The 57,671-nt window shown below is 70.9% G+C and carries 43 protein-coding genes, 1 rRNA gene and 1 other RNA gene (1 of these 45 running past the window's edge); 25 read left to right on the forward strand and 20 right to left on the reverse strand.

What is annotated here, in order from left to right:
• A 5S ribosomal RNA gene (gene rrf / locus ABTZ59_RS37395) occupies positions 1 to 69 on the forward strand; the annotation flags it as partial.
• 123 nt (positions 70 to 192) lie between these two features.
• Here the strand turns inward: rrf and ABTZ59_RS17075 are convergent.
• Genes ABTZ59_RS17075 through ABTZ59_RS17095 form a run of 5 tightly spaced genes read right to left on the reverse strand, consistent with a single transcriptional unit; the run spans position 193 to position 5,632 of the window.
• The gene (locus ABTZ59_RS17075) at positions 193 to 1,503 is read right to left on the reverse strand and encodes a DUF58 domain-containing protein (RefSeq protein ID WP_351397433.1); all 1,311 of its coding nucleotides are present in this window, start codon (positions 1,501 to 1,503) and stop codon (positions 193 to 195) included.
• Between the two features lie 11 nt (positions 1,504 to 1,514).
• Positions 1,515 to 2,525 (reverse strand): AAA family ATPase, encoded by a 1,011-nt coding sequence (locus ABTZ59_RS17080; protein ID WP_351397436.1) that lies wholly within the window; start codon positions 2,523 to 2,525, stop codon positions 1,515 to 1,517.
• Positions 2,522 to 3,712 (reverse strand): DUF4350 domain-containing protein, encoded by a 1,191-nt coding sequence (locus ABTZ59_RS17085; protein ID WP_351397439.1) that lies wholly within the window; start codon positions 3,710 to 3,712, stop codon positions 2,522 to 2,524. The genes ABTZ59_RS17080 and ABTZ59_RS17085 overlap by 4 nt, the downstream gene beginning before the upstream one ends.
• The gene (locus tag ABTZ59_RS17090) at positions 3,709 to 4,398 is read right to left on the reverse strand and encodes a DUF4129 domain-containing protein (protein WP_351397442.1); all 690 of its coding nucleotides are present in this window, start codon (positions 4,396 to 4,398) and stop codon (positions 3,709 to 3,711) included. Before ABTZ59_RS17090 ends, ABTZ59_RS17085 begins: the two co-directional genes overlap by 4 nt.
• Positions 4,399 to 4,402: 4 nt before the next feature.
• Entirely contained in the window at positions 4,403 to 5,632 is a 1,230-nt protein-coding gene (locus ABTZ59_RS17095; protein WP_351397445.1) for a glycerophosphoryl diester phosphodiesterase membrane domain-containing protein, read from the reverse strand.
• A gap of 194 nt (positions 5,633 to 5,826) precedes the next feature.
• Between ABTZ59_RS17095 and mtnA the strand changes: the two genes are divergently transcribed.
• From mtnA to ABTZ59_RS17130, 7 genes are all read left to right on the forward strand, one after another.
• The gene (mtnA, locus tag ABTZ59_RS17100) at positions 5,827 to 6,984 is read left to right on the forward strand and encodes an S-methyl-5-thioribose-1-phosphate isomerase (RefSeq protein ID WP_351397448.1); all 1,158 of its coding nucleotides are present in this window, start codon (positions 5,827 to 5,829) and stop codon (positions 6,982 to 6,984) included.
• A gap of 7 nt (positions 6,985 to 6,991) precedes the next feature.
• Positions 6,992 to 7,669 (forward strand): two-component system response regulator MtrA, encoded by a 678-nt coding sequence (mtrA, locus tag ABTZ59_RS17105; RefSeq protein ID WP_005486885.1) that lies wholly within the window; start codon positions 6,992 to 6,994, stop codon positions 7,667 to 7,669.
• Position 7,670: 1 nt separating this feature from the next.
• Positions 7,671 to 9,725 carry an MtrAB system histidine kinase MtrB gene (mtrB, locus tag ABTZ59_RS17110; protein ID WP_351397454.1) on the forward strand — a complete coding sequence of 685 codons (2,055 nt, stop codon included), beginning with the start codon at positions 7,671 to 7,673 and terminating at the stop codon, positions 9,723 to 9,725.
• Positions 9,715 to 11,574: an LpqB family beta-propeller domain-containing protein gene (locus ABTZ59_RS17115; protein ID WP_503002999.1), complete on the forward strand. Its 1,860-nt coding sequence runs from the start codon at positions 9,715 to 9,717 to the stop codon at positions 11,572 to 11,574. The genes mtrB and ABTZ59_RS17115 overlap by 11 nt, the downstream gene beginning before the upstream one ends.
• Before the next feature lie 140 nt (positions 11,575 to 11,714).
• On the forward strand, positions 11,715 to 12,437 hold the full coding sequence (locus ABTZ59_RS17120; protein ID WP_351397459.1) for a ComF family protein: 723 nt from the start codon (positions 11,715 to 11,717) through the stop codon (positions 12,435 to 12,437).
• A 313-nt stretch (positions 12,438 to 12,750) separates the two neighbouring features.
• Positions 12,751 to 13,440: a ribosome hibernation-promoting factor, HPF/YfiA family gene (gene hpf / locus ABTZ59_RS17125; protein ID WP_249953393.1), complete on the forward strand. Its 690-nt coding sequence runs from the start codon at positions 12,751 to 12,753 to the stop codon at positions 13,438 to 13,440.
• A 249-nt stretch (positions 13,441 to 13,689) separates the two neighbouring features.
• Positions 13,690 to 14,451, forward strand: a complete 762-nt coding sequence (locus ABTZ59_RS17130; protein ID WP_351397462.1) for a response regulator — start codon at positions 13,690 to 13,692, stop codon at positions 14,449 to 14,451.
• A 94-nt stretch (positions 14,452 to 14,545) separates the two neighbouring features.
• Here ABTZ59_RS17130 and ABTZ59_RS17135 read toward each other — a convergent pair whose 3' ends face one another.
• Together ABTZ59_RS17135 and ABTZ59_RS17140 are read right to left on the reverse strand one after the other, a co-directional pair.
• Complete coding sequence (locus ABTZ59_RS17135; RefSeq protein WP_351397465.1) at positions 14,546 to 15,745, reverse strand: winged helix-turn-helix domain-containing protein; 1,200 nt, start codon at positions 15,743 to 15,745, stop codon at positions 14,546 to 14,548.
• Positions 15,746 to 15,886: 141 nt separating this feature from the next.
• Complete coding sequence (locus ABTZ59_RS17140) at positions 15,887 to 16,477, reverse strand: GNAT family N-acetyltransferase (protein WP_351397468.1); 591 nt, start codon at positions 16,475 to 16,477, stop codon at positions 15,887 to 15,889.
• A 241-nt stretch (positions 16,478 to 16,718) separates the two neighbouring features.
• Here ABTZ59_RS17140 and secA point away from each other — a divergent pair, with 241 nt between their 5' ends.
• Positions 16,719 to 19,553, forward strand: a complete 2,835-nt coding sequence (secA, locus tag ABTZ59_RS17145) for a preprotein translocase subunit SecA (RefSeq protein ID WP_351397471.1) — start codon at positions 16,719 to 16,721, stop codon at positions 19,551 to 19,553.
• Positions 19,554 to 19,618: 65 nt separating this feature from the next.
• Here secA and ABTZ59_RS17150 read toward each other — a convergent pair whose 3' ends face one another.
• Entirely contained in the window at positions 19,619 to 20,068 is a 450-nt protein-coding gene (locus ABTZ59_RS17150; protein WP_351397474.1) for an Rv3235 family protein, read from the reverse strand.
• A gap of 280 nt (positions 20,069 to 20,348) precedes the next feature.
• Here ABTZ59_RS17150 and ABTZ59_RS17155 point away from each other — a divergent pair, with 280 nt between their 5' ends.
• Both ABTZ59_RS17155 and ABTZ59_RS17160 read left to right on the forward strand, forming a co-directional pair.
• Positions 20,349 to 20,855, forward strand: coding sequence for a DUF6912 family protein (locus ABTZ59_RS17155; RefSeq protein ID WP_351397477.1), 507 nt, complete (start codon positions 20,349 to 20,351; stop codon positions 20,853 to 20,855).
• Positions 20,856 to 20,958: 103 nt separating this feature from the next.
• Entirely contained in the window at positions 20,959 to 21,630 is a 672-nt protein-coding gene (locus ABTZ59_RS17160) for an HAD family hydrolase (protein WP_351397480.1), read from the forward strand.
• Between the two features lie 198 nt (positions 21,631 to 21,828).
• Here ABTZ59_RS17160 and ABTZ59_RS17165 read toward each other — a convergent pair whose 3' ends face one another.
• A complete protein-coding gene (locus tag ABTZ59_RS17165; RefSeq protein WP_351397483.1) occupies positions 21,829 to 22,395 on the reverse strand; it encodes a DJ-1/PfpI family protein in 567 nt (188 codons plus the stop codon).
• Positions 22,396 to 22,888: 493 nt separating this feature from the next.
• Between ABTZ59_RS17165 and ABTZ59_RS17170 the strand changes: the two genes are divergently transcribed.
• Positions 22,889 to 27,937, forward strand: coding sequence for an NAD-glutamate dehydrogenase (locus tag ABTZ59_RS17170; RefSeq protein ID WP_351397487.1), 5,049 nt, complete (start codon positions 22,889 to 22,891; stop codon positions 27,935 to 27,937).
• An 86-nt stretch (positions 27,938 to 28,023) separates the two neighbouring features.
• Here ABTZ59_RS17170 and ABTZ59_RS17175 read toward each other — a convergent pair whose 3' ends face one another.
• Together ABTZ59_RS17175 and ABTZ59_RS17180 are read right to left on the reverse strand one after the other, a co-directional pair.
• Positions 28,024 to 28,839, reverse strand: coding sequence for an ABC transporter ATP-binding protein (locus ABTZ59_RS17175; RefSeq protein WP_351397490.1), 816 nt, complete (start codon positions 28,837 to 28,839; stop codon positions 28,024 to 28,026).
• Complete coding sequence (locus tag ABTZ59_RS17180; RefSeq protein ID WP_503003004.1) at positions 28,832 to 29,785, reverse strand: ABC transporter permease; 954 nt, start codon at positions 29,783 to 29,785, stop codon at positions 28,832 to 28,834. Before ABTZ59_RS17180 ends, ABTZ59_RS17175 begins: the two co-directional genes overlap by 8 nt.
• 141 nt (positions 29,786 to 29,926) lie before the next feature.
• Between ABTZ59_RS17180 and ABTZ59_RS17185 the strand changes: the two genes are divergently transcribed.
• Positions 29,927 to 30,568 (forward strand): TetR/AcrR family transcriptional regulator, encoded by a 642-nt coding sequence (locus ABTZ59_RS17185; protein WP_351397493.1) that lies wholly within the window; start codon positions 29,927 to 29,929, stop codon positions 30,566 to 30,568.
• On the opposite strand, the gene ABTZ59_RS17190 is transcribed toward ABTZ59_RS17185, so the two are convergent.
• The 5 genes from ABTZ59_RS17190 to ABTZ59_RS17210 form a co-directional block, all read right to left on the reverse strand.
• Positions 30,514 to 32,826 (reverse strand): bifunctional glycosyltransferase/CDP-glycerol:glycerophosphate glycerophosphotransferase, encoded by a 2,313-nt coding sequence (locus ABTZ59_RS17190; RefSeq protein ID WP_351397496.1) that lies wholly within the window; start codon positions 32,824 to 32,826, stop codon positions 30,514 to 30,516. The genes ABTZ59_RS17185 and ABTZ59_RS17190 overlap by 55 nt on opposite strands.
• Positions 32,827 to 32,974: 148 nt before the next feature.
• The gene (locus ABTZ59_RS17195; protein WP_351397499.1) at positions 32,975 to 33,862 is read right to left on the reverse strand and encodes a carbohydrate ABC transporter permease; all 888 of its coding nucleotides are present in this window, start codon (positions 33,860 to 33,862) and stop codon (positions 32,975 to 32,977) included.
• On the reverse strand, positions 33,859 to 35,142 hold the full coding sequence (locus tag ABTZ59_RS17200) for a carbohydrate ABC transporter permease (protein ID WP_503003007.1): 1,284 nt from the start codon (positions 35,140 to 35,142) through the stop codon (positions 33,859 to 33,861). Before ABTZ59_RS17200 ends, ABTZ59_RS17195 begins: the two co-directional genes overlap by 4 nt.
• A gap of 67 nt (positions 35,143 to 35,209) precedes the next feature.
• The gene (locus tag ABTZ59_RS17205) at positions 35,210 to 36,607 is read right to left on the reverse strand and encodes an ABC transporter substrate-binding protein (RefSeq protein WP_351397506.1); all 1,398 of its coding nucleotides are present in this window, start codon (positions 36,605 to 36,607) and stop codon (positions 35,210 to 35,212) included.
• Between the two features lie 207 nt (positions 36,608 to 36,814).
• Positions 36,815 to 40,414 carry an FtsK/SpoIIIE domain-containing protein gene (locus tag ABTZ59_RS17210; RefSeq protein WP_351397509.1) on the reverse strand — a complete coding sequence of 1,200 codons (3,600 nt, stop codon included), beginning with the start codon at positions 40,412 to 40,414 and terminating at the stop codon, positions 36,815 to 36,817.
• A gap of 501 nt (positions 40,415 to 40,915) precedes the next feature.
• Here ABTZ59_RS17210 and ABTZ59_RS17215 point away from each other — a divergent pair.
• The 4 genes from ABTZ59_RS17215 (at position 40,916) to ABTZ59_RS17230 (ending at position 46,477) form a co-directional block, all read left to right on the forward strand.
• On the forward strand, positions 40,916 to 42,511 hold the full coding sequence (locus ABTZ59_RS17215; protein WP_351397512.1) for a serine/threonine-protein kinase: 1,596 nt from the start codon (positions 40,916 to 40,918) through the stop codon (positions 42,509 to 42,511).
• 236 nt (positions 42,512 to 42,747) lie between these two features.
• Complete coding sequence (locus ABTZ59_RS17220) at positions 42,748 to 44,001, forward strand: protein kinase domain-containing protein (RefSeq protein WP_351397514.1); 1,254 nt, start codon at positions 42,748 to 42,750, stop codon at positions 43,999 to 44,001.
• 263 nt (positions 44,002 to 44,264) lie between these two features.
• Positions 44,265 to 45,371, forward strand: coding sequence for a peptide chain release factor 2 (prfB, locus tag ABTZ59_RS17225; protein WP_351397517.1), 1,107 nt, complete (start codon positions 44,265 to 44,267; stop codon positions 45,369 to 45,371).
• A 269-nt stretch (positions 45,372 to 45,640) separates the two neighbouring features.
• Positions 45,641 to 46,477, forward strand: coding sequence for a hypothetical protein (locus ABTZ59_RS17230; protein WP_351397519.1), 837 nt, complete (start codon positions 45,641 to 45,643; stop codon positions 46,475 to 46,477).
• An 85-nt stretch (positions 46,478 to 46,562) separates the two neighbouring features.
• Here the strand turns inward: ABTZ59_RS17230 and ABTZ59_RS17235 are convergent, their stop codons facing one another.
• Positions 46,563 to 46,757, reverse strand: a complete 195-nt coding sequence (locus tag ABTZ59_RS17235; protein WP_351397521.1) for a hypothetical protein — start codon at positions 46,755 to 46,757, stop codon at positions 46,563 to 46,565.
• 284 nt (positions 46,758 to 47,041) lie between these two features.
• Here ABTZ59_RS17235 and ftsE point away from each other — a divergent pair, with 284 nt between their 5' ends.
• The 5 genes from ftsE to ssrA all read left to right on the forward strand — a co-directional run bounded on the left by ftsE (position 47,042) and on the right by ssrA (position 51,013).
• The gene (gene ftsE / locus ABTZ59_RS17240) at positions 47,042 to 47,731 is read left to right on the forward strand and encodes a cell division ATP-binding protein FtsE (RefSeq protein ID WP_030355142.1); all 690 of its coding nucleotides are present in this window, start codon (positions 47,042 to 47,044) and stop codon (positions 47,729 to 47,731) included.
• 44 nt (positions 47,732 to 47,775) lie between these two features.
• Positions 47,776 to 48,693 (forward strand): permease-like cell division protein FtsX, encoded by a 918-nt coding sequence (gene ftsX, locus ABTZ59_RS17245; protein WP_351397525.1) that lies wholly within the window; start codon positions 47,776 to 47,778, stop codon positions 48,691 to 48,693.
• A gap of 67 nt (positions 48,694 to 48,760) precedes the next feature.
• Positions 48,761 to 49,948 carry a S41 family peptidase gene (locus ABTZ59_RS17250; protein WP_351397529.1) on the forward strand — a complete coding sequence of 396 codons (1,188 nt, stop codon included), beginning with the start codon at positions 48,761 to 48,763 and terminating at the stop codon, positions 49,946 to 49,948.
• Between the two features lie 34 nt (positions 49,949 to 49,982).
• Complete coding sequence (gene smpB, locus ABTZ59_RS17255; RefSeq protein ID WP_129769107.1) at positions 49,983 to 50,462, forward strand: SsrA-binding protein SmpB; 480 nt, start codon at positions 49,983 to 49,985, stop codon at positions 50,460 to 50,462.
• 164 nt (positions 50,463 to 50,626) lie between these two features.
• Positions 50,627 to 51,013: a transfer-messenger RNA gene (gene ssrA / locus ABTZ59_RS17260) on the forward strand.
• A 59-nt stretch (positions 51,014 to 51,072) separates the two neighbouring features.
• On the opposite strand, the gene ABTZ59_RS17265 is transcribed toward ssrA, so the two are convergent.
• Positions 51,073 to 52,449 (reverse strand): MFS transporter, encoded by a 1,377-nt coding sequence (locus tag ABTZ59_RS17265; RefSeq protein WP_351397535.1) that lies wholly within the window; start codon positions 52,447 to 52,449, stop codon positions 51,073 to 51,075.
• Positions 52,450 to 52,531: 82 nt separating this feature from the next.
• Between ABTZ59_RS17265 and ABTZ59_RS17270 the strand changes: the two genes are divergently transcribed.
• Entirely contained in the window at positions 52,532 to 53,488 is a 957-nt protein-coding gene (locus ABTZ59_RS17270) for a LysR family transcriptional regulator (protein WP_351397538.1), read from the forward strand.
• Positions 53,489 to 53,569: 81 nt separating this feature from the next.
• On the opposite strand, the gene ABTZ59_RS17275 is transcribed toward ABTZ59_RS17270, so the two are convergent.
• Together ABTZ59_RS17275 and ABTZ59_RS17280 are read right to left on the reverse strand one after the other, a co-directional pair.
• Positions 53,570 to 54,262 carry an RraA family protein gene (locus ABTZ59_RS17275; protein WP_351397541.1) on the reverse strand — a complete coding sequence of 231 codons (693 nt, stop codon included), beginning with the start codon at positions 54,260 to 54,262 and terminating at the stop codon, positions 53,570 to 53,572.
• A gap of 112 nt (positions 54,263 to 54,374) precedes the next feature.
• A complete protein-coding gene (locus tag ABTZ59_RS17280) occupies positions 54,375 to 55,430 on the reverse strand; it encodes a LacI family DNA-binding transcriptional regulator (protein WP_351397544.1) in 1,056 nt (351 codons plus the stop codon).
• A gap of 292 nt (positions 55,431 to 55,722) precedes the next feature.
• Between ABTZ59_RS17280 and ABTZ59_RS17285 the strand changes: the two genes are divergently transcribed.
• Positions 55,723 to 57,096 (forward strand): nitrate/nitrite transporter, encoded by a 1,374-nt coding sequence (locus tag ABTZ59_RS17285; RefSeq protein WP_351397548.1) that lies wholly within the window; start codon positions 55,723 to 55,725, stop codon positions 57,094 to 57,096.
• Between the two features lie 193 nt (positions 57,097 to 57,289).
• Positions 57,290 to 57,671 carry the start of a uroporphyrinogen-III synthase gene (locus ABTZ59_RS17290; protein ID WP_351397551.1) on the forward strand. 758 nt of this gene lie beyond the right edge of the window, so 382 of the gene's 1,140 nt are visible here — the first part of the coding sequence; it begins with the start codon at positions 57,290 to 57,292; the stop codon falls past the right edge of the window.

Raw genomic sequence — 57,671 nt, forward strand, 5'->3', positions numbered from 1 at the left:
GAAGCTAAGCCTCACAGCGCCGATGGTACTGCAGGGGGGACCCTGTGGGAGAGTAGGACGCCGCCGAACAATTATTGTGGGAATGCCCCGCACCTTTATGGTGCGGGGCATTCCTGCGTTCAGGGCCATTTCTTGAGTAGCGAAAATGGGCAGCCGACTAAAGCCGTTAGCTGCCCATCTTCACTCTCGCTCTCAGAGACGTCCCGCAGCCTTCAATGCCAGATAAGCGTCGGCGAGGGCCGGAGCCAGGTTCTCTGGGGTGGCATCCACGACAGTGACCCCGTAACGCTGCAATTGTTCCGCCGTACGACGTCGCTGTGCCTGTGCCTGTGTGCCGGCGGCAGCCTCGTAGACCGCGTCCACCGCGCCCCGCTCCCGGCTCATCTTCTCGACATGGGGATCCGCGACGGACGCCACCAGGAGCGTATGGCGTCGGGTCAATTGAGGCAGGACCGGGAGGAGGCCCTCCTCGATGGGCGCTGCGTCGAGCGTGGTGAGCAGCACGATGAGTGAGCGACGCGGGGCGTTTTTCAGTGTTGCCGCGGCGAGGCCGCGCGCGTCGGTCTCCACGAGCTCCGGTTCGAGCGGAGCCAGCGCGTTCACCAGCGCGGGCAGCACATCGCCCGCCGCTCGGCCCCGCACCTGAGCGCGGATGCGGCGGTCGTAGGCGAGGAGGTCCAGTCGATCGCCTGCTCGTGAGGCGAGCGCGGCGAGGAGCAGTGTGGCGTCCATGGCCGCGTCGAGGCGGGGGACGTCGCCGACACGGCCGGCCGACGTGCGACCGGTGTCGAGGACGACGAGGATGTGCCGGTCGCGTTCGGGGCGCCAGGTACGTACGGCGACGGCCGACTGACGCGCGGTGGCCCGCCAGTCGATGGACCGGGTGTCGTCCCCCGGTACGTATGTGCGAAGGCTGTCGAACTCGGTGCCCTCGCCGCGGGTCAACAGGCTCGTACGGCCGTCCAGTTCCCGAAGACGGGCCAGCCGGGAGGGCAGGTGCTTGCGGCTGTGGAAGGGGGGCAGCACGCGTACGGTCCAGGGGACCTTGTGATGACCCTGGCGGGCCGCCAGACCCATGGGGCCGAACGAGCGCACGGTGATCCGCTCCGCTTGGCGGTCGCCGCGGCGGGTGGGGCGGAGCAGCGTGGTCAGCCGACGGCGCTCGCCTGCCGGCACGGTGAAGTTGTGCCGTGACGTCGCGTGCTCGGTGCCGGGGAGCCAGCTGCTCGGCGGCCAGGCGTCGCGGAGATGAGCGCGCAGACGGCGGCCCGAGGGGTTGGTGACGGTGAGATGGACCTCGGCGCTGTCACCAAGTCGAACTGATGTATCACCACTTCGGGTGAATCGGAGCGTTCGCACTGGTGCGGCGAGGGCGTAGTCGCACAGAATTGCCAGTGAGAGCGGCGCGTTGACGGCAAGGATGCCCGCCCAGCTGGGGGCGAAGAGGCCGACGGGGAGTGAGCCGAGGGCCGCGAGCAGCGCGGTTCGTCCGGTGAGGGCCATGGGTCACCGGCTCATCGGGGGACGGGGACATGGGCGAGTATCGCGGTGATGACGGAGTCGGCCGTGACGCCCTCCATTTCGGCCTCGGGCCGGAGTTGGACGCGATGGCGGAGTGTGGGGAGGGCCAGGGCCTTCACATCGTCGGGGGTGACGTAGTCCCGGCCGGTGAGCCAGGCCCAGGCGCGAGCGGTGGAGAGCAGGGCGGTGGCGCCTCGTGGGGAGACGCCCAGTGCGAGTGAGGGGGATTCACGAGTGGCACGGCAGATATCGACGACATAGCCCGCGATCTCGGGTGTGACGGTTGTACTGGCGACGGCGGCGCGTGCCGCTTCCAGGTCGGCGGGCCCGGCGACGGGCCGTACCCCCGCGGCCTGGAGGTCACGCGGATTGAAGCCTTGCGCGTGGCGGGTCAGGACATTGACCTCGTCGTCGCGGGACGGCAGCGGGACGGTCAGTTTGAGGAGGAATCGGTCGAGCTGAGCCTCGGGGAGGGGGTAAGTGCCTTCGTATTCGACCGGGTTCTGGGTGGCGGCCACCAGGAATGGGTCGGGCAGTGACCGGGGTGTGCCGTCGACCGTGACCTGGCGCTCCTCCATCGCCTCAAGCAGCGCCGACTGGGTCTTGGGCGGCGTCCTATTGATCTCGTCGGCGAGCAGCAGATGTGTGAAGACGGGACCCGGCTGGAAGGAGAACTCCGCGGTCCTCGCGTCGTAGACGAGGGAGCCGGTGATGTCGCTCGGCATCAGATCGGGGGTGAACTGGACGCGCCTGGTGTCGAGTTCGAGGGACGCGGCGAGTGCCCGTACGAGGAGGGTCTTCGCGACGCCGGGGACTCCTTCGAGGAGCACATGCCCTCGGCAGAGAAGGGCGACCACAAGCCCGGTGACGGCGGGGTCCTGGCCGACCACCGCCTTCGCGATCTCCGTGCGCAGGGCCTCCAGGGAAGCGCGGGCGCTGTCCGTGTTCCCGGCGTCGCCGGTGTTCGTGGCGTTGGCGGCGTTCTGTGCGGTCGGGGCACTCATGAGGTGCGTACCTCTCTTTCGAGGGCGTCGAGTTGGTCCGCGAGGCGGACGAGAGCGGCATCGTCGGTCGGCGCCGGACCGAAGAGCAGGGTGCGCGGATCTCGGGTGGTGTCCGGGAGCCGGGCGGAGACGGCGGGGATCAGGACGTCGGGGGAGTGGGCGCTGGTCGGCGGCACGCCGAGGAGGGGTGCGAGACGGTCGCGGGCGGCCGAGCGCAGGGTCGAGGCGGCGTGGTCCCTGGCGTCCGCCTTGCGGTAGAGGCGGGCGCGGCCTTCGGTGGCCTCCGAGGCCCGGATGGCGACGGGGAGCCGCTCGGCCACGAGAGGGCCAAGCCTGCGGGCACGCCAGACGGCGGCGAGCACCGCGGCGAGGAAGAGCTGGAAGGCGCCCCAGAGCCAGCCGGAGGGGATGAGGCCGAGGAAGTCACTGTCGCCGCCGCTCTCTGCGGCGGATCCATCACTGAGCGAGGGGAGGTACCAGACGAGATGAGGCCGGGAACCGAGCAGTTGAAGGGCGAGCGACGCGTTGCCGCGTTGGTCGAGGCGGTCGTTGTACAGGATGTCGGGAGAGCCGAGAAGGACGGTGTCACCGGCTTCCGAGCCGGTCTCCGTGATCCTGAGCAGGGTCGGCACACCGTCGCTCATGTAGCAGGCGTCCGCGTCGGTGAGGTCGCTGACGTATCGCTCGCCGCCGATGTCGACGGTGCCCGCGCGGTCGGCGGCGGGCAGCGAGCATCGCGGGGCGCGGGCCGAGACCGGCGCGGGGGTGTTCGTACGGACACCGGGCACCAGGGTGCTGACGGAAGGCGGACCGGCGCCGAGCAGGACGGTGCGGCCTCCCGAGGATGCCGTCGCAGTGCGCAGGGAGCGCTGCTGCTGTTCTGTCAGCAGGTCGGGGTTGGTGACGAGGAGCGTGGTGTCGGGGCCGGCCGAGGCGGTGGCGTCGTCCAGGGTGGTGACGGGTTCGACGGAGACTCCGCGGTCCTTGAGGAGCTCGGCGACGGCGCGGCTGCCGAACTGGTCGGCGGAGCGCGGGTCGAGGCGGCCGTGTTGGTCACCGGAGTTGAGGGCGGCCATGGCGATCCCGGCCGCGAGCAGAATGACGAGCGCGAGGAGGAGTCCGCGGCTGCGGGTCCAGACCTGTCGGGTGGTGGGGGAGAGCGAGGTGGAGTTGATCGTGGAGGTCACTCGGCCGTTCCTCCGGAGACGGTGCTCAGCTGCGGTTTCGCTCTTTCCAGATCGAGATCGAGTGCGCTCAGCCGCCGGTATGTCTCCTCGTCGGCGGTGCGGCCGCCGTATGTGATGTCGTCGAATTCCCTGGCGGCCGTGCGGAGCCGGGTCGCGTGGCCGGGGAGCGGGCGGCCGGCTTCGGAGGCGGCCTCGTCGGCGGTGCGGCCGGGGCGCGGGTCGAGCAGGGCCCGTTCCTCCAGGGAGCGGACGATCGCGCGCATGCGTTCCTGGGCGGCCGGGTTCCAGCGGGCGGCGGCGGCGTGCGTCTCCGCGGTGGCGCGGTGTTCGGCCGCGCTGCGGGGGCCCTCGTCGAAGAGTGTGCGCGCCGTCCCGGGTATGCGGCGCGGGGTGCCCAGTCGCCACCAGAGGGCGGCGAAGAGCGCGACCACGATCAGCGCGATGACGGCGAGACCGAGCGGACCACCGGGGGCCGCGCCGGAGGCGGAGGCGAAGAGGTCACCGACCCACTCCCAGAAGCGGTTGAGGGCGCGCTGGAGGAGGTTCGGGTCGTTCTCGTGGTACATCGGCCTGGACAGCTCCCGCTCCGCCGCTTCACGGGCGGGAACGCGAGGGGTGTCCACCGGTATGCCGTCGTCGGCGCGGATCAGCTGCCGCGCGCGTGTCGTTGCCCCCGTGATGGACACCGGCTCAGTTCCCCGGGGAGCCGCTGCCCGGCGGCTGAGTGCCGTAGCCCGCCACGCCCGCGGCCCGCGCCAGTTCGAGGTCGAGGGCCTCGCGCCGGATGCGCTGGTCGACGTAGAGGAGCACGGTCACGCCGGCGGAGATCGGATAGGTGATCGTGGCGGCGATCACCGAGCCGATGCCGGTGACGATCAGGTACGGCCAGTCGAACGCGGGGCCTTCGCCGGAGTACAGGCCGGCGAGACCTCCGCTGTCCACCGCGGAGGCGATGAACACGAACGGGATGGCGATGATCATCGAGATCAGGAAGGTGATCAGCAGCGTAAGAAGCAGTACGCCGAAGGTGCGCCACCAGGCGCCCGTGACGAGCTTGGCGGAGCGGCGCATGGCGGACAGCACGCTCTGGCGTTCCAGCATGAGCGCGGGCGACGCGAGGCTGAAGCGGACCATCAGCCATGCGATGACGACGAGAGCGGCCATACCGCCGAGCGCGGTGAGCGCGGCTCCTCCGGCGGAGCCGATCAGCAGGCCGGGGAGGATCCCGACGGTCATGATGGCGGCGCTCATCAGCGGCAGCAGCAGGGTCAGGCCCAGCAGTTGCGGGAGCCGGGGACGGGCCTCGCTCCAGGCTTCCGAGAGCGTGACGGGGCGCCCCAGCACGGAGCGGCTGATCACGACGGTGAGCACGGCTGTGGTGAACAGGGTGCCGATCACCAGGATGACGAGCGACGGGATCTCGGCCACCAGAGTGGACGAGAGCGAGTCGGCGGCCTGACTCAAAACTTCCGACGGGCTCGCGTTCGGGTCGAGTTCGACCGGCTCGGGGAGCAGGTAGCGGCGGAAGAGGATGTCGCTGATCTGCGAGATCACGGCGACGGCGAGGGTGACGCTGAGCACCACCCGCCAGTGGGTGCGCATGGTGGAGACGGCGCCGTCGAGAATCTCGCCGACACCGAGAGGGCGGAGGGGGATGACGCCCGGCTTGGCGGCGGGTGGCGGGCCCCAGCCGGGACCGCCGCCCTGGGAGGGCCCGCCCCAGCCCTGTGTGGGCCGGGGAATGGCGGGGCCCGTGCCGGGGGCGCTCGGCGGGGACCACTGACCGGCCGGCGGCTGCGCCGCGGACCACTTCGAGGAGGAGCCGGTGTCATCGGCGGGCGCGGCGGGCTTGGGCACACCGGCGTCCTGGCCGTCGGACGGGGCGGATCCGGGCGAGGCCCAGCCCGGAGTGTCGTTCACGGTCGTCCACCTCGTGGATTGGTTGCGGGGCCGGCTCGGCGAGCCGGCGCTTCAACGGCGCCTGTCCGCGGAGCGGGGCGGCGGGCTGGCAGCCATCGTGTCACGCGCCGCGCCCCGGCGGACCGGGGGCCGTGTCTCCTTCTCTGCTCCGTCCTCGCCTTCATTGTCCGTGCCGCAGCGGGCAGACTGAGCGAATGGCTGATCAGTACGCACGATCCCCGGCCGACGCCGGGCCGTCCATGCTTCCGTCGATCCGCTGGGACGAGCCGCCGGAAGGGCCCGTGCTGGTACTTCTCGACCAGACCAGGCTTCCGGCGGAGGAGACCGAGCTGGTCTGTACCGACGTACCCGCTCTGGTGCGTGCCATCAGGACACTGGCGGTGCGCGGGGCGCCGCTCCTGGGTATCGCGGGCGCCTACGGGGTGGCGCTGGCCGCGGTACGGGGCTTCGACGTGGAGGACGCGGCGGAGCGGCTGGCCGGGGCGCGGCCCACCGCGGTGAACCTCGGGTACGGGGTACGGCGGGCGCTTGACGCGTACCGGACGGCGGTCGAGAAGGGCGCCGACGCGGAGCAGGCGGGGGCGGCGGCGCTCGCCGAGGCCAGGCGGCTGCACCGCGAAGATGCCGAGGCCAGCGCGCAGATGGCGGCGTTTGGGCTTACGCTCCTCGATGAACTGCTGCCGGGTGGCGGCCACCGGATCCTGACCCACTGCAATACCGGGGCGCTCGTCTCGGGCGGGGAGGGCACCGCGTTCGCCGTGGCGTTGTCGGCCCACCGGGCCGGCCGGCTGCGGCGCCTGTGGGTGGACGAGACCCGTCCGCTCCTCCAGGGCGCCCGGCTGACGGCGTACGAGGCGGCTCGCAACGGGATGGCGTACACATTGCTCACGGACAACGCGGCGGGTTCGCTCTTCGCGGCGGGGGAAGTGGACGCCGTCCTGATCGGGGCGGACCGGATCGCGGCCGATGGGTCAGTGGCGAACAAGGTGGGGAGTTATCCGCTCGCCGTGCTGGCCAGGTATCACCATGTGCCGTTCGTCGTGGTCGCCCCGATCACGACGATCGACCTCGATACCCCGGACGGGGCGTCGATCGAAGTGGAGCAACGACCGGGGCAGGAAGTGACGGAGCTCACGGCACCGCGCGCAGCGGTGGCGGGAGTGGAGGCGGGAGGTGGGATGCCGGTGGCGCCGCTGGGAACGCAGGCGTTCAACCCGGCCTTCGATGTCACCCCTCCGGAACTGGTGACGGCGATCGTCACCGATTACGGCGCGCTGTCCCCGGTGACCGGGGGCGGAATCGCGGAGCTGTGTGCCAGGTCACGCCAGGGTAACGATGAGCTAATGGGATGATGTCGATATGAAGGGACGTGTCCTTGTCGTCGATGACGACACCGCACTGGCCGAGATGCTCGGCATTGTGCTGCGTGGTGAAGGTTTCGAGCCGTCGTTCGTAGCGGACGGTGACAAGGCACTCGCCGCCTTCCGTGAGGCGAAGCCGGATCTGGTGCTGTTGGATCTGATGCTGCCCGGCCGGGACGGTATCGAGGTGTGCCGGCTGATCAGGGCCGAGTCCGGGGTGCCCATCGTCATGCTCACGGCCAAGAGCGACACGGTCGATGTGGTGGTCGGGCTGGAGTCCGGGGCCGATGACTACATCGTCAAGCCGTTCAAGCCGAAGGAGCTGGTGGCGCGTATCAGGGCGCGGCTGCGCAGGTCCGAGGAGCCGGCGCCGGAGCAGTTGGCCATCGGTGATCTGGTCATCGATGTGGCGGGTCACTCGGTGAAACGGGAGGGGCAGTCGATCGCCCTGACGCCGCTGGAGTTCGACCTGCTGGTCGCGCTCGCCCGCAAGCCGTGGCAGGTGTTCACCCGTGAGGTGCTTCTGGAGCAGGTGTGGGGCTACCGGCACGCCGCGGACACCCGGCTGGTCAATGTGCATGTGCAGCGACTGCGCTCCAAGGTCGAGAAGGACCCCGAGCGGCCCGAGATCGTGGTGACCGTCCGCGGGGTCGGTTACAAGGCGGGACCGAGCTGACATGACCGGCGGCAGCGCTGGCCCGAAGCCCGGTGAGCCGGGAGTCCGTGCGGGGCGGGCTGCCGGGCCGGGGCATGCGCTGGCGCGGTTCGTCCGGCTGTTCCAGAGCGGCAGGCTGCTCCAGGACGGCTCACCCGGCGGACCGGTGCTGCGGCTCCTGGTGCGCTGGGTGCGGCGTCCGCTGCTGCCCGCCGTACGGCTGTGGCGGCGCAATATCCAGCTGAGGGTCGTCGCGGCGACGCTGCTGATGTCGCTCGGTGTGGTGCTGCTGCTCGGGTTCGTGGTGATCGGCCAGGTCCGCAACGGACTGCTGGAGGCCAAGGAGAAGGCCGCGCAGAGCCAGGCGGCCGGCGGGTTCACCGTGGCGAAGGAGAAGGCCGACGCCCCGGCGGCGCCCGGTGCCCGCGAGGGTGACGGGACGAACGGCAGATCGGGGAGGAACTCCGTCAATTGGCGGTCCGACCTCGTCGAACAACTCGCCAGTGGCGGCCCTGGCGCGTTCAATGTGGTGGCGCTGAGCCCCGACGCGGCGGACGCCGTGTCCACCAGCCGGGCGCCGCGTGTCTCGGGCGGGGTGGACTTCGCCAGTGTTCCCGCGGATCTGCGGACGGCGGTCGCGCAGGGGACCGGTCCGTTCCAGGCGTACGCCCAGATCAAGTACACCGGGGCCACCGAGGACCGGGAGCCGGAGCCGGGGCTGATCATCGGCAAGCGGCTGAACGACGTCGACCGTAACGCGTACGAGCTCTACTACATATTTCCGCTCACGCAGGAGCAGCAGTCGCTCAACCTGGTCAAGGGCACGCTGGCCACGGCCGGGCTCTTTGTGGTGGTGCTGCTCGGGGCGATCGCCTGGCTGGTGGTGCGGCAGGTCGTCACGCCCGTGCGGATGGCCGCGGGGATCGCCGAGCGATTGTCCACCGGCCGTCTCCAGGAGCGGATGAAGGTCACCGGCGAGGACGACATCGCCCGCCTTGGTGAGGCCTTCAACAAGATGGCGCAGAACCTCCAGCTCAAGATCCAGCAGCTGGAGGAGCTGTCCAGGATGCAGCGGCGCTTCGTCTCCGACGTCTCGCACGAACTGCGTACGCCTCTTACGACCGTGCGGATGGCCGCCGACGTCATCCATGAGGCACGCGGTGACTTCGATCCGGTGACGGCGCGCTCGGCGGAACTGCTCGGCGACCAGTTGGACCGATTCGAGTCGCTGCTGTCGGATCTGCTGGAGATCAGCCGGTTCGACGCGGGCGCGGCGGCGCTGGAGGCCGAGCCGATAGATCTGCGCGAAGTGGTGCGCCGGGTGATCGGTGGCGCCGAGCCGCTGGCGGAGCGCAAGGGCAGCAGGATCCGGGTTCTCGGGGACGAGCAGCCCGTCGTCGCGGAGGCCGACGCGCGCCGGGTCGAGCGGGTGCTGCGCAATCTCGTCGTCAACGCCGTCGAGCACGGCGAGGGTCGGGATGTCGTCGTACGTCTTGGCGCGGCGGGCGGGGCGGTCGCGATCGCTGTACGCGACTACGGCGTGGGGCTCAAGCCCGGCGAGGCGACACGGGTGTTCAACCGGTTCTGGCGGGCCGATCCGGCCCGTGCCCGGACGACCGGGGGGACGGGTCTCGGGCTGTCGATCGCCGTCGAGGACGCCCGGCTGCACGGTGGCTGGCTCCAGGCGTGGGGCGAGCCGGGCGGCGGTTCCCAGTTCCGGCTGACGCTGCCGCGTACGGCGGACGAGGCACTGCGCGGCTCGCCCATACCGCTGGAGCCCGAGGATTCCCGGCGCAACCGCGAGCGCGAGGAAGCCCAGGATCTCAAGGAGACCGCGCAGCGGCTGGCGAGTGTGCCGCTCCAGCCCGGCGCGGACCGCTCCGCGCAGGCCGGAGCCCCCGGTGTGCCCGCCCCGCCCCGCACGGCGGCGGCGGTGGATCCGGCCGCGCTGCCCGGCAGCGGCGCGCGGGTGGTCGCGCGTCCCGCGGGGGAGCGGCTGTCCGGGAGCGAACCCGATCACTCCGATCACTCTGTACGCCGGACTCCTGAGCGGGAGGACACAATTCGTGGGCGCTGACCGCCGTCGTCATGGGCCGGGTCGTCAGGGGACGGCGAGAGCGGTCCGGACGCCGACGTTGCTGGCGGCTGTCGCCGCGCTGCTGGCCGGGTGCGCTTCGATCCCCGACAGCGGCGATGTCGAGCCGGTCAAGGCGTCGCCGCCCGGTGAGTCCCAGGTGCGGGTGTATGCCGTGCCGCCCCGGGAGAAGGCGGAGCCGGACGAGATCGTCAACGGCTTCCTTGAGGCCATGACCAGTGATGATCCCGACTTCGCGATGGCCAGGAAGTATCTGACGAAGAAGGCGTCCGAGTACTGGCGGCCGGGTGCGGGTACGACGGTGCTGCGCGCCGCGCCCGACCCGGCGGGCCCGAAGGAGCTGTCCGGCACCGACAGTTCCGTTCTCACCTATCCGCTGTACGGCGACCGGATCGCGGACGTGGACTCCGTACACGCCTATCAGCCGACCGAGCCGAGCGAGTACGCCGGAGAGATCCGGCTGGTCCGGCAGACCGTCGGAGGCGCCAAGGAGTGGCGCATCGACAGCCTGCCGCAGGGGCTGGTGCTCGGTGAGTCGGACTTCCAGCGCAACTACCGGTCGGTCAACAAGTATTACTTCGCGTCGGGGGAGAACTGGCTGGTCGCCGACCCCGTCTACATCCGTCAGCGAATAGACCCCACGACCCGGATGGATCCGGTGACCCAGGCGGTCAAGGTGCTGCTCGACGGGCCGACGAACTGGCTGAAGCCGGTGGTTGACTCGCCCTTCCCCGCCGGTACGGCGCTCCAGAAGGGCACCAAGTCGCTGGAGTTCGACGACCGTAACGCCCTCAAGGTGCCGCTGAACGACAAGGCGTCCAAGGCGGGCCGTACGCAGTGCCGGAAGATGGCGGCGCAGCTGCTCTTCACCCTGCGGGATCTCACCTCCACACCGGTCGGGCAGGTCGAGCTGCTGGCCGACGGGTCCTCGCTCTGTGTGCTCAGCGGCGACCAGGCCGAGGAGTTCGCGCCCGACCGCACCACCGGCCGGCCCGACAACCCGTATTTCGTCGACGACCACGGGCGGCTGTCGCTGTTGCAGGCGAGCGCCGACGAGGGTGTCGACCGGTCGCACGTCATCGGACCGTTCGGTACCGGCGGCGTGAAGCTCGGCTCGGTCGCGGTGGCCCGCGACGAGAAGCGCGCGGCGGGTGTTACGGACGATGCCAAGTCGCTCTATGTGTCTTCCATACTGTCGGACGGCGAGCTGGCTCCGGCGCTGGTGTCCAGCGACGGCCCGGCGCGCAGCCGGTTGTCACCGCCGAGCTGGGACGGGCACGGCGATCTCTGGATCGCGGACCGCGACCCCGGCAAGCCGCGGCTGCTGCGGTTCGCGGAGGGCACCGGTGCGCCGACGCCGGTCACGGTCGAGGGGCTCGGCGACGGGCGTATCCAGGGGCTGCGCCTGTCGGCGGACGGGGTACGCATCGCCCTGCTGGTGTCCGAGGGCGGCCGGACCACGTTGCAGATCGGACGGGTGGAGCGGAGCGGCTCCGCGGCCGATCCGACGGTGTCCGTGGCACAACTCCAGTCGGTGGCCCCGCAGATGGAGACCGTGACCGCGGTGTCCTGGGCCGGGCCGAGCCGGCTGGTGGTGGTCGGCAAGGAGTCCGGCGGTGTGCAGCAGGTGCGCTATATCCAGACCGATGGTTCGACTTCGGCGGCGAGTGTGCTGCCCGGTCTGAACCAGGTGACCGGGATCGCGGCGGCGAACGACGACCGGCAGCCGCTGGTGGCCGACTCCGACGACGCGGGGATCGTCCGGCTGCCCTCCGGGGGGAACTGGCAGACGATGGTCGAGGTGGGCTCGTCGCCCGTCTACCCCGGTTGACACGCACGGGCCGGTCGCGGCCCGGGGGTGAGTGGGAACGGGTGCGCGGCCGGGGGTGTGCCGAAGCGAACCGGATCTTTGCCCGAACGAGTTGTCCACAGGGGTGGCCGGGCGCCTTCGTCATTGGCACAGTGGATTCCATGCGGGCGTGGTGGCGGGAGATCACCGGCCTGGTGCTGCCGGTCGCCTGTGGCGGCTGCGGCAGCCCCAGGACACCTCTGTGCGAGGACTGCGGGCGGGCGCTGTACGGCACCTGGCCGTGCCGGGTACGGCCCGCGCCGGAGCCCGCGGGGCTGCCGGCCGTCCACGCCGCGGCGCCGTACGAGCACGCCGTACGGGCCGTGCTGCTGGCGCACAAGGAGCGTGGCGCGCTCGGGATGGCCGCGCCGCTGGGGCGGGCCCTGGCCGGGGCCGTACGGGCCGCCGCGCCGTCGGGCACGGGGGTCGGTCCGCTGCTGCTGGTGCCGGTGCCCTCCACGCGCCGCGCGGTCGGGGCGCGTGGGCACGACGCGGCCCGCAGGATCGCGCTGGCCGCCGCCGGGGAGCTGCGGCGTGCCGACCGGCCGTGCCGGGTCCTTCCGGTGCTGCGGCAGCGGCGCGCGGTGGCCGACCAGGCGGGCCTCGGCGCCCGTCAGAGGCAGGCGAACCTGTCGGGGGCGCTGGAGGTCGCCGTCGGGGGCGCGAGGCTCCTGGAGGGCGGCAGGGTGGTGCTGGTGGACGATCTCATGACGACGGGCGCCTCGCTCGTCGAGGCGGCGAGGGCACTGCGTGCCGCGATCGGCTCCGGCAATTCGGGATTCGGCCAGGTGAGCGCGGCAGTTGTCGCCGCGCCGCCGCTCTCCTTCGAAATAAACCGGAACTGACCGGAAGCGCGCATCGTTGCAGGTAAAGAGGGCAGGAGAACAACTGAACAGAGGTACGTGCCGGTAGCGGGTGCCGACACCCGTCCGAGAGGGCTATGTTCGGAGATGAGGAGTGGAGCGAGCCATGACTCGCTGAATACCCCGTGTTGCGTCGGCTTTTTCAGAACCTTGGAATTTCGGGGGATGGGAATGATGCCGATGGGGGAGGAGGAGGTGAAAGTCGCCAAGTCCGAGGCTCCGGTGGTTACCGGGGTCTGGTGCAACAGGGAGTAACTCCGCAACGAGGCGGAGTGATCCGGGAACGGAGTTCTGCGTGGACATCGTCGTCAAGGGCCGCAAGACAGAGGTACCCGAGCGGTTCCGCAAGCACGTGGCCGAGAAGCTGAAGCTGGAGAAGATCCAGAAGCTCGACGGCAAGGTGATCAGCCTCGACGTCGAGGTGTCCAAGGAGCACAACCCGCGGCAGGCCGACCGGTGTGACCGGGTGGAGATCACGCTCCACTCCCGCGGCCCCGTGATCCGCGCGGAGGCGGCGGCGGCCGATCCGTACGCGGCGCTCGATCTGGCCACCGGCAAGCTGGAGGCACGGCTGCGCAAGCAGCACGAGAAGCGTCACAACCGCCGGGGGAACGGCCGGTTGTCGGCGGCCGAGGTCGTCGATGTCGTTCCTGGGGTGGCCCAGTTGAACGCGAACGGCGAGACCGCGGCGCAGGAGGCGGCACAGACCGTTCCCACCACGATGGTCTGCTCTCTTGAGGTGCAGGGCGAAGGGCCGCTCGTGGTACGGGAGAAGACCCATGTCGCCGCTCCGATGACGCTCGATCAGGCGCTCTACGAAATGGAGCTGGTCGGGCACGACTTCTATCTGTTCGTCGATTCCGACACCAAGGAACCCAGCGTCGTCTACCGGCGCCACGCCTACGACTACGGCGTCATTCACCTCAGGACGGATCCGCTCGCCGGATCGGAAGCGGGCGGCGCGGGCGGCGCCCTCGGCGGCTGACGCACCGGCCGGGACCACCGGAATCCGGCCGGATCACGTCAGGAATCCGGCCGGATCGAGTCCGGAATCCATGCCCCGCGGTGCCCCTGAGCGCCCTTGGCGGCCTCAGGGGCACCGTTGTGCGCCCCCAAGGACCATCGCTTCGGCGCCTGGGCATGAAATCATGGTGTCGCGGCCAACAAGTGGTCCGCGAACTGCGGTTGGCCGGCCCTCGGGAAATTCGGGCCATGGCCTTCAGGGGAGGGAACGATGGCGGACAGCTTCGGTCCGGTGCATCACGCGAGCGATGCCGACGACACGATCGGCGGCGCCCGGTCCGATGCCGCCGTGGAACGGGGCGACTCCCGCAGGGAGCCGATCCGGGTCCTCGTCGTGGACGACCACGCCCTCTTCCGCCGCGGACTGGAGATCGTCCTCGCCCAGGAGGAGGACATCCAGGTCGTCGGAGAGGCCGGCGACGGCGCGGAGGCCGTCGACAAGGCCGCCGATCTGCTGCCGGACATCGTGCTGATGGATGTCCGGATGCCCAAGCGCGGCGGGATCGAGGCCTGTACCTCCATCAAGGAGGTGGCCCCCAGTGCCAAGATCATCATGCTGACGATCAGCGACGAGGAGGCCGACCTCTACGACGCGATCAAGGCGGGCGCCACCGGCTATCTCCTCAAGGAGATCTCCACCGATGAAGTGGCCACCGCGATTCGCGCCGTGGCCGACGGCCAGTCGCAGATCAGCCCGTCGATGGCGTCCAAACTGCTGACCGAGTTCAAATCGATGATTCAGCGCACCGACGAACGCAGGCTCGTTCCGGCGCCGCGCCTCACCGACCGGGAACTGGAAGTCCTCAAACTGGTCGCCACGGGAATGAACAACCGTGATATCGCCAAGGAGTTGTTCATCTCCGAGAACACCGTGAAGAACCATGTCCGCAACATCCTGGAGAAGCTGCAACTGCACTCCCGGATGGAAGCCGTGGTCTACGCGATGCGGGAGAAGATCCTCGAAATCCGCTGATGGTATGCAGAGCCGGCCGTCTGACCCTGTTGGGTAATGGAGGCCCGGTGAAGGCCTCAGAGGGCGAGAAGGGCCTCAAAGGGCGGGAAGGGCCTCAGAGGGCGGTGAGCGCGTCCGCCAGCGGGCCGCGCAGCGCGGGCGCGTCGACCCGCTCCACCCGTACGTCCGAGCAGCCGACCCACTCCGCCGCCTCCCGCAGCGCCTGGGCCATCGGCCCCACGGCCCTGGGGGTCTCCAGGGACACCTGCTTCGCCACCAGCGTCTTCCCCTCCCGCGCCGGGTCGACACGGCCCAGCAGCCTTCCCCCGGACAGCAAGGGCATCGCGAAGTAGCCGTACACCCGCTTGGGCTTGGGCACATACGCCTCCAGCCGGTGGGTGAAGCCGAAGATCCGCTCCGTACGGGCCCGCTCCCAGATGAGGGAGTCGAACGGCGACAGCAGCGTCGTGCGGTGCCGCCCCCTCGGAGCGGTCGCCAGCGCCTCCGGATCGGCCCAGGCCGGCTTCCCCCAGCCCTCGACGGTCACCGGCACCAGCCCCGAGTCCGCGATCACGGCGTCGACCTGCTCGCCCTTGAGGCGGTGGTAATCGGCGATATCGGCGCGCGTACCGATACCGAGCGACTGGCCCGCGAGCCGTACGAGCCGGCGCAGACACTCCGCGTCCTCCAGATCGTCATGGAGGAACTCGTCGGGGACGGCACGCTCCGCGAGGTCGTAGACCCGCTTCCAGCCGCGCCGCTGCGTGCACACGACCTCGCCGTACATGAGCGCGCGCTCGACGGCGACCTTCGCCTCGGACCAGTCCCACCACGGCCCGCCGTTCTTGGCGCCGCCCAGCTCCGTGGCGGTCAGCGGGCCCTCGGACTCCAGCTGCTTGATCACCGTCTCGTACGCGCCGTCCGCCAGCTCGTGGTACCAGTGCGGGCGGGCGCGGTAGGCGCGCCGGCGGAAGGCGAAGTGCGGCCACTCCTCGATCGGCAGGATGCACGCCGCGTGCGACCAGTACTCGAAGGCGTGTGGCCGCGCCGGTGACGTACCGGCCGGGGCCGGGGTCCAGTACGCGTCCTCGACCGTCCTGCGGCCGACGGCGCCCAGACGTGCGTACGGAATCAGTTCGTGCGACCGTGCCAGCACCGAGATCGTGTCCAGCTGGACGGCGCCGAGATGGCGCAGCACCCCCCGCGCCCCGCCACGCCGGTCGGGGGCGCCGAGGAAACCCTGGGCGCGCAGCGCTATCCGGCGGGCCTCGTCGGCGGACAGCTCGGTGGTGGCGGGCGGCACAGCAGTCGTCATGAACCGCACGATAGACGGCGGCACTGACAGTCAGACCCGCGCGGGCGCGTTCAAGCGCCCCTCACCCGCACACACAGGCCCCACGGGCGCGCAACAGGTCCCCACGGGCATCGGAGGCACGCCGGTGTCCCCCGGGAGCGCTCAGGTGCCCGCCGGCACATTCCCCTCCCGGGAGGGGAGGTACGGGAGGGCTCCCGAAAGCCCCAGATCGGATGGGAGCAGCGCGCCTATCCATACGTCCCGCAGCGTGTCCCTGTGGAGCAGCGCGGCGCGCAGCACGCCCTCCAGCACGAAACCGGCCTTCTCCGCGACGGCCCGCGAGCCCGCGTTGCCGGCCTCGGCGCGCCACTCCAGGCGCTGCGCGCCCAGCGCCGTGAAGACCCAGTGGGCCACCGCCCGCACGGCTTCGGTCGTATAGCCCCGGCCACGGTGCTCCCGCGCCGTCCAGTAGCCGATCTCCCAGGTGCCCGACTGGCAGTGTGCGTTGACCGCGCCCAGCACCGGGCCCCCGCCCCGGGGCACCACACCGAAGGTGCATATGGTCGCCGTACGCCAGCCGTCCGGGACGATCCGCTCGATGAAGTGCGCCGCGTGCCGGCGTTCGTACGGTGCGGGAATCGGGATCCACCGCTGGATCTCCGGGTCCTGGCAGACCGCGAGGACATCGTCGATGTCGTCCGGCGTGAGGGGGCGCAGCAGCAGGCGCTCGGTGCTGAGAGTGACGGGTTCCATACCCGGATTCTGCTGAGCGGGTGTCCCCCGGCACGAGTGCTTTTCCCGTCCCACCGGCACCTTCCACGGGTTCCGCGCGTTCTCCATGCGGGTACCGGCGGGCCCGCGTGACCTCGGCCCTCCCTGTGCGGGCGGGTCCTCGCTTACGATGGCCGTTGCGGTGGGGCCCGCCTGCCGTGCCCGCGCCCGTGTCCGTATCCGACCCACGTGCCAGGCCCGACCGGCAAGGAGACCAACCTCAGTGTCCGTCTTCAACAAGCTCATGCGTGCAGGCGAAGGCAAGATCCTGCGCAAACTGCACCGCATCGCGGACCAGGTCAACTCCATCGAAGAGGATTTCGTAACCCTCTCCGACGCCGAGTTGAGGGCGCTCACCGCCGAGTACAAAGAGCGGTACGCCGACGGTGAGAGCCTTGACGACCTGCTCCCCGAGGCCTTCGCGACCGTCCGCGAGGCGGCCAAGCGCGTCCTCGGCCAGCGTCACTACGATGTGCAGCTGATGGGCGGCGCCGCCCTGCACCTCGGTTATGTCGCCGAGATGAAGACCGGTGAGGGCAAGACCCTCGTCGGCACGCTGCCCGCGTATCTCAACGCACTGTCCGGCAAGGGCGTCCACCTGATCACGGTGAACGACTACCTGGCCGAGCGCGACTCCGAGATGATGGGCCGCGTCCACAAGTTCCTCGACCTCCAGGTCGGCTGCATCCTGGCGAACATGTCGCCCGCGCAGCGCCGGGAGCAGTACGCCTGCGACATCACGTACGGCACGAACAACGAGTTCGGGTTCGACTACCTGCGCGACAACATGGCGTGGTCCCGGGACGAGCTGGTCCAGCGCGGCCACAACTACGCCATCGTCGACGAGGTCGACTCGATCCTCGTGGACGAGGCCCGTACGCCGCTGATCATCTCCGGCCCCGCCGACCAGGCCACCAAGTGGTACGGCGACTTCGCCAAGCTGGTCACACGGCTGACCAGGGGCGAGGCGGGCAACCCGCTCAAGGGCGTCGAGGAGACCGGCGACTACGAGGTCGACGAGAAGAAGCGCACCGTGGCCATTCATGAGCCCGGTGTGTCCAAGGTCGAGGACTGGCTGGGCATCGACAACCTGTACGAGTCGGTGAACACCCCGCTCGTCGGTTATCTGAACAACGCCATCAAGGCCAAGGAACTGTTCAAGAACGACAAGGACTATGTCGTCATCGACGGCGAAGTCATGATCGTCGACGAGCACACCGGCCGTATCCTCGCCGGCCGCCGCTACAACGAGGGCATGCACCAGGCGATCGAGGCGAAGGAAGGGGTGGACATCAAGGACGAGAACCAGACCCTCGCCACGATCACCCTGCAGAACTTCTTCCGCCTCTACGGCAAACTCTCCGGCATGACCGGTACGGCCATGACCGAGGCCGCCGAGTTCCACCAGATCTACAAGCTGGGCGTCGTGCCGATCCCGACGAACCGGCCGATGGTCCGCATGGACCAGTCCGACCTGATCTACCGCACCGAGGTCGCCAAGTTCGCGGCCGTCGTCGACGACATCGCGGAGAAGCACGAGAAGGGGCAGCCGATCCTGGTCGGCACCACCTCGGTCGAGAAGTCCGAGTACCTCTCGCAGCAGCTCAACAAGCGTGGTGTCCAGCACGAGGTGCTCAACGCCAAGCAGCACGACCGGGAGGCGACGATCGTCGCCCAGGCCGGCCGCAAGGGCGCTGTCACCGTCGCCACGAACATGGCGGGACGCGGTACGGACATCAAGCTCGGCGGCAACCCCGACGATCTCGCGGAGGCGGAGCTGCGTCAGCGCGGGCTGGACCCCGTCGAGCATGTCGAGGAGTGGGCCGCCGCCCTGCCGGCCGCGCTGGAGAAGGCCGAGCAGGCCGTGAAGGCGGAGTTCGAGGAGGTCAAGGACCTCGGCGGGCTGTACGTGCTGGGCACCGAGCGGCACGAATCGCGCCGTATCGACAACCAGCTGCGCGGTCGTTCCGGACGTCAGGGCGACCCCGGTGAGTCCCGCTTCTACCTCTCCCTCGGCGATGACCTGATGCGGCTGTTCAAGGCGCAGATGGTCGAGCGCGTGATGGCCATGGCCAATGTGCCGGACGATGTCCCGATCGAGAACAAGATGGTGACGCGGGCCATCGCCTCCGCCCAGTCCCAGGTCGAGCAGCAGAACTTCGAGACGCGTAAGAACGTCCTGAAGTACGACGAGGTGCTCAACCGGCAGCGTGAGGTCATCTATGGCGAGCGCCGCCGTGTCCTGGAGGGCGAGGACCTCCAGGAGCAGGTGCGCCACTTCATGGACGACACGATCGACGCGTACATCCAGGCGGAGACCGTCGAGGGCTTCGCCGAGGAGTGGGACCTCGACCGGCTCTGGGGAGCCTTCAAGCAGCTCTACCCGGCGAAGGTCACGGTGGACGAGCTGGAGGACGCGACGGGCGACCGCGCCGGGATCACCGCCGAGTTCATCGCGGAGTCCGTCAAGGACGACATCTACGCCCAGTACGAGGCGCGGGAGAACCAGCTCGGCTCGGACATCATGCGTGAGCTGGAGCGGCGCGTGGTGCTGTCCGTCCTGGACCGCAAGTGGCGCGAGCACCTCTACGAGATGGACTACCTCCAGGAGGGCATCGGCCTGCGTGCCATGGCGCAGAAGGACCCGCTGGTCGAGTACCAGCGCGAGGGCTTCGACATGTTCAACGCCATGATGGACGGCATCAAGGAGGAGTCCGTCGGTTATCTGTTCAACCTGGAGGTCCAGGTCGAGCAGCAGGTCGAGGAGGTCCCGGTGCAGGACGCGGGCGAGCGTCCCTCGCTCGCCAAGAAGGACGACGCGGTGCCCGCGGGCGCCCCCCGTCCGGAGATCCGCGCGAAGGGTCTCGAAGCCCCGCAGCGGCCCGACAGGCTGCACTTCTCCGCTCCCACGGTGGACGGCGAGGGCGGCATCGTCGAGGGCGACTTCCAGAGCGAGAGCGCCGAGGGTCCGACGCGCTCGACGTCGGACGGGATGACGCGCGCGGAGCGCCGTAAGGCCCAGAAGGGCACGAGCGGCGGGCGTCGCCGCAAGAAGTAGGCGTGAGTGAGGGCGGGCCGGGGCGCACGGTGAGTGCGCGCCCCGGCCCGCCCTCATGTGCGCGGTCAGGTCCGTTCTCCGCCCAGCTCGACCGCCGCGCACCGCCAGCGCAGGTCGGCGCCCTGTTCCAGCCGGAAGGCCATGGCGCGGACCTGATCGCCCGCGGAGATGCTGGCGGCGGCCTCGACCGCTCCCGGGCGCGGCTGGAAGGCGCGGCAGGTACGGATGACGGGTCGGGCGCCCCGTGCCCTGAGCGGGGTGCCGGGCGCGAGGCGTACGAGCTGTTCGTACGCCTCGCCGATGGTCTGGCCGAGCATCCAGTGCACGGGTCGCCGGCCGCTCAGGACGGCGAGCAGGCGCTCCGCGAAGAGTTCGTGCGGCGGCGGGAGGTGCGGGCGCCGCCGCGGGCCCCCGGCACCGGGCCCGCGCTGGTCGCGCCGGCCGGGTGGCCGTGCGGTGACGGTGCTCCGGGTCCTCGCCGTGCCGGTCGGATTGGTGGTGCCGGTCCTGTTCACGCAGATCGCCCCCGTTCTGCCCGGCCGGGTTGGATACCGGCCGGTAACTTTTGTTGGGGGATCTTTTACGGGCCCTTGGGGGACCGCCGCAAGACCGGTGCGGACACGGAGCGCCCGGCGCCGAAGTCACCTATTCGGATGATGGGCGGACGGCACGCCGCCCGGTGGAGAGGTGGTGCGCCGCTCTCGGTGGACGCCTGAGGCCGCCATGAGCGTCACCCCGAAGAGGGACTGCCGCACGTATCCTTAGGTGCTCTCCCGACTACGAAAGCGACCAGCCATGCGCGTCTACGTCCCCCTGACCCTTCCCGGTCTCGCAGAGGCGCACAAGACGGGTGAGCTGGGGCCGGGACCACTGACCGCGTACGCCGTGACTCCTGGGCTGCGCGAGTGGTACGTCTCCGACGACATCGAGGAGCTGGAGTACGCGGCCCTCAACCGCGCCGCCGCGGCCTCGCTCCGGCTGCTCGCCGCCGATCCGGTGGCCGGACGCCGCAGGGTGGTCGTGGCCGCCGATGTGCCGGACAGGGAAGCCGTGTCGGATCCCGACCGCGGACCGGACGACGCGGGCCTCGGTGAGGTGCGGATCGCCGATGCGATCGCGCTGTCGAAGGCGGCGGCGGTGCATGTCGACTCCGACGAGGCGGACGCCGATGTCTCGGCCGCGGCGGCGGCGCTGGGCGCGGCGGACCACGGAGACGACGACGCGCAGTTCACGGTGGACGGCGCGGAGGACCACGAACTGCTCTGGTACGCCGTCCAGGAGATCCCGAACCTGGTCGGCTGAGCGGTCGGCGGCGGGCCCGGCCGGCCGCCTCCGAGCCCGCCGCCGGCGGCCCGCAGGGGCTCCGCCAAGGCCGTTGTCAGACCCGGCCGGTACCTTTTTCGGCATGGGGAAGCAGAACACGCATCTGGTGTGGGACTGGAACGGCACGATCCTCGACGACATCGAGGCGGTCATCGGGGCGACCAACGCGGCCTTCGCGGAGATAGGGCTGGAGTCCATCACGCTGGACACCTACCGCGAGCTGTACTGCGTCCCGGTCCCGAAGTTCTACGAGCGACTGATGGGCCGCCTGCCGACGGACGCCGAGTGGGTCGTCATGGACGAGACCTTCCACCGCCACTACACGGAGCGGCGGGCCGCCTGCGGGCTCACCAAGGGCGTCGAGGAGCTGCTGTCGCAGTGGCGACTGGCCGGGGACAGCCAGTCGCTGCTGAGCATGTACGGGCACGAGCAGCTGGTTCCGGTGGTGCGGGGGTACGGGATCGAGGGCCACTTCCTCCGCGTCGACGGCCGCACGGGCCCGTCCGGCGGCAGCAAGGCGGTTCACATGGAGCGCCATCTGACCGCGCTGGCGTCGGGCGGCGCGATATCCGCCGAGCGGACGGTGGTGATCGGCGACGCGGTGGACGACGCGCTGGCGGCGGCGCATGTGGGCGCCCGTGCCGTGCTGTACACGGGGGGCTCGAACAGCCGGGCCAGCCTGGAGGCGGTGGGCGTACCGGTGGTGGACACGCTCGCGGAGGCGGTCGACACGGCGCGGCGTCTGACGTCCTGACAGCGTCTGACGTCCTGCCGCCGGTGCGACCGTCAGGGGGGCGACGGCAGGGGGCCACCGGCAGGCGGGCGGCCCGCCGGTGGGCCTGTCGGGAGCGTCGGGAACGCCCGGGACGCCCGGGAGCGACGGGCGTCGCGGTGCCGGGGGTGCGCCCGGGAGCCCCGGGCGCACCCCCGGTTCTCCGGGGCTTCGCCGGGGTCAGGTCACCGGGGCCTTCGCGCGCAGAACGGTGAGGAATTCACGCATCCAGGCCGGATGGTCGGGCCAGGCACGGGAGGAGACGAGCGCGCCGTCCACCACCGCCTCCGTGTCCTGGAAGGTGGCCCCGGCCGCCTGCATGTCCAGCTCCAGGGCCGGATAGGCGGTGACCCGGCGGCCGGCCAGCTCACCGATCGCGGCCGTCAGCAGCGGTCCGTGACAGATCTGGGCGACGGGCTTGTCGGCGTCGAAGAAGGACTTGAGGATCTTGCGCAGCTCCGGGTCGCCGCGCAGATACTCGGGGGCGCGCCCGCCCGGGATCACCAGAGCGGCGTACTGCCCCGCGTCGACCTCGGCGAAGGCCAGATCGGCGGGCCAGGTGTAGCCGGGCTTCTCGGTGTAGGTGTCGAATCCTGGCTCGAAGTCATGGACCACGAACTGGAGCTTCTTACGGGTCGGAGCGGCGATATGGACCTCGTACCCCTCCTCGCGCAGACGCTGGTACGGGTAGAGCACTTCCAGCGACTCGGCGGCGTCGCCGGTGACGATGAGAACCTTGGCTGCCATGACTGCTCCCGGAGAGAGTGTGTCGGTCTGTCCACCTGTCGACCAGTGTCGTCCTGTGGACCAGTGTCGTCCCGGTCGGCGCGCGTCGGCGAGGGTTCTGTGCCGCGCCCGGCCGTGAGCGGGGGAGGGGCGTCCGTGTCGCTGTCCAGAGTGTCAAAGTTGTTGCCCCGTATTTGTACACATGCGGCTCATGACGGCGCCCGGGTCAAGGGCGATAGCCTGGTGCCCGTGATCAGCGCGATATGCCGTGGGGGCAGCGAAGCCCTCCGCCTGCGCCCGGGCCGCTACCGCGTCCGGGCGATCGCTGGTCCCCCAGGGCCGGTCCTCTCGGGACAGGACCTTGATCCGGGCCGACAGCCAAAATTGCCAAATAACGCTCCGGACATCTCTCATCGCGGCATAACGTCGACTCAGACCGGAAACCCCGCGTCGTGGCGTTGTGTCGCTTCCTTCACCTACGTCACGCAACGGCGCGCGACAGGAGCCAGAGGACATGCAGACCAAGCTGGACGAAGCCAAGGCCGAGCTGCTCGAACAGGCGGCTCGGGCCGCTGAGAACAGCCCGGTGGGGGGAACCGGGGGGCTGGGGGCCGGCCCCCGGGAGGACGAGGCCTCGGCCGGATCCCGCGGCGCGGGACAGGGGGACGGTCCCGACCGGGACGGCCTTCTCGCGTACCTCCAGCGCTACTACCTGCACACCGCTCCCGAGGACCTGGCCGACCGTGACCCGGTCGACATCGTCGGCGCGGCGCTCTCGCACTACCGGCTGGCCGCCAATCGCCCCCAGGGCACGGCGAACGTACGGGTGCACACCCCGACCGTCGAGGAGAACGGCTGGACCTGCCGCCACTCCGTGGTCGAGGTCGTCACCGACGACATGCCGTTCCTGGTCGACTCCGTCACCAATGAGCTCTCGCGTCAGGGCCGCGGCATCCACGCCGTGATCCATCCGCAGATCGCCGTACGGCGCGATGTCACCGGCAAGCTGATCGAGGTGCTGCCCGAGGAGGCGGTCACCGCCGCGGAGCCCCGGCACGACGTGTTCATCGAGTCCTGGATCCATGTCGAGGTCGACCGCGAGACCGACCAGGCCGATCTCCAGCAGATGACCTCCGACCTGCTGCGGGTCCTCTCCGATGTCCGCGAGACCGTCGAGGACTGGGAGAAGATGCGGGACGCCGCGCTGCGCATCGCCGAGGAGCTGCCCAGCGAGCCGACCGCCGACGATCTGCGCGAGCAGGAGGTCGAGGAGGCCCGGGAGCTGCTGCGCTGGCTCGCCGCCGACCACTTCACCTTTCTCGGCTACCGCGAATATCAGCTGACGGACAGTGACGCCCTCTCCGCCGTGCCCGGCACCGGACTCGGCGTGCTGCGCTCCGACCCGGCGCACACCGGCGACGAGGACCATCCGGTCAGCCCGTCCTTCAGCCGGCTGCCCGCCGACGCCCGCGCCAAGGCCCGCGAGCACAAGCTGCTCGTCCTCACCAAAGCCAACAGCCGCGCCACGGTCCACCGGTCGGGCTATCTCGACTACGTCGGCGTCAAGAAGTTCGACGCCAAGGGCAATGTCGTCGGTGAGCGGCGCTTCCTCGGGCTCTTCTCCTCGGCCGCGTACACCGAGTCCGTGCGCCGGGTCCCGGTGATCCGCCGCAAGGTCGCCGAGGTCCTGGAGAGCGCGGGCCTCTCGCCCAACAGCCACGACGGCCGCGATCTGCTCCAGATCCTGGAGACCTACCCGCGCGACGAGCTCTTCCAGACGCCCGTCGACGAACTCCGCTCCATCGTCACCAGCGTGCTCTATCTCCAGGAGCGCAGGCGGCTGCGGCTCTACCTCCGCCAGGACGAGTACGGGCGCTACTACTCCGCCCTCGTCTATCTGCCGCGCGACCGCTACACCACGGGCGTCCGGCTCCGGCTCGTCGAGATCCTCAAGGAGGAACTCGGCGGGACCAGCGTCGACTTCACGGCGTGGAACACGGAATCGATTCTGTCGCGGCTGCACTTCGTCGTCCGCGTCCCCCGGGGCACCCAGCTGGCCAAGCTCACCGACGCCGACACCGAGCGGATCGAGGCCCGGCTCGTCGAGGCCGCCCGCTCCTGGGCGGACGCCTTCGGCGAGGCGCTGACCGCCGAGTGCGGTGAGGAGCGCGCCGCCGAGCTGCTGCGCAGGTACGGCTCCGCCTTCCCCGAGGGCTACAAGGCCGATCACTCCCCGCGCGCCGCCGTCGCCGACCTGGCCCATCTGGAGGCGGTCACCCGGGCCGAGGCGGGGCCGGACTTCGCGCTCTCGCTGTACGAGCCGGTCGGCGCGGGCCCCGGCGAGCGCCGCTTCAAGATCTACCGCTCGGGCGAGCAGGTCTCCCTCTCCGCCGTGCTGCCGGTGCTCCAGCGGCTCGGTGTCGAGGTCGTGGACGAGCGCCCCTACGAGCTGCGCTGCTCGGACCGTACACACACCTGGATCTACGACTTCGGCCTGCGGCTGCCCCAGGGCGGCGGGGGCGACTATCTCACCGAGGACGACCGTCAGCGCTTCCAGGACGCCTTCGCCGCCGTCTGGACCGGGGCCGCGGAGAACGACGGCTTCAACTCCCTCGTCCTGCGGGCCGGTCTGGACTGGCGGCAGGCGATGGTGCTGCGCGCCTACGCCAAGTACCTGCGCCAGTCCGGCTCGACCTTCAGCCAGGACTACATGGAGGACACCCTCCGCAGCAATGTGCACACCACCCGGCTGCTGGTCTCCCTCTTCGAGGCCAGGATGTCACCGGGCCGCCAGCGCGCCGGTACGGAGCTGACGGAGGCGATGCTGGAGGAGCTGGACGGCGCCCTGGACCAGGTCGCGAGCCTGGACGAGGACCGTATCCTCAGGTCCTTCCTCACCCTCATCAAGGCCACGCTGCGGACCAACTTCTTCCAGCGCGCCGGCGGGAGCGACGGCCAGAGCGGCCCGAAGGGCCAGCCGAGCCGGGGGACCACCACGGGTGAGCACCACAGCTATGTGTCGATGAAGTTCGACCCGCAGGCCATCCCCGATCTGCCCGCGCCCCGCCCGGCGTACGAGATCTGGGTGTACTCCCCGCGCGTCGAGGGCGTCCATCTGCGCTTCGGCAAGGTGGCCCGCGGCGGTCTGCGCTGGTCCGACCGGCGCGAGGACTTCCGTACGGAGATCCTCGGCCTGGTCAAGGCGCAGATGGTCAAGAACACCGTGATCGTGCCGGTCGGCGCCAAGGGCGGCTTCGTCGCCAAGCAGCTGCCCGACCCGGCCGCGGACCGGGACGCCTGGCTCGCCGAGGGCATCGCCTCGTACAAGATCTTCATCTCGGCGCTGCTCGACATCACGGACAACATGGTGGCGGGCGAGGTCGTGCCGCCGGCCGATGTGGTCAGGCACGACGAGGACGACACCTATCTGGTCGTCGCCGCGGACAAGGGCACGGCGAGTTTCTCCGACATCGCCAATGACGTCGCGGTCGCCTACCACTTCTGGCTCGGGGACGCCTTCGCCTCCGGCGGCAGCGCCGGCTACGACCACAAGGGCATGGGCATCACGGCGCGCGGCGCCTGGGAGTCCGTCAAGCGGCACTTCCGCGAGCTCGGCCATGACACCCAGACCGAGGACTTCACGGTCGTCGGCGTCGGTGACATGTCCGGTGACGTGTTCGGCAACGGCATGCTGCTCTCCGAGCACATCAGGCTGGTCGCGGCCTTCGACCACCGGCACATCTTCCTCGACCCGCACCCGGACGCGGCCATCTCGTACGCCGAGCGCCGCAGGCTCTTCGAGCTGCCGCGCTCGTCGTGGGCCGACTACGACAAGGGGCTGCTGTCGCAGGGCGGCGGAATCCACCCCCGCAGCGCCAAGTCGATCGCCATCAACGCGCATGTGCGGGAAGCGCTCGGCATCGAGCCCGGGGTCGCCAAGCTGACGCCCGCCGAGCTGATGAAGGCGATCCTCCAGGCCCCGGTGGACCTGCTGTGGAACGGCGGCATCGGTACGTATGTGAAGGCCTCCACCGAGACGGACGCCGACGTCGGCGACAAGGCCAACGACGCGATCCGCGTCAACGGCGAGGCCCTGCGGGTCCAGGTCGTCGGCGAGGGCGGCAATCTGGGGCTGACCCAGCTCGGCCGTATCGAGTTCGCGCGGCGCGGCGCCGGCGGCGAGGGCGGCAAGGTCAACACCGACGCCATCGACAACAGCGCGGGCGTGGACACCTCCGACCACGAGGTGAACATCAAGATCCTGCTCAACAGCCTGGTCACGGACGGCGACATGACCGTCAAGCAGCGCAACACCCTGCTCGCCGCGATGACCGACGAGGTCGGCGCGCTGGTGCTGCGCAACAACTACGCGCAGAACACCGCGCTCGCCAACGCCGTGGCCCAGGCCCCGTCCCTGCTCCATGCCCACCAGCGGTTCATGCGCCGGCTGGTGCGCGACGGACATCTCGACAGGGCGCTGGAGTTCCTGCCCAGCGACCGGCAGATCCGCGACCTCCTCAACGCGGGCCGGGGCCTGTCCCAGCCCGAACTGGCCGTGCTGCTCGCCTACACCAAGATCACGGTGGCGGAGGAGCTGATCCACACGGAGCTGCCCGACGACCCGTTTCTGCGCAAGCTGCTGCACGCGTACTTCCCGCAGGCGCTGCGGGAGAAGTTCCCCGAGCAGATCGACACGCACGCGCTGCGCCGCGAGATCGTGACGACGGTGCTCGTCAACGACACCGTCAATACCGGTGGTTCGACCTTCCTGCACCGGCTGCGGGAGGAGACAGGGGCGTCGACCGAGGAGATCGTACGGGCCCAGGCCGCGGCCCGGGAGATCTTCGGGCTCAACGCGGTCTGGGACGCCGTCGAGGCGCTGGACAACGAGGTGGCGGCCGACGTCCAGACCCGGATCAGGCTGCACTCGCGCCGGCTGGTCGAGCGCGGTACGCGCTGGCTGCTGGGCAACCGGCCGCAGCCGCTGGAGATCGCCGAGACCATCGAGTTCTTCGCCGCGAGGGTCGAGCGGGTCTGGGCGCAGCTGCCCCCGATGCTGCGCGGCGCGGAGCTGGAGTGGTACCAGCGGATCCTGGCGGAGCTGACCGAGGCGGGGGTCCCGGAGGAGCTGGCCCTGCGCGTGGCGAGCTTCTCGTCCGCCTTCCCGACGCTCGACATCGTGGCGATCGCGGACCGTACGGACCAGGACCCGCTGTCCGTCGCCGAGGTGTACTACGACCTTGGTGACCGGCTGCGGATCAGCCGGCTGATGGACCGGATCGTGGAGCTGCCGCGGGCCGACCGCTGGCAGTCCATGGCCCGCGCCTCCATTCGTGAGGACCTGTACGCGGCGCACGCCGCGCTGACGGCGGACGTACTGGCCGTGGGCGACGGCGACTCGACGCCCGAGGAGCGCTTCACGGCGTGGGAGCGGAAGAACGCCGCGATCATCGGCCGTTCGCGCGCCACGCTGGAGGAGATCCAGGGGTCGGACGCGTTCGATCTGGCGAATCTGTCGGTCGCGATGCGGACGATGCGCACGCTGCTGCGTACGCACGGCTGAGCGGCGCGGCGGCGGAGAAGGCGGCGAGAAGGGGCGCCGGGCTCATCGTGAGCCGGGCGCCCCTTCCCGTGCCGGTCCCGTGCGGGTTACTTCTTCCTGCCGGTGAACTCCTCGTACGCCGCGACGACCTCCCGCGCCGGGCCGTCCATCCGCAGCGTCCCCGACTCCAGCCACAGCGCCCGGTCACAGGTGTCGAGGATGGTCTTGTCGCTGTGGCTGACCAGGAAGACCGTGCCGGCCTCCGCGCGCAGTTCGGCGATGCGCTGCCGGCTGCGGTGCTGGAACCTGGCGTCGCCGGTGGACAGCGCCTCGTCGATCAGCAGGACGTCATGGCTCTTGGCCGCGGCGATGGAGAAGCGCAGTCGGGCGCCCATGCCCGAGGAGTACGTCCGCATCGGCAGCGAGATGAAATCGCCCTTCTCGTTGATGCCGGAGAACTCCACGATGTCGTCGTAGCGGCCACGGACCTGCTCCCGTGTCATCCCCATCGCGAGCCCGCCGAGGATGACGTTCCGTTCGCCGGTCAGATCGCTCATCAGCGCCGCGTTGACGCCGAGGAGCGAGGGCTGGCCCCGGGTGAAGACCTTGCCCCGAGACGGCGGCAGCAGCCCCGCGATCGCCTTCAGCAGGGTCGACTTGCCGGATCCGTTGGAGCCGATCAGGCCGATGGCCTCGCCCTTGTACGCGGCGAAGCTGACGCCCTTGACGGCGTGCACCTCGCGCGCGCCGGGCGCCGACCGGCGCGAGACGATCCGGCTCAGTGCCGAGGTGGCGCTGCCCCGGCCACCGCGGGTGCCGTGCACCGTATAGGTGACGTGGACGCCGTCGGCGACGACGGTGGGGACGCGTTCCGGCGGGGTGGGCCGCTCGGTGGTCTCCGTACCCTTCCTCTTCTCAGCCACGTCCGTACTCCTCCTCGGCCTTCCAGAAGAACAGGAATCCGCCGACACCCGCGAGCAGGGCCCAGCCGAGGGCGACGGCCCAGCTGTGCGGGGGCAGTTGACCGGCGGTATAGCTGTCGATGAGCGCGAAGCGCATCAGATCGATGTAGACGGCGGCCGGATTGCACTCCAGGATCACCGTCACCGCGTGCGGCAGCCCGCCGCCGCTCGTGACCTTGTCGACGCTCCACATCACGCCCGACGCGTACATCCAGGTGCGCAGCAGGAACGGCATCAGCTGCGAGATGTCCGGTGTCCTGGCCGCGAGCCGGGCCACGGCCATCGAGACCCCGGTGTTGAAGAGCGACTGGAGCAGCAGCGCCGGTATCGCGAGCAGCCAGCCGACCGAGGGGTACTGGCCGAAGCAGGCCAGGATCACCACCAGCGCGGCCATGGAGAACAGCAGTTGCTGGAGCTGCTGGAGCGCGAGCCCGATCGGCAGGGCGGCGCGCGGGAAGTGCAGGGCCCGTACGAGGCCGAGGTTGCCGGAGATCGCGCGGGTGCCCGCCATGATCGAGTTCGAGGTGAAGGTCCAGATGAAGACGCCCGTGACCAGGAACGGGACGAAGTCCGGCACGCCGTGCTTGGTGTTGAGCAGCACACCGAAGATGAAGTAGTAGACCGTCGCGTTCAGCAGCGGGGTCATGATCTGCCAGATCTGGCCCAGCTTCGCCTGGCTGTACTGGGCGGTCAGCCGCGCGGTGGCGAAGGCGCCGATGAAATGGCGGCGCGACCACAGGGCGCGGAGATAGTCGGGCAGGGCGGGGCGGGCGCCGCTCACGGTCAGACCGTGGCGGCGGGCGAGGGCGCCGAGATCGGTCTCTGGCCCAGTGCCGGTCCCGGTCCCGGGCTCTTGGGCCGGTGGGACTGATGAGTCCGGTGCGGCCGGTGTGATCGTCTGGCTCACGGAAGGTCGCTTTCGACGGTGTTCTCAGGGCGATGCCAACGACGGAACGGGCACGTATCGTCGTAACGCCAAAGGTAGGACGGAGTACGTCGCAACGCAACCGTGTCGTCGTCACGTCGACCGGCGCTATGCTCGTACGCGATGACTACCGACCCCCGTGCCACGGACCCCCGGACCAGCGCCCCGCGCACCGCACGCCGCGTCCCGGCGGGCGCCGCCGTGCTCCGGGAGGACGTGACCGACGCCATCCGCGCCGCCGTCTTCGAGGAACTGGCCGCCGTGGGCTTCGCCCGGATGTCCATCGAGGGCATCGCGCGCCGGGCCGGGGTCGGCAAGACCGCCGTCTACCGCCGCTGGAAGTCCAAGCTGGAGCTCGTCCTCGATCTGGTCTCCGCCTTCGCGGAGCGAGGGCTGCCCGCACCCGGGACCGGCTCGCTGCACGGCGATGTGCGCGCCCTGCTCGAAGTGGCCTCCCACGCCCTGCGCCACCCGGTGGCCTCACAGGTCATCCCTGACCTCCTCGTGGAGGCCGCCCGCCATCCCGAGATCTCCGACGCGATCAAGGCCGCGCTGCTCGACGGACAGCGGGGCATCGCGGCGGTGATCGTCCGCGCGGCGGTCGAACGCGGTGAGCTTCCCGAGGGCGCGGACGCCGACCGGGCGCTCGATCTGATCGTCGGACCGCTCTACTGGCGGCTTGTGGTGGTCAGGAGCGAACTGCCCCCGGGCTATCTGGACGATCTGGCGGCCTCGGCGGTCGCGGCGCTCGGCCACCACGGCTGACCGTCGTCCGCCTCCCGCGCGGGCGGAACGCGCCTCGGCGGATCCGCCGTCCCGCCGTCCGCAGTCTCGCGGTCCGCCGTCTCGCCGAGGAAGACATGACGTACGACCCGCTCCGCCGCCCGCCCGTCGTCGTACGGACAGAAGCGCGCGCGGAACGCCGTACGCAGCTGACGGGAGCGCGAGCCGCGCCAGTGGCCCGTGGTGAAGATGTCGATCAGCTCGTCCTCGGTGCCCGCGACCACGCCCGGCGGGAACCCCCGGAGATCGAAGTACGTGCCCCTGGCCGCCTCGTACGCCTCGCGGTCCGCGTCGTGGATGACGATCGGCCGGTCGAGAGCCGCGTAGTCGAACATCAGCGACGAATAGTCCGTGAGGAGCGCGTCGGAGGCGAGACAGAGCCGCTCGACCGAGGGATGTCCGGAGACGTCGAGGATCCGCGGGTGCGGCGTGTACGGGAGCGGCGCGCCGTACGCGGGGTGCGCGCGGGCCAGCAGCACGAAGCGCGGGCCGAGCGACCGGGCCACTCGCTCTAGATCGAGCAGCTCGCACTGGCCCCCGCGGTAGTCGCGGTAGGTCGGCGCGTACAGGACGGCGGTGGCGTCCGCCGGGATGCCCAGCGAGTCGCGCAGCCTGGCGATATCGGCGGCCGTGGTGCGCAGGAAGACATCGGTGCGCGGATGGCCGTACTCCAGCGTCGTACCGGCCGGGAGGAAGGCCCGCTCCCTGACGAGGGTGGAGTGGCGGTTGGCCGAGAGGGAGTAGTCCCAGCGGCCCGCGTCGGCGAGCTGCCGGGTGAGGTCCCCGGCGCGCGCGGCGGCCGGGCGGTCCAGCAGGTCGAGGCCCATCGCCTTGAGCGGTGTCCCGTTGTGCGTCTGAAGCAGGATCTGCCCCCGCCGCTTCACCAGCCGGTGGTCGAAGCCCGTGTCGCTGACGAGATACGCGCAGCGGGCGAGCGCGGTCCAGTACGCGAAGGTCCCGGGGCGCACCTTGCGGGTGCCGGTCGGGACGGTGTGCTGGTACGCGGCCTCGCTGATCCAGGACGTGCGCAGGTGCGGGGCGAGTGCGCGCGCCTTCTCCTCGATGGCGGCCGGATTGCCGTGGTAGCCGCCGTGGCCGCAGGTCATGAAGACCGCGCGGTGGGCGCGGAGCGGTAGCCGCCGCTGGACGGCGTAGTGCAGGCGCAGCGCGCCCGCTCGTACGGTACGCAGCAGCGCGGTGGCGACACGGCCGAGACGTTTCCGCAGCTGACGCGCGGCCCGCAGCGCGCGGTACGTACGGTGCGCGCCGAGCCGCAGCAGCGCGTGCCGGGGGCGCCCGCCGCGCCCCGCGCCGGGGGCGCGATAACGGCGATGGTGGGCGCGGGCGCGGCGAAAGAACTCGGCGTGCGCCCGGCGCGGCAGCATGCCGTCGGTGGCGGCGAGCGCCGCGAGATGGTCGAGCATGCGCCGGTGGAGCACCGGGCGCCAGCGGGCCGCGCCGGGCGCCGCTGCCGCCCCGCCGGGTGCCGCTGCCGTGCCGGGCGGAGCTGCCGCCCCGCCGGGCCGCGCGTCCGCGTCGGGCCGTTCGTCCAGGAACGCGAAGACCCGGTCGTACGCGTCGAAGACCTCGTCGGCGTTCACGAATCCGGCGGTGCCGTCCTCGCCGCCGCGTCCGGGGCGGCGCGGACGAGCCCGGTGCCGTCGCTCGTCGCGCACACAGACCCGCTCCAGCGTGGTGACCGACTCGGCCGCGATGAGGACCGGACAGTTCCAGGCGGTGTCGGCGTGGTCCCCGGTCAGAAAGGCGAAGCCCTCGCGGACAAGGAACTCCCGGCGGTACGCGCTTCCCGAGGCCGCGGCGGGACAGCCGAGCAGATCGGGCCGGTCGGCCGGTGCGACGGACCCCCGGACGTCCTCGGGGTGGCCGGGGATGAGCACATCGGGATCGCCCGTCTCCTTGAGCCGGTCCGCGATCGCCCGGAGCGCGCCGGGCAGGAGCGTGGCGCCGCCGTCGAGGAAGATCGCGTAGTCGCCGGTGGCGCGGGCGAGACCGGCGTCCCGTGCCGGGCCCCCGCCGCCGTGCGCGGGCAGCCGGAGCGCGGTGATCCGGTGGTCGCGGGCGGCGAACTCGTCGATGAGCTCGCCGCAGGCGTCCGGCGAACCGTCGTCCACCGCGATCAGTTCGAGATCCTCGAAGGTCTGGTTCAGTACCGACTCCAGGCAGCCGCTGAGATATGCCTGGACCTGATACGCGGGGACGATGACGCTGAACCGGGTCATGGCCCGGGAACGGCCGGCGGGGCGAACTGGTTACGCCGCGGCCGGCCCACGGGGGACGTGCGGAACAGGTGTCCGGCCGGACAGCGCGACGGGGGAGGCGGGCCGTCCCATGACCCGTCCTCCCCCGCCAACACCCTTGGCCATGACGTTACTTGACGGCTCCCGCCATCACGCCCGTCACGAACTGCCGCTGGAACGCGAAGAACACCACCAGCGGAATGATCATCGACACGAAGGCGCCGGGCGCCAGGACGTCGATGTTGTTGCCGAACTGCCGTACCTGCTGCTGGAGCGCGACGGTGATCGGCGGGTTCTTCGAGTCCGCGAAGATCAGCGCGACCAGCATGTCGTTCCAGACCCAGAGGAACTGGAAGATGCCGAGCGAGGCGATCGCGGGACCGCCCAGTGGCATCACCACCCGTACGAACAGCCGTATCTCGCCCGCCCCGTCGAGCCGCGCGGCCTCCAGCAGCTCCCTCGGGATCTCCGCGAAGAAGTTTCGCAGCAGGAAGATCGCGAACGGCAGACCGAAGGCGACATGGAAGAGCACCACGCCGAACGTCGTCTCGAAGATGCCGACCGCGCCGAACAGCTTCGACACCGGCACGAGCGCGACCTGCACCGGGACCACCAGCAGCCCGACGACCACCAGGAACCACCAGTCGCGGCCCGGGAAGTCCATCCACGCGAAGGCGTATCCGGCGAGCGAGCCGATCACCACGACCAGGACCGTCGCCGGGACGGTGATCAGGATCGTGGAGAGCAGCGAGTTGGTGATCACGTCGTTGTCGAAGAGCCGAGAGTAGTTCTCGGTGGTGAGCTGCGCGGGCGCGGTGAAGACCTGCCACCAGCCGCTCGCGCTGATGTCCGTGGCGCCGCGCAGCGAGGAGATCAGCAGACCGATCGTGGGCATCAGCCAGAACAGGCCCACCAGGATCAGGAAGACCCGCATCGCCCCGCCGCCCGCGCGGGCCGCGATCCTGCTCGCGAGGGGCTGCTTCGCCTTGACCTTGATCGCACCGTCGTTCGTGGTCATCGGCGAGTCTCCCTTCGCATGCGTCGTATGTTGAACAGCATCACCGGGATCACCAGCAGGAGCAGCAGCACCGCGATGGCGCTGCCCACGCCGAGATCCGCGTCCGTACCGAACGACGAGCGGTACAGCTGGAGCGCCAGTACGTTCGCGTCGTCCTGGGACGAGCCCGGCGCGATGATGAAGACCAGGTCGAAGATCTTCAGTACGTTGATCATCAGCGTGACCAGGACGACCGCGAGCACCGGCGCCAGCAGCGGCACCGTGATCCGGCGGAAGACCTGCCACTCGGTGGCACCGTCCACCCGCGCGGCCTCCATGAGTTCACGGGGCACGCTCGCGAGCCCGGCCGCGATCAGCACCATCGCGAACCCGGCCCACATCCAGATGTAGCTGCCGATGATGGCGGGCGTGACCAGGGAGGGCCCGAGCCAGTCCACGCCGTTGTACGGCTCCCTGAAGTTCGCCGCGGGCAGTCTGAGCTGCGCGCCGTCGGCCGCCTCCGGCAGGCTGAACGTACCGTCGGCGGCGGCGGTCGTGGACGCGACGACCTTGCCGTCCTTGACCGCCTCCACCTTGATGCCCTTGAGGCCCAGTTCCTGGGCGTCGATGACATTGGGCTTGCCGCCGCCGCCCTTGGTGAAGTCCAGCCAGGCGGTGCCGGTGACCCGGCCGTCCGCCGTCCGCGCGGCCTTGGCAGGCGCCGCGTCGGACGGCATCTTCGCGGGCGCGACCCCGACCAGCGGGAGCAGGACCTCGGTCCCGGCGCTCGCCGGCTCCTTGGTGACGAACGCGCCGCCGCCCGCCGGTTTCAGTGGATGCACCGGCAGCGGACGCGCTCGGGGGAAGCCCGCCGATTCGCTGAATGTGTCGTGCACCCCCACCGCGACCGCGTTGGCGATGCCACGCTCCGGGTCCTGTTCGTACACGAGCCGGAAGATGATGCCCGAGGCGAGCATCGAGATCGCCATCGGCATGAAGATGACGAGCTTGAACGCCGTGCTCCAGCGCACTCGTTCGGTGAGTACGGCGAAGATCAGCCCGAGCGCGGTGGCGATGGTGGGCGCCACCACCACCCAGATCGCGTTGTTCTTGACCGCGGTCAGGATGGTGTCGTCGGTGAAGAGCTCGATGTAGTTGTCGAGCCCGGCGAAGCTGTCACCGGATTTGTCGAAGAACGACCGGTAGACCGAGAACCCGATGGGGTAGACCACGAGCGCGCCGAGCAGCACCAGCGCGGGCAGCAGGAAACCCGCCGCGACGATTTTACGTGTGCCTGTCACGCTCTTGCGTTTGCCCTTGCCGGGGGGCGCCGTCGCGGCGCCCCCCGTGACCGCTGACTTCACCGCGTCAGCTCGTGTACGCCTTGGCCGCGGCCGTCTCCAGCTGCTGCTGGATCGCCGCGACGTCCTTCGGGTTCTTCAGGAAGTCCTGGAGCGCCTTCCACTCGCCCGCCCCGGGCGTACCGCCGAACGACTGCGGCATCTGGTCCGACATGTCGAAGCGGAAGCTGTCGCCCGCGGCGATCAGCGCCTTGGCGATGTCGCGCTGGACGTCGTTCGGGTACGCGGCGGGGTCCAGGGACTTGTTCGGCGAGACGAAACCGCCCGCCTCCGCCCAGATCTTCGCGGCGTCCGTGGACGCCAGGAAGGTCAGCAGCGCCTGCGCGCCCTTGGTGTCCTTGAGCGCCACGGCCGCGTCACCACCGGTCACCACCGGGGCGTCGGGGCCCACCGCCGGGAACGGGAAGACCTTCGCGTCCGTACCGATCTTCGCCTCGGTCTGGCCGATGTTGACGCCGACGAAGTCACCTTCGAAGACCATCGCGCCCTTGGGCTGGTCGCCCCCGGTGAAGGTCTGGGTGACGGACGCGGGGAACTCCGTCTGGAGCGCGCCGTCCGTACCGCCCGCGATCAGATTCGGCTTGCCGAAGAGCTGACCGAGCGTGGTGAGCGCGTCCTTCACGGAGCCGTCGGTCCACTTGATCTCGTGCTTGGCGAGCTGGTCGTACTTCTCCGGGCCCGCCTGGGAGAGATAGATGTTCTCGAACCAGTCGGTGAGCGTCCAGCCGTCCGCGCCCGCGACCGAGACCGGGGTGACACCCGAGGCCGAGATCGTCTCGGCCGTCTTCAGCAGGTCCTGCCAGGTCTTGGGGGCCACGGCGCCCGCGTTCTCGAACGCGGCGTTGTTGTACCAGACCAGCGACTTGTTGGCGGCCTTGAAGTACACGCCGTACTGCGTGCCGTCCACCGCGCCGAGGTCCTGCCAGCCCTTGCCGTAGTTCTTCGCGAGCTGGGCCTTGGCCTCCGCGCCCGCGGGCTTGGCCCACTTCTTCTCCACGGCCTGCTGGATGGCGCCGACCTGCGGCAGCATCGCGACATCCGGCGGGCTGCCACCGGCTATCTTCGTCCCGAGGAAGTTGACGATCGGGTCCTGCGCGGGGACGAAGGTGACCGTCGCGCCCGTACGCTTCTCGAACTCGCTGAGGACTTTGGTGAAGTTCTCCTGCTCGGGGCCGGTCCACACGGCCGCGACCTGGATCTTCTCGCCGTCCAGCTTGGGCAGTTGGACCGTGGCCGCGGGTGCCTTGCTCGCGCTGTCGCCCGACTCCTTGTCGTCGCTCGAATCGCCACTGCAGCCGCTGAGGGCCACCGCGCCGGCGGCGACGATCGCCACGGCCGCCCGGCGTGTGCCGAGCCCGTTCCTACCGCTCCCAAGAGCCTTAAGTGCTCTACGAGTTGTGCGCATCACTGCCCCGTCTCTTCTCCCGTGCGCGTACGGATCTACGCATGCGGGACCGGCGACGCGGCCGTGACGTGGCAACGCTGCACTCGTCCCGTGCGGACAGTCCTACGCCGCGTGACCGGGCGCCGCAATAGCGATCCTGGTGTAGGGCGGGGGATCGTGATGGGCTCGTGACGTGCCACGACGGACGTATGCCCTGTCCGGGGACCTTCAGGGGTGAGCCGGGGTCAGTGGTGCGACAGGTACGGCATTGACCGATCGGGCGGCCCGTTCGAGAGCGCTCGCGAGCAGCGCCAGATCCGTCGGACCGTTGCCCAGCTCCCGGACCGGCCGGCGGGCCGGCGGATCGCCCATCCGCTCCCACTCCAGGGGCACGACCGTGGGCCGTAGCGTCGCCGTACGCGGGATACGGCCGGTGACCCGGCCGCCCTGGAACGGCGTGACCCGGCCGTCCGGATGCCCGAGCCGGCCACGGCCGGGCGCGGGATCGTCCGGGGAGGGCGCGACGGGCGGCGCGTCCAGCACGACCCGCAGCCGCGCGCCCTGGGCCAGCTCCGTGTCGACCGTACGGTCGGGGCGGGCCGAGGCGGCCACCAGATGGACGCCGAGCCGCTCGCCCTCCCTGGCCACGGCCTCCAGGGCCCGTACGACCGAACCGGCCGCGGGCCGTCCGGGGCTGCCGAGCGCGGGCGCGACCAAGGCGTCGAAGTCGTCGACCAGCACGACGAGCCGGGGGAGGGGCGCGGGGTCCTGGGGCCGCTGGCGCGTCTGTGACTGTTCCGTACGGGCCGAGGTGGTTCTGAGCCGGAGCGTGCCGCTCGCGTGCGGGTCGGTCCGGTACGGGTCGGGGCGGTGCGGATCCGTACCGTGCTGATCACTCGCGCGCGGGTCGGGCGAGCGCGGATCGGTTCCGCGCGGATCACTTCCACGTGGATCGGTTCCGCGTAGGTCGGTTCCTCGCGCGTCGGTTCCGCGCGGGTCGGGAAGGGACTCGCCGCGCCTGCCCGCCCGTTGCTCGGCGGCGCTCGGCGAGCGCCGGCCGACTATCCGCTCCGCCCCCTCGTGCCGACTGTGCCACTCCGTGAAGTCCAGCCGCCCCAGCAACTCGGCCCGCCGCTTCAGCTCGGCACCCAGAGCCTGGGCGAACTGCCGCATCCTGACCGGGTCGGAGGCGATCAAATGCTCGGTCACATGCGGCAGTTCCGTACAGACGGACAGCCCCTCGCCGCGCTCGCCCCCGGCACCGTCGACCAACAGCAGGCCCAGCCGGTCAGGGCGGCCGGCGGCGGCCAGTGAGGCGGCGACGGAGCGCAGCAGTTCCGTACGGCCGCTCCCCGCCGGCCCCTCGATCAGCAGATGCGGGCCCTCTTCGGTCAGATCGACGCTCACCGGGCCGCGCGGCCCGGCGCCGAGGACCGCCGTGCAGTCGCCGGTGTGGTCGGCGGCGGACGCCCAACGGGCCATCAGGGACGCCGGGGTGGCCCGCGCCAGCCCCAGCTCGTCGAGCAGTCTGGCGGAGCGCGGGAGCGCCGCCGCCGGCCGGCCGCGGCTGTTTCCCGCCGACGCGCGCAGCGGCGCGAGCGCCCGTCCGAAACGATCCGCCCAGGCCACGGAGACCGCGTCCACGACGGCGATCGTGCCATGCCCGGCGGGCTGTCCCACCGCCGTGCGCAGCAGCCGCAACGCGGTCGCCACATCACCGCTCAGCAGGGCGACGGCCCCGCACTCGCGGAAGGGGAGCGAGGCCGCGCACGCCATCTCGTAGGTCGCGGCGATCGGGGAGAGGGGTGAGGCGGCGTCCGTCTCGGCGAGACAGATGAGATGGACACCCGCGGCGGCGCCCGCCCCGGCCAGCTGCGCCGTCGCTTCGCGCAGCGCGGCGGTCCCGGGATCGCCGTCCACGATCACGATCGTGTACGGGCCGTCGTGGCGGGCGGCGGCCTCCGTGATGGTCCACGGGTCGGCCGAGGCCCAGCCGGGCCCCATGGGTCCGTCGTCAAGCCGCCGGGTCAGCTCGGCGGTCCTGGCCGTCGCCTGCTCGCGGTCGTAGGCGAGCAGCAGCCGGCAGTCCTGGCCGTGGGTGGGACGTACATGCGGCAGCCAGCCGAGCCAGCCCCAGTCCCGTCGGCGCTCCTCCAGGCTTCTCGTACGGTCCGTGCTGATCAGCACGATCTCCAGATCGGCGGGTGAGTGCAGCGCGGCGAGCTGGGCGACCACGGCCCTGGCCAGCCCGGCCAGCCGCTCCCTGGGGCCCGCCAGCCCCAGCGAACCGGCCTCGCGCAGGCCGACGGTGACCGGCACGGAGGGCAGTGGCCCGCCGCCGTCCGAGGCGGCCCGGTCGGCCGTGCCGAGCCGGACGGCGAGCGCCTCGGGATGGCGGCTGTCGCGCTCCCACAGTCGGGGGCCGGGACCGAGCGCCGTCAGCAGCACCGCGGCCGGATCGGGCCAGGTCTCCGCGCGCGGGGCGCGCGCCTTCGTCCCCGTGGCGGACCGCGGGCCGGTCCCGGACTCCGACAGCTCCTCGCCCCGGCTTCCGGTGAGCCGCCGGGCCCAGGCGCCTATGCCGCCGCGCCGTCTGGCCGCGGCGTCCGATGCCTCCGCCCCGTCGGCCTCCCGCCGCGAACCGGAGGTCCTGCTGTGCGACTGCGGGCCGTCGTCGGCCCCGCGCCCGTCCGGGCCCGGGACCGCGCCCGTCCCGTACGCCGGGTCCGGCGCCGCCGCCCTGCTGTGCGTCCCGTCCGGGAAGCTCCCCGTCGGGCGGCTGCCGTAGTGCGTTTCGGCGCTGCGCGCGTCCGGCATGCTCGGGGCGCCCGGCGGATTGCCGTACTGCGGCCCCAGGACCCGGCTCGACGCGCCGGAGGGGACGGAGCCGCCGTACGCGCGGGGTGTGAAGCCCTCGGCACGGCTCCTGGTCTCCTCGCCCGGTCCGTCCCCCGGGGCACGGGCGCCCGGTACGGCCGGGCCGTGGGCCGGGGCCGGCTCGCCCCGCGCGCCGCCGTACCGCGGCTCCGGCGAGACATCCGAGGGGCCGTACGCGGAACCGTCCGTCGCGTAACCCCCGGTGCCGTACGCGGAACCGTCCGCGGCGTAACCGCCGGTGCCGTACGCGCCCGCCTCCGGACCCGGGCCGCCGGCCGCTTCCGTCGCGCTTCCGCCGGGACCGTCCGGGCCCGGACGCGCGATCCGCAGATGGCCCTCGCCGTCCGGCGCCGTCGGCAACGCGGGCGCCCGCTCCCCGACCGTGAGCCGCAGCGCCGACTCACCGATCCGCAGCAGCGCGCCGGGCGGCAGCGGGACCGGCCGGTTGCCCACCGCGACGCCCTCCAGCGTCGTCCCGTTCGTGGAACAGAGGTCCGCGACCGAGATCCGGCCGTCCTCGCCGACCGTCACCGCGCAGTGCAGCCGGGAGACGTCCGGGTCGTCCAGCGGCACATCGGCCTCGACGGACCGGCCGATCCTGATCTGTCCGCCGTGCAGCAGATGCACCCCGCCCGCGTCGGGGCCCGCGACCACATGCAGCTGGGCCGGGACGTCGTCGGCGGGCGCGTCGTCCTCGCCGGGGACCTGGAGGGAGAGCACCGCGCCGTCGATCAGCGGCGGCTCGCCGAGGGTGCGGCGCTGGGCGTCGAGCCGCTCGCGGCCCGCGTACAGGACGACGGAGCCGGAGGCGTCGGGGCCGGAGACGGCCGTGGCGAGCCCGGAGGCGACGGCGGCCAGCGCCGTCCCCGCCGGGGCGGTGACGAGCACGTCGCACGCGCGCCCGGCGGCATGGCCGCTGCGCGGCGCGAGGACGGTCAGCCGGATCTGCATCGCCGTCAGCGGTCCCTTCTGCGCGGGGTGCCCGACAGGGGAATACCCGCTGATCTCCCCCCACCGCGCACGGACGCGTCGTCCGGTACAGGTCGGCACGGGGCGGTGTGAATCCCCACTCCACTCGTCACGTGCTGGGGGCATCCTCGCACCTGCCACTGACAACACGCCCGGGGACCGGCGACAAGTGATCTTGAATAGTCGGCTGTTGGCGCAAAAGTGCCTGCTTGTGAACCGCTTCGAGACGGCTTGGGACCGGGTGTGACGTCGTCCGTCCCGCTCTCCGGCAACCATCCGTACGATGCGAGCGTCTTTCTTTCGAACCCGACCGGACCCGGGCCGGGTCCGGTCGGACCGGAGCCGTATCCGACCGGGATCGGGCGGGGCCGGAGCGGGACGGGAAGCGGACGGGCGGGTGACTTGCCCGGCCCGTCTAGAGTGGGTCGGAGACCCGGCGGGGCCGGGGCATGAGTTGACCACGACCAGCAGGGAGCGCATGACGTGCGGCCGGTAGGCAGCAAGTACCTGCTTGAGGAGCCGCTGGGACGCGGCGCCACGGGCACCGTCTGGCGAGCCCGTCAGCGAGAGACCGCGGGCGCCGAGGCGGCCGTGGCCGGCCAGCCCGGCGAGACCGTCGCGATCAAGGTCCTCAAGGAGGAGCTGGCGAACGACGCGGACATCGTGATGCGCTTCCTGCGCGAGCGCTCCGTACTGCTCCGCCTCACCCACCCCAATATCGTGCGGACCCGCGACCTGGTGGTCGAGGGCGATCTCCTGGCGCTCGTCATGGATCTGGTCGACGGCCCCGACCTGCACCGCTATCTGCGCGACAACGGGCCGTTCAGTCCCGTCGCGGCGGCCCTGCTGACCGCCCAGATCGCGGACGCGCTCGCCGCCAGCCACGCCGACGGCGTCGTGCACCGCGACCTCAAGCCCGCCAACGTGCTGCTCAAGAACGACGGCGAGCGGCTGCACCCGATGCTCACCGACTTCGGTATCGCGCGCCTCGCGGACTCCCCGGGACTGACCCGCACGCACGAGTTCGTCGGCACCCCCGCCTATGTCGCGCCGGAGTCCGCCGAGGGCCGTCCGCAGACCTCCGCCGTCGACATCTACGGCGCGGGCATCCTGCTGTACGAGCTGGTCACGGGGCGTCCGCCGTTCGCCGGCGCGACCGCGCTCGAAGTGCTCCACCGCCATCTCAGCGAGGAGCCACGCCGGCCCACCACCGTGCCCGAGCCGCTCTGGACGGTCATAGAGCGCTGCCTGCGCAAGGACCCCGACCAACGGCCGAGCGCCGAGAACCTGGCCCGCGGACTGCGGACCGTCGCCGCCGGTGTGGGCGTGCACTCCACGCCCGCCCAGGTCGACGCCGCGCTGGGCGTCGGCGCGCTCCTCGCGCCCGACCCGGCGCCCGCGCCGGTGCCCGAGCTGCCGGGCGCGGCCGACCCGACGCAGGTCCTGCCGAGTGGCGCGGGCTCGTACGACCCGGCCGCGGCCACCAGCGTCCTGCCCTCGACCGGCCCCGGCGCCGCGGACCCGACCTCGGTCATGCCGCCCGTACCGGCCGACCCCGAGGGCCCGCACCCCTGGCAGGGCCAGATGCGGGCCGCCCGCGACCGCAACGAGCAGACGCAGGTCCAGTACCTCGACCCGAGCCAGGACCCGCTGCGCCGCCGCCCGCAGCGGCAGCCCCAGCAGCCGCCCGCGCATCAGCCGCCCCCGCGGGCGCCCCAGCACCAGCCGCCACCACAGCGGTACGCGCCGCCCCCGCAGCAGCACCAGCCGTACGCCCCGGCCCCGCAGCAGCGGTACGCGCCGCCACAGCCGCCGCCTCCGCAGGCACCGGCCCCTCGCCAGCAGCGCGAGCCTCGCCAGCGAAGCGCCAATCCGATGCGGATCCCGGGCCTGGGCTGCCTCAAGGGCTGTCTGTTCACGCTGGTCCTGCTCTTCGTCGCGGGCTGGCTCATCTGGGAGCTGACACCGCTTCAGGACTGGGTGGCCCAGGGCAAGGGCTACTGGACCGCGATCGGTGACGCGATCTCGACGGTGACGGACTGGATCTCGCAGCTGGGCGGTACGACCTCGGGACAGTGACACGGTTCCGGGACGGATGACACGGGTCCGGGACGGGTGACGCGGCGCCGGGACGCTGACCGGTCCCGGCGCGCCGGGGCCGCTCTTGTGCGGCGCGGACGACCTTTGTGCGGGGATGAATCTCCCGGATCGTGTCATTTCCCCCCGCCGAAGGGGGTGACGGTCCCGACCAGGGCACGGAGCACCCCGATACCCGCGTACTTTGAGGGGCAACGCCAGCCGCTGAGGGAGCAGTCTTGGCACGGAATATCGGCAGCCGGTACACCGCCCACCAGATCCTGGGACGGGGCAGTGCCGGCACGGTGTGGCTCGGGGAAGGGCCCGAGGGCCCCGTCGCCATCAAGCTGTTGCGCGAGGACCTCGCGTCCGACCAGGAGCTGGTCGGACGCTTCGTCCAGGAGCGCACCGCCCTGCTCGGGCTCGATCACCCCCGGGTGGTCGCCGTCCGTGACCTTGTCGTGGACGGCAACGACCTCGCGCTCGTCATGGAGCTGGTCCGCGGTACGGATCTCCGTACCCGCCTCGACCGCGAGCGCCGGCTCGCCCCCGAGGCCGCGGTCGCGATCATCGCGGATGTCGCCGACGGGCTCGCCGCCGCGCACGCCGCCGGGGTCGTCCACCGCGACGTCAAGCCCGAGAACATCCTGCTCGACATGGAGGGCCCGCTCGGTCCCGGCGGCGCGCACCCCGCGCTGCTCACCGACTTCGGTGTGGCCAAACTCATCGACACCCCGCGGCGCACCAAGGCGTCCAAGATCATCGGCACCCCCGACTATCTCGCCCCCGAGATCGTGGAGGGCCTGCCACCGCGTGCGGCCGTCGACATCTACGCGCTGGCCACCGTCCTGTACGAGCTGCTGGCCGGCTTCACCCCGTTCGGCGGTGGCCACCCCGGGGCGGTGCTGCGCCGGCATGTCACCGAGACCGTCGTACCGCTGCCCGGTATCCCCGAGGAACTCTGGCAGCTGCTCGTCCAGTGCCTGGCGAAGGCCCCGGCCTCCCGGCTGCGCGCCTCGGAGCTGGCGACGCGGCTGCGGGAGCAGCTGCCGACGCTCGCGGGCATTCCGCCGTTGGATGTGGACGAGCCGGAGACGGAGCCCACCGAGCGGCCCTACGAGGAGCCGGGATCGTCGGCGTCGGCCGGGCACTCGGCGCACTCGGCGCCGGAGGAGCCGCGACGGAGGGGGGCGGTTCCGCTTGTCCCCGGCGCGGTGCCCGACTCCAACCGGGACACGCATACGAGCATGCGGGTGCCGGGGCCGGACGAGCTGGCGGGCGGGGCGCGGGGTACGGCGCGGGCGCCGCGGTCCCCTGGGCAGCGGCGGCCGGGATCGGCGCGGCACAAGGCGGAGGCGGTGCGGAAGCGTCGGATCAGGCTGGGCGCGGTCGGGGTGCTGCTGGCGGCCGCGCTGGGGGTGGGGGGCTGGCTCGCGATGGGCGAGGACGACGCGTCGGCGCCGGGGGAGTCCGGGCAGACGACGTCGCCGTAGCGCGTTGTGCGGTGCGCGGGGTGCGGGTACGGTCCGGACGTCCGGGGGCCCGGCCACTCGACGGACGGGGTTCGGGTGCCCTCGTGTTCCGGGTGACCTCTTTCCGGTGGCGAGTGAGCCGAAGGGGCGCGTCGGCGTCGAAAGGGAGAGCGCGCGGAGGTTCGTGAGGAACGAGCGAATCGAGCACGGTCGACCGTCGACGTCGGCATAAGGCGCCCCGGAGGCGAACCGAGCCCCCAAAAGTTAGGCGTTAGGCTGGTGCCGTGGCAGTCGTCGATGTATCCGAAGAGCTGAAGTCCCTCTCCTCGACCATGGGGTCGATCGAGGCCGTCCTGGACCTCGACAAACTGAGGGCAGACATCGCCGTGCTTGAGGAGCAGGCCGCGGCCCCGTCCCTCTGGGACGATCCCGAGGCGGCGCAGAAGATCACCAGCAAGCTTTCGCACTTGCAGGCCGAGGTCCGCAAGACCGAGGCGCTGCGCGGGCGCATCGACGACCTGGAAGTGCTCTTCGAGCTGGCCGAGGCCGAGGATGACGCGGACACCCGCGCCGAGGCCGAGTCCGAGCTGATGTCGGTCAGGAAGGCGCTGGACGAGATGGAGGTCCGTACCCTCCTGTCCGGCGAGTACGACGAGCGCGAGGCGCTGGTCAATATCCGGGCCGAGGCTGGTGGCGTGGACGCCGCCGACTTCGCCGAGCAGCTTCAGCGGATGTATTTGCGCTGGGCCGAGCGGCACGGCTATCCGACCGAGGTCTACGAGACGTCGTACGCGGAGGAGGCCGGCATCAAGTCGACCATCTTCGTCGTCAAGGCGCCCTACGCGTACGGCACGCTCTCCGTGGAGCAGGGCACGCACCGCCTGGTCCGGATCTCGCCGTTCGACAACCAGGGCCGTCGGCAGACCTCGTTCGCGGGCGTCGAGGTGCTCCCGGTCGTCGAGTCCAGCGACCATGTGGAGATCGACGAGTCCGAGCTGCGCGTGGATGTCTACCGCGCCTCGGGCCCCGGCGGACAGGGCGTCAACACCACCGACTCCGCGGTCCGTATCACGCATATCCCGACCGGCATCGTGGTCTCCTGCCAGAACGAGCGCTCCCAGATCCAGAACAAGGCGAGCGCCATGAACGTCCTCCAGGCGAAGCTGCTCGAACGCCGCCGTCAGGAGGAGCAGGCCAGGATGGACGCGCTCAAGGGCGATGGCGGCAACTCCTGGGGCAATCAGATGCGTTCCTACGTTCTGCACCCCTACCAGATGGTCAAGGACCTGCGGACGGAGTTCGAGGTCGGCAATCCGCAGGCTGTGCTCGATGGTGAGATCGACGGATTCCTGGAAGCCGGAATTCGCTGGCGCAAGCAGCAGGACAAGTAAATTCGCGCTTTGTCGACAAGGGAACTGCCGTTCGTGGGACGGCAGTTCCCTTTTACGTCACAGTTGCATCCCCGCACGTCGGACAACTGACGCGATATCGGTCATCGCACGCGCAACGACCTTGACGCGTATATGAAAACCGGCGACGCTGGCGCGTGGCATGCGTAATTCGGGGCGCGTGAGACCGGGGGCGGAGTACGCGAACCCCCAGCGGCCGCTGCCCCGGACGCTGCACCACTGACGAATGAGCTACTGGGGGTAGCAGGCAGATGACCAAGAAGACGCGGATCCGCGTGGCACGTGTGGCGGCCGGCGCGGTGATCGCCGCGGGTGCCTCACTGACCATCGCGGGCGCCGCTCAGGCCGTCGGTATTGGCGTGTCCACTCCGATCGCCGATGTCGGTCTGGGTATCGGCAACGACGACACCACGGGTGGCAGCACGGACGGTGGGACCACCGACGGCGGCGCGACGGTCGGCACGACCGTGGGCGGGACGACCGATGGTGGTACGACCGACGGTGGGACGACGGACGGCGGGGCCACCGACGGCGGCACCACGGACGGCGGCACCACCGATGGTGGGACGACGGACGGTGGCACCACTGACGGTGGTACGACCGACGGTGGCACCACCGATGGTGGGACCACGGACGGCGGGACCACCGATGGTGGCACCACGGACGGTGGCACCACGGACGGTACGACCGACGGCGGCACCACCGATGGTGGGACCACGGACGGTGGCACCACTGACGGTGGTACGACCGGCGGCGGCAACGACGGCGGGACCACGGACGGTGGCACGACCGGCGGCGGCAACGACGGCGGGACCACCGACGGCGGCGCCACGGACGGCGGCTCCACCACGACCGGCGGCGGCAACGACGGCGGGTCCACCGGTGGCGCGACCACGGGTGGCGACAACACCGACACCGACAGTGTCGGCTCGCAGCCGGTCCAGCAGGGTGCGCCCAAGGAGGAGCTGGCGGAGACCGGCGCCGCCGAGACCACGTTCCTGCTGATCGGCGCCGCGACGATGATCGCCGGCGGTATCGGCTTCCGGATGCTGCCGCGTCTGGTCGGCGGTGGCCGTACGGCCGTCTGAACGCCGTAGACACGTAAACATGAGGGGCTCGGACGCCGGTCAGGCGTCCGAGCCCCTCATCGTGAGCCCGAGAGTGTCCGGGATGTCATGCGGGCTGATACGCGGCCATCAGCGCGACCGCGGCAACGAGCACCGCCAGCAGTGTGAGCAGCGCCACCGGGCTGAGACCGCCCAGGGGCCCCCGCTGCTGGAGCCGTTCCCTGTTGGCGCGGCACACGCGGCAGCGGCCCTCGGCGACGGGTCCCGCGCAGTTGGCGCACACCAGTCTGTCGTAGGTCATGCGCATTCCTCCTCACCGCGCGGCGGAGCCGCAGCCAGTGTCTCTCCGCCCAACGCTTCGGGAAACACGACCGTTCCCCCCTCCACTCTGCCAGTTCTCGGCCGTTTCGGCGCGGTCGGCCGGATTCCTGGTGGACCTCCACGGCTGGCGGTCCGGCGCCATCCGTGATAAATCGGCCCAAGCCCGCCCTCGGGCGGGGTTTCAACAATGGACGCGGACTGCGCGCGGCGGCGCGGGTCGCGTAAGGTCTCGCTCACCTACTCCCGGCCGACCGTGGTGCACCCGTGATCCGATTCGACAACGTCTCCAAGACCTACCCGAAACAGAACAGCCCCGCTCTGCGCGATGTCTCCCTTGAGATCGAGAAGGGGGAGTTCGTCTTCCTCGTCGGCTCGTCCGGTTCCGGAAAGTCGACCTTCCTGAGGCTGCTCCTGCGTGAGGAGCGCGCCAGCCATGGCATGGTGCATGTCCTCGGCAAGGACCTCGCGCGCCTGTCCAACTGGAAGGTGCCGCAGATGCGCCGCCAGCTGGGCACCGTCTTCCAGGACTTCCGGCTGCTGCCGAACAAGACCGTGGCGCAGAACGTCGCGTTCGCGCAGGAGGTCATCGGCAAGTCCCGCGGCGAGACCCGCAAGTCCGTACCGCAGGTCCTCGATCTCGTCGGCCTCGGCGGCAAGGAGGACCGGATGCCCGGTGAGCTCTCCGGTGGTGAGCAGCAGCGCGTCGCGATCGCGCGGGCCTTCGTCAACCGTCCCATGCTGCTCATCGCGGACGAACCGACCGGCAACCTCGACCCGCAGACCTCCGTCGGCATCATGAAGCTGCTGGACCGCATCAACCGCACCGGTACCACCGTCGTGATGGCGACCCACGACCAGAACATCGTCGACCAGATGCGCAAGCGTGTGATCGAGCTGGAGAAGGGCCGTCTCGTGCGTGACCAGGCACGCGGCGTCTACGGCTACCAGCACTGAGCACCGAGCACCGAGCATTGAGCACCGAAAGCTGAAAGGACGCCATGCGCGCCCAGTTCGTCCTGTCGGAGATCGGCGTCGGTCTTCGCCGAAATCTCACGATGACCTTCGCGGTCATCGTCTCCGTAGCCCTCTCGCTCGCCCTGTTCGGCGGCGCGCTGCTCATGCGCGAGCAGGTCAGCGTGATGAAGGACTACTGGTACGACAAGGTCAATGTCTCCATCTTCCTCTGCAACAAGAACGACGCGGCGACCGCGCCCCAGTGCGCCAAGGGCTCGGTCACCAGCCAGCAGAGGCAGCAGATCGAGGCCGATCTGAAGAAGATGGACCTCGTCGAGACGGTCCACCACGAGACGGCCGACGAGGCGTACAAGCACTACAAGGAGCGGTACGGCGACACCCCGCTCGCCGCGACGATCACTCCGGACCAGATGCCGGAGTCCTTCCGTGTGAAGCTGGAGGACCCCGAGAAGTACAAGGTGGTGGCGACGGCCTTCGCGGGCCGGGACGGAGTCGAGTCCGTCCAGGACCAGCGGAACATCCTCCAGAACCTCTTCGACCTGATGAACGGCATGAATATCGCGGCGCTCTGTGTGATGGCGCTGATGCTGGTCATCGCGTTGATGCTGATCGTGAACACCGTTCGGGTATCGGCGTTCAGCCGGCGCCGGGAGACCGGGATCATGAGACTCGTCGGCGCCTCCAGCTTCTATATCCAGATGCCGTTCATCATGGAGGCCGCGTTCGCCGGACTGATCGGCGGTGTGGTCGCCTGCGCCATGCTGCTGGCGGGCCGCTACTTCCTGATCGACAACGGTCTCGCGCTCGCCGACAAGATGGAACTCGTCAACTTCATCGGCTGGGACGCGGTGCTCGCCAAGCTTCCGCTGGTGCTCGCGATCGGTCTGCTGATGCCCGCCGTGGCGGCTTTCGTCGCGCTGCGCAAGTACCTCCGGGTGTGACAAGCGCCCCTGACCCGGAGGCGGCAAGCACCGTTCTGCCGTTCGGTGTTGTCCTAGACTCAACCTCATGTCAGGTTCCGAGTTGCACCAGTTGCACCGAACGCCCCGCGGTGTCCGCCGCGGGGCGGCCCTGACATTGCTCTTTGTGAGCGTGCTCGCCACCGGCGCGGCGACGGGTGCCCTGCCGTACGGCGAGGAGGATCCGCCCCGCGTGCACACCCGGCCCGTGGCGTCGACGGCCGACCGCGACGAGGTCGCCAGGGCCGCCGCGGAGGCCATGGCCAACGGGAAGTCCGGCACGGAAGCGGCCGAGGAGGTCGTCAGCCGCAGCGGCGACCGCTGGGGCTCGGTCTACGACAAGAGTGAGTACGAGGAGTTCCAGCGGGCCCTGGACGGCTCGTACACCGGCGTCGGGCTCTGGGCGAGACGTACCGCCGGCGGTCTGGTCGAGGTCACCCGGGTCCACCCCGGTGGCCCGGCGCGGAAGGCCGGTATCGGGCCGGGCGACATCATCAGGGACATCGACGGCCGTGGTATCGGGCAGCGGCCCGTCACGGACGTCATGGCGCTGTTGCGCGGCGAGAAGAGGAGCGACGACGCGTCCGTCGTCGGTACCACGGTCGTGCTCGGTCTGGAGCGGGACGGCCGCCGCTGGACGGAGAGCCTGCGCCGCGCCCGGCTCAGCACCGAATCCGTCACGGTCGACACGATCGGGGGCGGCGTGCTGCGGATCAAGGTCGACGCGTTCACCAAGGGGACGGGCCAGCGGGTACGGGACGCGGTCCTGGCCGCGCCGAAGGGCAGCGGTGTCCTCCTCGATCTGCGGGGAAACGCGGGCGGTCTGGTCGCCGAGGCCGTCACCGCCGCCTCCGCCTTCCTCGACGGCGGTCTGGTCGCGACGTACGACATACGGGGCGAGCAGCGCGCGCTGTACGCGGATCCCGGCGGCGACACCGGCCGCCCGCTGGTGGTGCTGGTGGACGGCGGCACGATGAGCGCCGCCGAACTGCTCACCGGCGCCCTCCAGGACCGCGGCCGGTCGGTCACGGTCGGCTCGCGCACCTTCGGCAAGGGCTCGGTCCAGATGCCGAGCGCGCTTCCCGACGGCTCTGTCGCCGAGCTGACCGTCGGTACGTACCGCACACCGGCCGGCCATGGGGTGGACGGCCGGGGCGTCGCCCCGGACCTCCAGGTGAGCGAGGACGCCCAGGAGCGGGCGACGTCGGTACTGAGCGGGCTCGGGAGCGCGGAGTAAAGAAGTTGCGCCGGGGTGAGAAAATGGCGGGACTATGGCTAAGGAAACTGGGCGCAAACTGATCGCGCAGAACAAGAAGGCGCGGCACGACTACCTCATTATCGACACATATGAGTGTGGTCTCGTGCTGACGGGTACCGAGGTGAAGTCCCTGCGCCAGGGACGGGCCTCCCTGGTGGACGGGTTTGTCCAGATCGACGGACACGAGGCATGGCTGCACAACGTCCATGTGCCCGAGTACACGCAGGGGACCTGGACCAACCACTCCGCCCGGCGCAAGCGGAAGCTGCTGATGCACCGGGTCGAGATCGACAAGCTGGAGTCGAAGTCGCAGGAGACGGGTCACACGATCGTGCCTCTCGCGCTGTACTTCAAGGACGGCCGGGCCAAGGTCGAGATCGCGCTGGCGAAGGGCAAGAAGGAGTACGACAAGCGGCAGACGCTCCGGGAGAAGCAGGACCGGCGCGAGACCGACCGGGCGATCTCGGCGGCGAAGCGGCGTCAGCGGGCCTGACCGGATCCGCCGGGTCCGCCGGGTCCGCCGGTGGTCCTGATCGGGGCCGCTTCGGCCGGCCGGGCGGAATAGGCTGGCACCGTCGCGCGTTGGTCACGTAAGATGGGTCCCGCACCTCACAGCGGGTGCGCGCTCGAAAATGGGCACGATTGAAAAAACAACATGGGGATGATCGGTTTCGACAGCGGATGTCGAAGCAGGTGAAGCGAGCCGAGGAAGCGGCAATGATCTCGTTAACCATATGTCGCAAACAATAATCGCCACTTCTAAGCGCGATTCCTCCGCCTTCGCCCTCGCTGCCTAATTAGCAGCTAGCGAAGACTCTGCGGAGTGTCAGCCCGGGGCTGTTCCCGACCCGGATCCTGGCATCAGCTAGGGAACTAAACCGCTGAGCCCGGTCACGGGGAGCAGCGGGAAACCAAACAGTGACTGAGCCCGTCGGAGACTTGTCCGTGTGATCTCCGGGGCCGAGAAAAGCGAAACGGACTGCGCTCGGAGAAGCCCTGGTTCCGCACCGTTGGACGCGGGTTCGATTCCCGCCATCTCCACAATTCCCATGTGCACAATTGAATATCGTCTCCATGAATACCACGGGCGAAGGCCCCGCTCCTCAGGCAGCGGGGCCTTCGTCATGTCCGAAGCGGCGCGCGCCGGCCGACGCGATGAGCAGGGCGAGGAGCGCGGCGCCGAGGGGGAGGGCGTAGCCGTGGGCCGGGTCGGTGTGCTCCACGGTCCAGCCGCCGGCCGCCGCACCGGTGGCTATGCCCGCCAGCAGTGCGGTGACGGCCAGCGTCATCCCCTCGTTGAGCCGGCTCGCCGGGGTGAGGCGCTGGACGAGCGTCATGCCCGTCACCATCGTCGGGGCCGTCGCCGCGCCCGCGATCAGCAGCCCGCAGGCGAGCAGCGGCAGCGACCCCGTCGCCCCCGCGGTGGCCGCGAGCAGGGGCAGGGCCAGCAGCGCCGACATCGCGGCGACGCACAGCACCAGCCGCCGCCCGAGCCGGCGGGCCGGGCGCAGCGCGCCGAGCAGCAGACCCGCGGCGCACGACCCGGCGGCCTGGAGCGCGAGCACGGCGCCCGCCCAGGCCTGGTGGCCGCGGTCGTCCGCGAAGGCCAGCGTGACGACCTCCGTCGCGCCGAACACGGCGCCCGTGGCGAGGAACACGGCGAGCAGGGCGGCCAGCGCGGGCGAGTGGAGCGGGGCGCGTGCCGCGTCCGTACGGCCGGTGGCGGGCGGCTCGGTGGAGCGCTGCGCCGCGAAGATCAGTACGCCGGTCAGCAGCAGAATCGCTCCGGTCAGCGTGCCCGCCTCCGGGAAGAGCGCGGTGCACAGGAAGGCCGCGAGCACCGGGCCCAGCATGAAGCAGAGTTCGTCGGCCGCCTGCTCGAAGGAGTTGGCGGTATGCAGGGCCGCGGCGTTCTCGGGGGTCGCCTCGCGGTGCAGATGAGCCCAGCGGGCGCGGGACATCCCGCCGGTGTTGGGGGTGGTGGCGGTCGCGGCGTAGGCGGCGAAGAGCGTCCAGTCCGGCGCGTCGTACCGCACGCACAGGAGCAGCGCGAGCGAGCCGAGCGCGGCGATCACGGTGGCGGGGACGGCGATACGGGCCTGTCCGTACCGGTCGACGAGCCGGGCGGTACGGGGCGCCACCAGGGCGGTGACCGCGAGGCCGGTGGCGGTGACGGCGCCGGCCAGCGCGTAGGAGCCGCGTGATCCGGCGATCATGATCACGGCGCTGACGCTGAACATGCCCATCGGGAGCCGGGCGAGCAGATTCCCGGCGGTGAAGGCGCGGGTACCGGGGATCGCGAAGAGCCGGGCGTACGGGTTGCCGCGGCGGCCCGCCGTCCGGGGCGGGCGCGTAGGTTCCGGCGGCTCGGGTGTGCTCGGCGGCCCGGGGGCGAAACGGGCGTCGTACCGCCGTGCCAGGACCAGGCTGTCGCCCGTGACGGCCGGCAGGAGAGTGTCGGGTGCGGGGGATTTCGGCATGCCCTCACTCTCGGTGCACCGGCAGTTCTCGGTCCAACACCTGCTCACTGGCCATTCACGCAGGTGTGTTGTTAAATGCGGCATGCCCCGAGACATCGATCCCCGGCTGCTCCGCGGCTTCGTCGCCGCCGCCGAGGAACTGCATTTCACCCGGGCCGCCGCCCGGCTGTATGTCGCCCAGCAGGCGCTCAGCCGCGACATCCGGCGGCTGGAGCGTGAGTTGGGCGCCGAGTTGTTCCTACGGACCACCCGCCAGGTGACGCTGACCGCCGAGGGCGAGCGGCTGCTGCCTTACGCCCGGGGCGTGTTGGCGGCCCAGGACGCGCTGCTGACCGCCCGGGCCGCCGGGGAACGGCCGCTGCTCGTGGATCTCAACACCGAGGGCATGGTCTCGGGGCGCGTGCTGGCGCGGGCACGCGAACTCGCCCCGCACCAAGAGCTGATGGCCCGCTTCGAGAGCGGCCTGACCCGCGCCGCCACCGAGATCCTGGCAGGCCGGCTCGACGCCTCCTTCGGATACGCCGACGGACTCGCGCCCGCCCTCCGCTCCGGCCTCGCCCGTCAACTCGTACGGTACGAGCCACTGGCCGTGCTGCTGCCGGACGACCACCCGCTGGCCGACCGCGCCGAGGTGCCCCTCGACGCGCTCGCGGGCGAGAGCGTGTACGCGGGGGCGGGCAACCCAGGGACGCTGGAGTGGACGGATCTGGCGCGGCGGCTCTTCGCGGGGCGCTCCATCGCACTCGCCCCGCCCGCGCCGATGGCGATGGGGGCCGAGGAGTTCCGGCGGGTGATGGCCAAGCACCGTACGCCCGTACTCACCGTGGTGGACTTCCCGGAGATGCCGGGGGCCGTGCTGCGCCCGCTCGTCGACCCCGTGCCCCTGTCACCACTGTCGCTGGTGTGGCGCAAGGGGCTGCGACATCCGGGAGTTGACGCTCTGCGCACCGCCGCCGACGCCCTCGCCGCGTACGAGGGATGGCTGGAACGCGTCCCCGGCGGCTGGCTCCCGGCCGGGGCCGCCCCCGGCGAAGCCTGATCACCGGCCCGGCCGGCTGTCCGCCCACGACGGCTCCCGGGCCGGCCTGCGGACAGGACGCGGATCCCGATCGCGCCCCGGCTACTCCTCGATCGCCCCGCCGATCCGCCGCAGATGCCGCCGGAACGTGTACTCCGGATCGGCCGCGCGCCCCGCCAGATAGTCGTCGAAGGCCGTCTGCCGACGCAGCGTCTCGCCCGCCACGATCTTGCGGGCCTGGTCGCGCTCGGTCTCCCGGATCCGGTGCGCGGTCGCCAGTACCTGTTCGACGTGCTCGGCGGCGACGAACAGCACACCGTCCTCGTCACCGAAGACCATGTCGTCCGCGCTCACCAGATGCGCCCCGAACCGGGCGGTGTCCAGCGCCTCCGGCTCCCGCTCGTCCAGCCGTACAGGGCCGGGCGGATAGCTGCCGTAGCTGAACACCGGAAGGCCGATCTCGGCCAGTTCAGGAGTGTCCCGGTGCAGCCCCCACACCGCAAGACCACTCACCCCGGCGGCCTCGGCCTCCAGCACCGCCAGATCGCCGACGCACGCCTCGTCCGTCCGGCCGCCGTTGTCGATGACCAGCACATCACCGCGCTCGGCCCGGCCGAACACCTCCAGGAACACGTCCACGCTCCCGTAGTGCCGTACCGGCAACGCGCGTCCCGCGACGCGGTGCCCGCGGACGACGGCGCCGATCCCGGGCGGCGCGACGCGCAGCGGTACGTCGTGGCGGACGCAGGCGTCGGCCACCAGCGGCGTGGACAGCTCGGCGAAGGCCTTCAGCACGGCGTTCTCCTGTTCTCCCTGGCTCGGCTCCCATGGCCGTCGGCGGCACACCCGCGCGCCGGACGGCGAAGCGATATTAACGGCGGACTCCCTTCCCCGAGCGGCCGAGGGGTCAGGGGGCGACCGGGAACGCGGAGCTCTCGCGGACGACTAACTCCGGTGGCAGCAGGACGTGCTCCGGGGTTCCCCGCGGGTCCGCGATTCTGGCCAGGATCATGCGGGTGCAGGCGCGGCCGACCTCTTCGAGGGGCTGACGGAGGCTGCTCAGGCTGGGGGAGAGCAGGGCGGCGGCGGAGGAGTCGTCGAAGCCGACGACCGCGACGTCGCGGCCGGGCAGCCGGCCGCTGTCGCGCAGCGCGCGGTAGCAGCCGAGGGCAAGGGTGTCGCTGGCCGCGACGACCGCCGTCGTGCCCGCGGGGAAGAGACGGGCGACCGCGTCGCGCGCGGCGTCGACGTCTTCGGTCGCGTCGACCCGCAGATCCCGGACGGACAGGCCGTGCCGGCGCATGGCCTCCCGCCAGCCCCGGGCCCGGTCGTCGCCGACGCCCGAGCCGCGCGGCCAGCCGAGGAAGGCGATCCTGCGGTGGCCCAGCGCGACGAGATGGTCGACGGCCGCCGCCGTGCCGTGGGCGCCGTCGACATCCACCCAGTCGCCGACCGAACGGGCCGACCAGGGGCGGCCGAAGGCGACGAAGGGGATGTCGCGCTTGCTCAGCCAGCCGGGGCGCGGGTCGCCGCGGTAGGTGTTGCTCAGGACGAACGCGTCGACCGACTGTTCGCGCAACAGCTCGGCGTAGCAGTCGGGTTCGTCCGCCGGGTCCAGGGGCGCGGCGAAGAGCAGTACGCGGTAACCGGCCTGGTTGGCTGAGTCCGAGAAGGCGTGCAGGAAGTGTTCCATCACCGGCCCGGAGACCCCGTCGGGCGACGCCTGGACGCCGTACCCGATCAGCCTGCTGGAGCGGGTACGCAGCGAACGCGCCGCCTGGTGCGGCCGGTAGTCCAGCTCGGCTATCGCCCGCTGGACCCGTTCCAGGGTTCCGGGGGCCAGCAGATCGGGGGAGTTGAGCGCGTTGGACACCGTCTGGGGTGACACACCTGCCCGCTGGGCGACCAGTGCCAGGGTGGCCGGCTTGTCCTTGCGCCCGCCGGACGTGGTCGTACGTGCCATCAGTCGCCTCCGTCTCCGGGTGCCGTCCACTCGACAAGCGGTGGTACCGCGCCAGTTCGGGGTGGCATGCGGGAACAGTCGGTGTTCGATCTTGTCGGGTACAGAATCCCATACGGACGCGCGGGCCACGCAGTCGTTTATCCGGGGTGGCTCTTCGCCGTCCAGAACACTCACAGCCGAACCCGCGCGCGGGTGAGAGCAAGGTTGCGCGCCGGTCACCTCGTGGAACGGGGGTGAAACGCGGCGTCCCTACGGTCGGGATCTCCATTCGATTCCCCTCCGTGGAGGCGTGATGACTGCCCCGACCACCACCACCGCAGCACGCAAAGGGGGCCGCTGGATCGAGCGGTGGGATCCGGAGGACGCCGACTTCTGGCGGACGACCGGCGAGCGGACGGCCCGCCGCAATCTCCTCTACTCCGTGCTCTCCGAGCACATCGGGTTCTCCATCTGGACGCTGTGGTCGGTCATGGTCCTGTTCATGGGGCCCGAGTACGGCATCGATCCGGCCGGGAAGTTCTTCCTGATCGCCCTGGCGACGCTGGTCGGCTCGCTCGTGCGGGTGCCGTACACCTTCGCCGTCGCCCGGTTCGGCGGCCGCAACTGGACGATCGTCAGCGCCTTGTCGCTGCTCCTGCCGACGGGCGCCGCGTACGCCGTGATGGAGCCGGGGACCTCCTACACGACCTTCCTGGTCGTCTCGGCGCTCACCGGCATCGGCGGCGGCAACTTCGCCTCCTCGATGACGAACATCAACTCCTTCTTCCCTCTGCGGAAGAAGGGCTGGGCGCTGGGGCTCAACGCGGGCGGCGGGAACATCGGCGTACCCGTCGTGCAGTTGGTCGGGCTGCTGGTGATCGGGACGGCCGGGGCCGCCCATCCGCGGCTCGTGCTGGGCGTCTACCTTCCGCTGATCGTCGTCGCCGCGGTGTGCGCGGCGCTGTTCATGGACAATCTGGCGCCCGTCCGCAATGACACCGGGGCGGCGCGGGAGGCCGTGCGGGACCGGCACACCTGGATCATGGCGGTGCTCTACATCGGGACGTTCGGATCGTTCATCGGCTACAGCTTCGCCTTCGGTCTGGTACTCCAGACCCAGTTCGGGCGCACCCCGTTGCAGGCCGCCTCGGTCACCTTCATCGGGCCGCTGCTCGGATCGCTCGTACGGCCCGTCGGGGGCATGCTCGCCGACCGGTACGGCGGCGCCCGGATCACGCTGTGGACCTTCGCCGCGATGGCCGTCGCGACGGGCGTCGTCGTCCTCGCGTCGGTGACCGGATCGCTGACCGTCTTCCTCGTCGGGTTCGTCGCGCTCTTCCTGCTGACCGGCCTCGGCAACGGGTCGACGTACAAGATGATCCCCGGGATCTTCCACGCCAGGGCGCTGGAGCGGGGGATGACGGGCGAGCGGGCCGCCGCGTACGGACGCCGGCTCTCCGGGGCGTCGATGGGGCTGATCGGGGCCGTCGGGGCGCTCGGCGGGCTCGCCATCAACCTCGCCTTCCGGCAGTCGTTCCAGACCGCGTCCACCGGCACCCCGGCGTTCGTCGCGTTCCTCCTCTTCTACGCCGTCTGCTTCTGCCTCACCTGGGCGGTATACCTTCGCGGGGCGCGGACCGGGCCCGCACCGGCGGCGGAGCCCGCGCTCGGTTACGCGCGGGTGTGAGCCCCGGAGCGACGACGGCGGGTACGGGGAGCGCGCGGCGGCGGCACCCGCGCGACCGTGCGCGGGGCGGTGCCACGTAACGCGGCGGAAATGCCCGTGGACCCCGCCTGTCACGCGTGTTTGACAGGCTCGGCGGCTCCATCCGTACGAGCCTTCCGTACGGCATCCGAGGCCGGCGGGCGAGAGGAGAGGCATGGACGCCCAGCAGCACGGCCCCCTCGCGGGCTTCACGATCGGGGTCACCGCCGCCCGGCGCGCCGATGAACTGGGCGCGCTGCTCCAGCGCCGCGGCGGGGCCGTTGTCCACGCACCCGCCCTGCGGATCGTGCAGCTCGCCGATGACACGGAACTGCTCTCCGCCACCAAAGAGCTGATCGACCAGGTGCCCGATGTGGTCGTGGCGACCACCGCCATCGGCTTCCGCGGCTGGATCGGCGCCGCCGACGGATGGGGGCACGGCGAGGAACTTCTCGCCTGTCTGCGCGGTGTCGAACTGCTCGCCCGCGGGCCCAAGGTGAAGGGCGCCATCCGCGCCGCCGGGCTCACCGAGGCGTGGTCGCCCAGCTCCGAGTCGA

Origin of the sequence: Streptomyces sp. NPDC094034 (assembly GCF_040303865.1) — a bacterium.
In the GTDB taxonomy this organism is placed as follows: Bacteria; Actinomycetota; Actinomycetes; order Streptomycetales; family Streptomycetaceae; genus Streptomyces.

Bases quoted from the DNA above. Each gene is read 5' to 3' on its own strand.
- ABTZ59_RS17075 (WP_351397433.1), bottom strand. From the start codon at position 1,503: ATGGCCCTCACCGGACGAACCGCGCTGCTCGCGGCCCTCGGCTCACTC.
- ABTZ59_RS17080 (WP_351397436.1), bottom strand. From the start codon at position 2,525: ATGAGTGCCCCGACCGCACAGAACGCCGCCAACGCCACGAACACCGGC.
- mtnA (WP_351397448.1), top strand. From the start codon at position 5,827: ATGGCTGATCAGTACGCACGATCCCCGGCCGACGCCGGGCCGTCCATG.
- mtrA (WP_005486885.1), top strand. From the start codon at position 6,992: ATGAAGGGACGTGTCCTTGTCGTCGATGACGACACCGCACTGGCCGAG.
- mtrB (WP_351397454.1), top strand. From the start codon at position 7,671: ATGACCGGCGGCAGCGCTGGCCCGAAGCCCGGTGAGCCGGGAGTCCGT.
- ABTZ59_RS17120 (WP_351397459.1), top strand. From the start codon at position 11,715: ATGCGGGCGTGGTGGCGGGAGATCACCGGCCTGGTGCTGCCGGTCGCC.
- ABTZ59_RS17130 (WP_351397462.1), top strand. From the start codon at position 13,690: ATGGCGGACAGCTTCGGTCCGGTGCATCACGCGAGCGATGCCGACGAC.
- ABTZ59_RS17135 (WP_351397465.1), bottom strand. From the start codon at position 15,745: ATGACGACTGCTGTGCCGCCCGCCACCACCGAGCTGTCCGCCGACGAG.
- ABTZ59_RS17140 (WP_351397468.1), bottom strand. From the start codon at position 16,477: ATGGAACCCGTCACTCTCAGCACCGAGCGCCTGCTGCTGCGCCCCCTC.
- ABTZ59_RS17155 (WP_351397477.1), top strand. From the start codon at position 20,349: ATGCGCGTCTACGTCCCCCTGACCCTTCCCGGTCTCGCAGAGGCGCAC.
- ABTZ59_RS17160 (WP_351397480.1), top strand. From the start codon at position 20,959: ATGGGGAAGCAGAACACGCATCTGGTGTGGGACTGGAACGGCACGATC.
- ABTZ59_RS17165 (WP_351397483.1), bottom strand. From the start codon at position 22,395: ATGGCAGCCAAGGTTCTCATCGTCACCGGCGACGCCGCCGAGTCGCTG.
- ABTZ59_RS17170 (WP_351397487.1), top strand. From the start codon at position 22,889: ATGCAGACCAAGCTGGACGAAGCCAAGGCCGAGCTGCTCGAACAGGCG.
- ABTZ59_RS17185 (WP_351397493.1), top strand. From the start codon at position 29,927: ATGACTACCGACCCCCGTGCCACGGACCCCCGGACCAGCGCCCCGCGC.
- ABTZ59_RS17190 (WP_351397496.1), bottom strand. From the start codon at position 32,826: ATGACCCGGTTCAGCGTCATCGTCCCCGCGTATCAGGTCCAGGCATAT.
- ABTZ59_RS17195 (WP_351397499.1), bottom strand. From the start codon at position 33,862: ATGACCACGAACGACGGTGCGATCAAGGTCAAGGCGAAGCAGCCCCTC.
- ABTZ59_RS17205 (WP_351397506.1), bottom strand. From the start codon at position 36,607: ATGCGCACAACTCGTAGAGCACTTAAGGCTCTTGGGAGCGGTAGGAAC.
- ABTZ59_RS17210 (WP_351397509.1), bottom strand. From the start codon at position 40,414: ATGCAGATCCGGCTGACCGTCCTCGCGCCGCGCAGCGGCCATGCCGCC.
- ABTZ59_RS17230 (WP_351397519.1), top strand. From the start codon at position 45,641: ATGACCAAGAAGACGCGGATCCGCGTGGCACGTGTGGCGGCCGGCGCG.
- ABTZ59_RS17235 (WP_351397521.1), bottom strand. From the start codon at position 46,757: ATGACCTACGACAGACTGGTGTGCGCCAACTGCGCGGGACCCGTCGCC.
- ftsX (WP_351397525.1), top strand. From the start codon at position 47,776: ATGCGCGCCCAGTTCGTCCTGTCGGAGATCGGCGTCGGTCTTCGCCGA.
- ABTZ59_RS17250 (WP_351397529.1), top strand. From the start codon at position 48,761: ATGTCAGGTTCCGAGTTGCACCAGTTGCACCGAACGCCCCGCGGTGTC.
- smpB (WP_129769107.1), top strand. From the start codon at position 49,983: ATGGCTAAGGAAACTGGGCGCAAACTGATCGCGCAGAACAAGAAGGCG.
- ABTZ59_RS17265 (WP_351397535.1), bottom strand. From the start codon at position 52,449: ATGCCGAAATCCCCCGCACCCGACACTCTCCTGCCGGCCGTCACGGGC.
- ABTZ59_RS17270 (WP_351397538.1), top strand. From the start codon at position 52,532: ATGCCCCGAGACATCGATCCCCGGCTGCTCCGCGGCTTCGTCGCCGCC.
- ABTZ59_RS17280 (WP_351397544.1), bottom strand. From the start codon at position 55,430: ATGGCACGTACGACCACGTCCGGCGGGCGCAAGGACAAGCCGGCCACC.
- ABTZ59_RS17285 (WP_351397548.1), top strand. From the start codon at position 55,723: ATGACTGCCCCGACCACCACCACCGCAGCACGCAAAGGGGGCCGCTGG.